The sequence below is a fragment of the Sporosarcina sp. P29 genome (assembly GCF_002743265.1).
Lineage (GTDB): Bacteria > Bacillota > Bacilli > Bacillales_A > Planococcaceae > Sporosarcina.
Genome location: NZ_PDYX01000009.1, coordinates 1 through 57671 on the forward strand (window position 1 = coordinate 1; position 57671 = coordinate 57671).

The following is a 57671-nucleotide window of genomic DNA, read 5'->3' on the forward strand; positions in this document are numbered from 1 at the left end:
AGATCCGATGTCATTGGAAAACAGATCACTAAAAACGTTGTATAGTGAAGGGCTTTATGATGACAATGAAAAAAAGTGGCAAGAAGCCTTTCCATTAAAAGAGCAGTTTGAAAAGAAGAAACAGGTAGTAGAACAACAATGAATATGAAGCATTACGAGGGATATACATCGTTTAGCTACCTCAAGGGAAACAAGGACTATAAACAGTATAATTTGGCAACGGAATTAGATCGTATTCCCGCTTATTCTCTTCATCTAACAGTAGAGGAAGAGAATAAGCTAAATGAAATCATGAATGAGAAGCCAATAGTTTCACTAAGAGATCATGGATTTATAGTTCCTGAAAAATATGAAGATATTTTACCTTACTGTGGGGAGTTGCATACATTTTTCCATTATGAGGGAATTGCGAAATCGGGAATTGATATCATTTTTGAAAATTTTATGGATGGTATTTCAACCATTACTTCGAAAAATGGTTTGAAGTGGGATGATGTCATTTATCTACTAGGTATGAGATATGCAGACATTCAACGCCAAAGTACAGTTTTCATTGCACGGACCTACAATGATTTAACGAAAGCGAAGCAATTGAAACAAACGGCACTCTTACCTTCTTTAGAGGCAGCAAGCATCTTAGAGAATGAGCTAGATCGTGTGGATATTCTCTATGGCTTTGGTATTCGATGTATGGGCATCACTTATAACGAGGCAAATACACTCGGTTCGGGACTTATTGAGCAACGTGATGGTGGATTAACTAACTTTGGACGTCGTGTTGTTGAGCGAATGAATACATTAGGTATGATAATCGATATATCACATTGCGGTGACCAAACAAGTCTTGATGTAATTGCAGAAAGTCGAGACCCTGTTTTTATGACTCATGCGGGGGCACGTGCATTATGGAATACGCCAAGGATGAAACCAGACAATGTGTTACAAGCGTGTGCTGAAAAAGGTGGCATCATCGGGGTCTGTGCTGCACCAAACACAACGTTAACAAGGCGTTCACCCAAACATTCCATACAATCAGTAATGGAACACTTTGAGTATCTTGTCGATTTAGTCGGGATAAATCATGTTGGTTTTGGCCCAGATACGTTCTTTGGAGATCATGTTGCCTTACAACATGCATTTGACGATATCTTGGGGATTTCAGCCTCGCATAGCGGAGAGGAATTTAAAGAATCACTTTATGTTGAAGGTCTTGAAAATCCGGTTGAAGCTGTAAGGAATATGATTAGTTGGATGATAAAACAGAATTATTCAATTGAAGATATCACCAAAGCTTCAGGTCAAAATGCTATGAAAGTCATGAAGAAAATACTAGTTTAAAGTAACGTAATAATACTTCAAATGTGATTAGCAATACGTAATTCTTTAATGATTAAATCAAGATAGGGGGTAAAGTTACTGTGCAAAAAAATGCGGTAAATCAAGTGGTCGTCGTAACGGGTGCTGCCCAAGGGTTAGGTCTTGCCATTGCCAAAAATTTCTTATCCGAAGGGAAGCGCGTTGTTTTTATTGATATAAATGCAAAATTATTAAATGAAGTGAAGAAAATGAATCTAGTAAAACAGTCTGGATCTTCTAAAATGATGTTTCTTACTGTTGATGTATCAAATGTTAGCGCAATAAAAGAAAGTGTACAAACGATAATGGAGCATTGGGGTAGAATTGATGTATTAATAAACAACGCAGGTGTTCGGAAAGAAACTTCTGTTGAAAAAATAACAGAGGATGAATGGAATTTAATATTGTCAGTGAATCTTGGGGGGACATTTTTCTACTCTCAAGCTGTACTAGACACAATGAAACAACAAAAGAGTGGTCGTATTATTAACATTTCATCTTTTGGGGGACAAGCAGGTCCGCTTTCATCGGGAGCACACTATTGCGCTTCAAAAGCAGGTCAAATTATGCTTACTAAATCATTTGCTAGATCATTGGCTGGTCAAGGTATCACAGTTAATGCAGTTGCACCGGCAGCTATTCAGACTCCTGAAATGGATAATATTGATCCATGTAAATTAGAGAAAATGAAAGAGAGTATACCAGTCCAAAGATTTGGTAAAGCAGAGGAAGTTGCCAACATGGTTTCATACCTTGCATCAGATGCTGCTGGTTATATTACGGGTTCTACGTTCGATATTAATGGCGGTTTATTAATGAGATAAGATAAGCATGTTTATACACTAAAAGGAGCTGGAGAGATTGAAAAAAATTGTACACGGAGCACCACAAATACCTAATCCACTACGAGTCTTCATTACGTTTGAATCAACTGGATGGTTCGATACAACACAGGAACAAAAGGAACAAGAACTTTTACCCATACTAAAATCTATTATAAAAGAATGGGAAAGTAATGGATCGGAATTGTTAGGGACATTTGATCGTGATATTTTAACGGCTGGACATGCTGGACCAAACCATTGGCATGCATGCTTCCTATATAATGTGCCTGATTTGCAAACGGTAACAAATATGACGCATTCATTTCGCAATGCAGGCATAGATCGATATTTCCGCCTTGAGGCATCTATTGGTCGACCATTTTTCTTAGTAGAAAATCAATAAGAATAAATAAAAAAAGTAGGTTTAATTTTTTTAGTACTACTTAAAAGGGGAGTGGAAGAATGAGAAGGTTACTTATTTCGATGTCTTTATTTCTGTCGATTATGACTTTGACTGCATGTGGTGGAAATGAAGGGAAAGCAGATACGAAAAATGATGAGGAGATCATTAAACTGAGTTATGCCTTTTTTGCACCACCTAACACATTTCCAGCTGTTCAAATGGAAGAGTGGAAAAAACGTCTCGAGGATAGAACAGATGGAAAAGTCCAAGTTGATCTATTTTCTGGTGGAACCCTATTGGAAGCCAATAACATGTATGACGGGGTAGAAAATGGTACAGCTGATATAGGGTTAACTTCAACATCGTATGAACCAGGCAGATTTCCACTTTTATCAATATCAGATATGCCATCTGGTTATAAAAATGCAACTGTTGCCAGTAAAGTCACTGCTGAACTGGTTAATAATTATCCGCCAGAGGCACTTGATAACTTTAAAATCATCACTACGTTTGCTACTGAACCAGCATATATACAAAGTAAAAAGCCTATAAAGTCTTTACATGACTTAAAAGGAAAACAGTTACGTATTGCTGGTGCTCTTGCACCAATTATGTCGGAACTTGGAGCTGCACCTGTAGGAATGTCCCAAGCGGAAGTACCAGAAGCATTGCAAACAGGAATTGTTGAAGGTTATGTGTCTTCCAGAGAGATACTTAAAGATTCTAAATTGGCGGAGATAGTTGAATATGTTACAGACTATCCATTAGCACTAAATACATTTATTGCTGTCATGAATAAAAATAAGTGGGATTCACTTCCGAAAGACATTCAAGCTGTAATTGAAGAACTGAATACTGAAATGACAGAATTTACTGGAGATTACTTAGATAATCATGTTCGTGAATCTTTGGAATGGAGTATAGATTCTGAGGGGTTGGAGGTTGTTGAATTAGCAGAAGAAGAAAAAAAGAATTGGGATAAAAAGCTTGGCGATATGCAAAAAGAAGTGGTTGAAGAAGTACAGAAAGAAGGTCTACCAGCAGAAAAGTACTTGGATGAGATGGAAGGGTTAATCGAGAAATACAATAACGCTGATTGAGTTATTCCTTAGATATGGAGGTTCAAGAATGAGAAACGAGCAAATAATAGAATTCGATATTGAAAGCGCTTCATTCCCAAGAGACATTCCTCAAGAAAAAGTAGTTAATACATCAAACTTGTTCATTAAGACTACTGATTATTTAAACCGATTTCTAGCTGTTGTTGCTGGGATCGCTTTAATATCGATGATGTTATTAATTGTATTTAATTCTATTAAGCGTATGTACTCGGATCCAATTGCAGGAACAGTCGAGATTGTCAGTTGGCTTGGAGCAATAACAGGTATTTTTGCTTTAGGTTATACGCAATTAAATAAAGGACATGTTTATATTGACATGCTGTTGGATAAGTTTCCATTTATTTTACAGAAGGTAATTCATACCTTTATGAATGTTATAAGTACTTCCTTCTTTCTAGTGGCGGCTTGGCAACTTTTACTTTTTGGTATCAACCTAAGAGGCAACGGTGTTGTATCCCAAACAATACAATTTTCATTTTATCCAATTGTAATCTTAAGTTCTATTGGATTCATAGGATTAGTCTTAGCAATTGTGAAGGAAACAATTTTGTTATGGAAGGAGGCATCCTGAAATGGATATGAATCTATTAGCGATACTGGGAATCCTGACATTGTTCATATTTATGTTTTTACGGATGCCAATAAGTTTTACAATGTTTATTGTTGGCTTTATAGGACTGATAGTAGCTGTCTCATCTAAGGCGGCATTTAATGTTTTAAGCGCTGATTTATGGAATCAGTTTTCTAGTTACTCACTAAGTGTTATTCCGCTTTATATTTTAATGGGAGAGATTGTATTTAGAACAGGGATTACAGAGAAAATGTTTGAGTCGGCATATAAATGGGTTGGACATTTTCGTGGTGGAATGGCGAGTACAACTATTTTAGCAAGTGCAGGGTTTGCGTCTATCTGTGGATCCAATTCAGCAACGGCTGCAACAATGGGAACGATGGCTCTCCCAGAACTTGAAAAATATAAGTATGATAAGGCACTTAGTACTGGGAGTGTTGCAACGGGGGGAACACTTGGTATTATTATCCCGCCAAGTACAGTACTAATCGTTCTTGCCTTACAAATGGAGGTATCGGTCAGGGAGCTATTTGTAGCGAGTATAATCCCTGGAATTTTCTTAACAACACTCTTGATTGCAACAGTCGTCTACCTTTGTGCAAAGTCACCAACACTTGGACCAGCTGGTGAAAAGTCTAGCATGAAGGAAAGGCTCCTATCTTTGGTAGGTGTTATTCCTGTTGCAGGACTGTTTATCTTTGTTATCGGTGGTTTATTTTTCGGGTTTTTCACACCGACTGAATCGGGGGCATTCGGTGCATTCGGTGCAATTGTTATCTCCTTATTAATGGGTAAGATGACAAGAGGGAATTTTCTTGAAGCGATGGCGGGTACTCTACGATCATCTGCCATGGTATTAATGCTCGTAGTAGGAGCTATGGTGTTCGGGAGGTTTTTAACAGTTACAAGACTTCCATATACGGTAGCTGAATGGGTGACAAATCTTCCGGTTGCACCATTATTTGTGCTAATTGCTATTTTGGTTGTTTATGTCATTGGTGGCTCAATCATGGATGCACTAGGATTTTTAATTATCTCCATTCCAATTTTTTACCCAACCGTATTAGCACTTGGTTATGATCCAATCTGGTTTGCGGTTCTACTCTGTGTAGTGACTAGTATGGGAGCTATTACTCCACCAGTAGGCGTGAATGTCTTCGTAGTACAAGGACTAACCAAGGAGACACCAATCACAACCGTATTTAAGGGTGTATCATACTTTTTAGTAGCATATGTCGCATTTATAGCGCTATTAATTACGTTTCCACAAATCATATTATTTTTATTATAGTAGGGTTACTTCATCAATCTAAATAATTTCAATATGCTGTGAGTTAAATTACGAATATATATGAAATCAAACCTATTCAAGTTAGCATGTCATAGAAATTGCTAACTTGATGAAAGGAGGATTTTTAAGTGAATTTAAATGATTACTTAATTAATATTATTGGAATAGACAAATCAGAACTTTTATCTAGTGAACCTGCTTTTACCTTTATGCTTGAAAATCTTAAGGAGGATAATGATGAGTGAACTTTTATTTGAAACTATTGAATCAGTAAGTTCGTTGATTCAAAAGAGAAGAGTCTCTCCAGTAGAATTAACAAAATTAACACTCGCTCGGATTAATGAGTATGATCCTGCACTAACAGCTTTTATCACAGTGATGGAAGAGGAAGCGCTTACTCAAGCAAAAGTACTTGAAAACGAGCTGCAAAACGGTGACATTCGTGGACCTTTACATGGTATTCCCATTGCAGTAAAAGATTTGTTGCAAACAGAAGGGGTTCGTACTACAGGGGGGTCAAAAATCTTTCAAAATTGGATACCAGATGAAGATGCCACTGCCGTTCATAGAATGAAGGAAGCAGGGGCTATTATTATAGGTAAGGCAAATCTTCATGAATTTGCTATGGGGGCGACAACCGAAAATCCTCACTATGGAAATGCAAAAAATCCCTGGGATATAACAAAAATCCCTGGCGGTTCGAGTGGGGGTTCTGCTGTTGCAACAGCTACAGGGATGGCTTTTGGTTCTATTGGAACAGATACAGCAGGGTCCGTCCGGCTACCTGCAGCCATGTGTGGAACAGTCGGATTTAAACCTACTTATGGATTAGTAAGTCGGCATGGGGGCTTTCCATTTAGTTGGTCACTTGACCATGTAGGACCTATGGCAAGAACGGTAAAGGATACTGCCATTATGCTTGAGGCCATGAAAGGCTATGACTCTAAGGATGATTCTTCAGTTAAGAAAAATCATGTAATTTATTTCAAAGACTCATTAAAGAATTTGAAAGGGATTACACTAGGTTTCTATGAGCCGTATATGTTTTCGGGTATTGATTCAGATGTAAGGCATTTAATTGAACAAGCATTTGATCAATTAAAGTTCCTTGGAGCTGAAATAGTACCAATTGATTTACCTGGAATTAATGATGCACTGAATGGTTTGAAAACGATTGCTCAATCTGAAGTACTATCTTTCCATGATCCGTTGTTAAAAAGACATGGTGACTTGTACGGAAATGATTTGAAATACCGGTTTCAATTTGGCCAAAATATCTCAGCAACAGATTATATAAATGCTCAGCGCACGCGAAAGAGATTCGTGCAAAATACAATGAGACAAATGAGTGGAATAGATGGGCTAATCGGACCAACAAACGTCCAATCACCGTTTGAGATAGGTACGATGGTTCCTGAACAGGCAATAAGCAATATGTTTACACTTGGCAAAACACCACTTGCAAACATACTAGGTTTTCCAGCACTTTCTGTTGCTTGTGGATTCACAAAATCGCAACTTCCGGTTGGTCTTCAAATTATCGGAAAGCCATTTTCAGATAAAAGAGTACTTGAAATTGGGGACTGCTATGAACAATCACAGCAATGGGTACAGGCATTGAAAATGAATAGGAACTATATTAAGTAAAATTAAAAGAATTGAGATGAATTATGCTTGTTAAAAAGATAAAAGTGAAATATTGAATATTAATTGACTGTGATTACAAGATTTATTGCTTTGTTTTAGCGTAGAGAATTCATTGATAAACCTTCTTAAAACAGTATATATTTAGGAGTTTTTTCAATCTTAGTGTAGTGATTAGTAGTATGAATATGTGAAAATATCTAGCTTAATTAAACGTATTCATAGCGAGGAAATTGATGTAAAAAGGGGAAGATAAATTTGCTATTGACAATAAACAAGCTTTTAGATTCTATCATGAGTTTTATGGCCGTATTGGGTAGAATTGTAATAATAATTATTAGTTTGTTAATAATCATAGATATTGTTTCATTCAAATTTTTCAGCTACCAGTTCCCTTGGATATTAGAAGTTTCTGAGTATCTTTTAGTTCTATTAACATTGCTTGGTGTGGCCTGGTTATTGAAAGAGGATGGCCATATCAAATTAGATTTACTAATAAATAGACTGAGTGAAAAGAATAGAACGCGGATGGAAATATTGAATTCTTGCATTGGGGCAGTCATTTCTTTGGTTATTACGGTATATGGATTATTGGCAACGTGGAACTTATATATGAGAGATATAAAGACAGAGACTATTTTGGAAATACCCCGCTCTTTGCTCATTGTAGTAGTACCAGTAGGTTTTCTATTTGTATTCATACAATTCATCAGAAATCTCTTATCTGCAATAAATAAACTTAAATTTTGAACTGAGAAAAGATAGGAGGTAATTAGATGGAATGGTGGGGTGTTTTGGCACTTGTTTTTAGCAGTATGTTTGTTTTATTTATAATAGGATTACCAATTGCATTCTCATTTCTAACAATCAATATAGTGAGTGTAATAATATTATGGAACGGGGAAGCGGGTCTCAACCAATTAATTTTAAATATGTTTTCTTCAGTTTCCAAGTTTTCTTTGCTGCCTATTCCTATGTTTATTTTAATGGGAGAGATCATGTTTCGAACTGGGTTAGGCTTTAAAGTTTTTGATGCAGTTGGAAAATGGTTTGGAAATTTACCAGGTAGATTAAGTATTGTTGCAGTTGGCAGCGGCACCTTATTTTCAGTGCTTAGTGGTTCAAGTGTTGCAAGCACAGCTTTACTAGGATCATTATTAGTTCCAGAAATGCAGAAAAAGGGTTATAATCCCGCAATGACTGTTGGTCCGATTTTAGGGAGTGCGGGTCTTGCAACTATGATTCCACCAACGGCATTAGGTATATTACTTGCTTCACTTGCATCAATACCTGTGGGACATTTTTTATTTGCAATTGTAATACCTGGCCTATTATTGGCGATTATATTTGTATTATATATAATAATTCGATGTTATTTACAACCAGAGTTAGCTCCAGCTTATGACGTAGAGAAAGTAACTTTGTCTGAGAAGTTAATAGGAACGGCTAAATATATTTTACCGCTCGGCGTTATCGTCTTCTTACTATTAGGAGTTATTATACTTGGATTTGCCACACCAACCCAAAGTGCAGTTTTAGGAGCGTTGGGGACAATTGTATTATCTTATTTCTACGGTGGGTTAACTTGGGGGAAGTTTTGGGATTCCCTGACTGGAACATTAAGATCTAGTGTAATGATCTTTATGATTATTATTGGTTCTACTACTTTTAGTCAAATTCTGAGTTATACAGGCGTAACACAAGGTTTGGTACAGCTTGTTGGGAATTTAGAGCTTCATCCAATTATGATTTTAATAATTATTCAAATAGTACTGCTTACACTTGGTTGTTTTATGGAACCTTTATCGATAATGATGATGACCATTCCAGTACTTATGCCAATTGCAAATTCAATGGGTTTTGATCCCTTGTGGTTTGGGGCGATTATGCTTCTAAATATGCAAGTGGCTACGATTACACCGCCATTCGGAATGGATCTTTTTGCAATGAAAGCGGTTATTCCAAAGGGCTCCATATCGATGAAAGAGATTTACATAGCGGTTATTCCGTTTATCTTATTGAACTTAGCGATAATGGCATTAATGATTATGTTTCCGTCACTGACATTATGGTTACCGAGCTTTGTGAAATGATTACTATTATATAGATGTAGAATTGGAGGATTAAAATTATGAAAAGATTAAAAACACTTCGTGTGATTGTACCTGTTCTAGTGCTTATTCTTTTATCGGCTTGCTCTGGCAGCGATGAAAAGGAGAAAGGAAAAGATGGTAATTCGAAAGGAATGACATTAAATGCTGTAAGTTTTTTACCAAAAGATCATCCGTTGACTGCTACGCTTCATAATTGGATTGATACGGTAGAAGACGTGACAGATGGTAGAGTACAGGTGAATTGGCGTGGTGGTGCTGATGTAATCCCTATTGGTGAGCAGTTTGAGGCAATGAATTCCGGAGTAATGGACATTAACTTTACGTATATTGGACAATATCAATCACTTGCACCTGAAACACTTAGCATTGCTTTATCGCAATTGACACCATGGGAAGAAAGAGAAAATGGATTTTATGATCTAATGGATGAACGACATGGAAAACTGAATGTCAAATATATAGGCCGATGGTTAACAGGTTCGCCGAGGTTATGGCTAAATGAGCCTATCGATAGCGTTAACGATTTGAAGAACCTACCAATACGATCAGCTCCAAACTATATTCGTTTTTTTGAAAAGCTTGGAATTAATTCTTCAATGATTGACCCTTCAGAAGTTTATACATCTTTACAAACTGGCGTTGTTGATGGTTTTGTGTATGGAGGATTTAATGGACCTAGAAAAGATGGCTGGACTGATTCATCTAAGTACGTTTTAGATCACCCATTTTGGACGCAAAACTGTACAATCTTAATGAACGATGATAAATGGAATGAGATTTCGTCGGAAGATCGCGATGCAATTATTGTGGCGACAGCAAATTATGAAAAAGAAATGGTTGATTACTATGAACAACTAGACAAAGAGGAAATTGCTGAATTAGAAAAAGCTGGAGTTGAACTATTCAAATTACCTAAAGCGGAAGAAGAAAAGTTTCTAAGTTTAGCTTATGATACTGAATGGGAGTATTTAGGCAAAGAAGTACCGGAATTAGAAGAAGAATTGAGAGCGTTAACGATTAAAGAATAATAAATTCATACATGGATAAGTACAAAAGCATGGTCCTTGGAAAGAATTATTTATGCAAAATAACAACATCTGCCTAATCAATTAGAAATTAATTAGGCAGATGTTGTTTGAAGTAAAAAGTTAGGCTTGCAATATATCACAATTATTTGTGAGGTGTGTTTTCAATGAGTACTGAAAAATTGTGGACTAGAAATTTTTTCCTTATATCTATATTGAACTTCTTTTTTATTGTAACGTACTTTGCTTTACTTGTCACATTACCGACAGTTGCAATCTCTCATTATGGCTCGACAGGCACTGTAGCTGGTCTATTTACCACAATTTATATTGGTGCTGCTATTATTATTAGACCTTTTATGGGACCGTGGATTGAGAGGTATGGCAAACGATTCATGTTGATTTTATCTTTGTTGCTTTTTACAATTGCTTCTTTTCTATATAGCTTTTTCGACTCCATTCCCCCGCTTCTATTTGTACGCTTCATTCATGGTTTAGGGTTTGGAATGGCAACAACCATTACTGTAGCCATTGTAGCTGATATGGTGCCGGAATCTCGAAAAGGAGAAGGCATGGGCTACTTTATCTTGTCGGCTAATTTAGGAATGGTCATTGGACCATTTCTTGGTCTAACTATTTTGTCTACGTTTAATTTATATGTATTATTTTGGGGGAGTGCTTTTTGTTCTTTAATTTCTTTAGTATTCGGTTTGATGGCTCGTCTGCCAAAAGAAAGTCTTGTAAGACATTCAGCTGGTGAAAAGAAGGCACCACTATTTGAAAAGTCTGCTCTTCGAATTTCTATTACCGGCGCATTTTTTGGTACTGCTTATGCGTCTGTTCTTTCCTTTATGGCAATTTATGCGGTTGAACAAGGATTAGGAACAGAGTCTGGTTATTTTTTTGTGGTTTACGTAGTTGTACTTTTACTGACACGACCACTAACTAGTCGGTGGTTTGATCAATATGGAGCCAATGCGATTATTTTTCCATCGATTCTTTCATTTGCAATCGGTATGTTAGTGCTCGGTTTGTCTACTAACGCAACATTGTTTTTTATGGCTGCTGCTTTTATTGGAGGTGGCTGGGGTACATTATTCCCAAGTTTTCAAACAGTCGTTTTGCAAAACTCTGAACCAAAGCGACGTCCTGTAGCAATGGCTACTTTTCTCTCGATTTTTGATATAGGGATTAGTGGAGGATCATTGTTAGCAGGTGTATTGGTGGGGGTTATTAGCTTTAGTTCATTGTACATATTCTATTCTATTTATATCTTGTTCGGCCTTGTAGTTTATTATTGGGCGCAAAATAAAAAACAGTTTATATTGGAAAAAAGAATAATTCATTGAGTAATAATATTGCTTCACAACCGGTCGGTGGAAAGTGCACAGACATACATTTTAATTTAATGGTTATAATTTAAATCCTATTTAATTTTTATATTATGCATGTAATCTACTGTGTTAGAAATATGAATTGAAAATGATTAGATAAATGTAGTTAGATATCCTGAAAAAATGCACTTCATAACAACTTAAGCAGACATAGATTAGGTTGGATCTTTAACCAGTTTTTTAAAGACAATAATTTTTGTTATTGAAAAACAAAATAACCCCCAATCAAACTCCATATACTGTACCGTTAAGACCTTGGTCTGATACAAACTTCAGTCATATGATGGACTCAACTTTATTGAGTTGCGCTTATACTAGAGTAAAGGGGGTGCCGATATGCGAAAAATACTGATAGTCATTGTGGGGGTGGTACTGTTAAGTGTAGTTACCTTTTGGGTATATGACTGGATGAAAACAGACCGGGTCTCTGGTGAATTTTCAATCGAAAAGGATCACGCGAAGTCGCTGGATGTGGCTATCCGTTTTGGTGCCGGTAATCTTCTAATTGAGGGCGGGGCAACACAGTGGGTTGATGGGGATATTGATACGAACGTGAAAAAATGGTATCCATCCGTAATGTATAAACATAAAAGAGATATCGGATATGTAGAGATTCAGCAGAAAATGAAAGGTTTTTCAGCTTTGCGGAAGCATCGAAACGATTGGAATCTTCAACTGACAAATGAAATACCTGTAAGCCTCGATGTGGAAATGGGTGTATCCGATTCAGAACTTAGATTGGCAGGAATCCGTCTCAATCATGTATCAATAGATGCTGGTGTGGGGGATACGGTGATCTATCTAGGCGGCGAGTGGAAGGATAGCTTTGACGTGGACATCAACCTGGGAGTGGGCGATGCGAAGATTCATTTACCTAAAGAGACTGGAGTTAAATTATCTGTTTCAAAGGGGTTAGGTAGTGTAGGGACGAAAGGTTTAATTGCTAAAGGTAAAGGCACCTATGTAAATGAAGCTTACGGGCACTCGGATACTACTATTCATTTGAAAGTTGATGTCGGTGTAGGTGGTGTAGATTTCATACTTGTTGAGTAGCGGAAAGTATATATCCCGCCACTTAAACGTTTTACAATTGATTTGGTAAGGTTTAAAAAGAAACCTGCACAGATATAACGCTTAATCTGATTAGAGTTAGTACTTAATATGACTAATGAAACATTCTTGCTTAATACTAAGTATTGTTCTATAAAGAAATCTAGTGTAGAAGAAATGCGTGAAAGTATTGTCGTAATTGAAGACAACGCTATCGCGCTTTTTTACGTCCAGAGAACAACATAAACTAATCTTCTAGATAGGCGTAGTAACTATTGAAATGGTTTCGTCTACAAGTATGCAGTATAATTCAGTACATCACTATATGTATTAGGATAGTCATCTGCACATGTATAGGAGCGGAGGGGACGAGGATGGAAACACAGCCGAGTGTGAAGACATATGTAATCACAATTGCAGGAGCGGTCTGCTGGGGATTGATCGGTTTATTCATAGCGCCACTGTATGCACGGGGATTCACGGCTTGGGATGTAGTAGCGATTCGAGGGATTTTCAGCTTTATGTTTTTGTTTGTCATCATGATGGTATTCTTTCGTGATCAGTTACGGACACGAATAAAGGATCACGTGTTTTTTGCGAGTGCAGGTATTTTTAGTCTAGCTCTATTTAACTACCTTTACTTCGAAGTATTTTCACGTTCCAGCTTGTCTCTTGCCGTGACGTTATTATATACGGGGCCGTTATTCGTAATGATTCTATCGAGAATTTTCTTTAAGGAATTACTAACTGCCCGTAAAGGTTTAGCATTAGTATTTGCTATTGTCGGTTGTGCTTTTGTGGTCGGGCTTTTGCCGCTAGGATCACAGACTATTCCTACTGGGACGCTATTAATGGGAATTCTTTCGGGATTTTGTTATGCGCTATACAGTGTTTTCACCAAGCCGATAACGAAACGATATTCGGCCCTGACGATTACTACGTACACATTCTTTTATATGGCTTTATTCATGTCACTGACAAGTAATGTATGGCGCAAGGTTGTCAAATTCCAGTATGTTGACGTTTGGATTGCTGCCCTACTACTAGCACTGATTTCTACAGTGGCGGCATATGTGTTATATACATCGGGTCTAAAGTATTTGGAAGCGGGGAAGGCATCCATTCTTGCAACCATTGAACCAATTGTTGCAGTTTTAGTTGGCGTATTGTTTCTTGGTGATCAACTGCTTCCGTTACAGATACTCGGGATCGCACTTGTGTTGTATTCAGCTGTACTCATAGTAGGAAAGCGAGTCAAAAGTAAGAACTTTGAGAAAAGAGCTCATACTTTTAAAAAATAGAATCCGCGTAAGAATTACTCGCGTTCGATAGCATAAACAAACGGGATAGTTCCTCCGCAGATACACATCAAGATGTGAATTTCTGTATTTCATCCGCGATAACAAATGCTAAATCATCATTACCAAACATTTGAAGTACATCCAACATAGTTTCATTATCTATATGAAGTTCCTCGAATCCATCATCGCTTTCCATGACTTCTTTTAGTGCGGGATTTGCCCGTTGTTCAGGGTATGCTTGCTGATAAAGAGCTTGTGGATTCAGTTTATGATTGGCGCACCACTGAACAAAGAGACGAATCATCAAGTTTTCGTCGTCTTTGTACTTTTGAATGATCTGTTCCTCAATACTTTTAAATTCCATTGTGCAAACCTCCTTGATTGATTGTTTCTATTAAGTATAAACGATAGGAAGGCTTTCTAGTAAGCAATGGGGCTTTGCTTATTAGAAGCAAGCATTTTAAACTAGCGGCTTAAGGTGAATAAGAAGAAGTGATTTTTACTTCTATACGGAAAATGAATGATAGCACTACACTTTATAACACTAATTTGGAAACCCAGTTAGCAAGTTATGCAACTTATATATTGAACAGCTCACCTATAGAATGATAAATAGACGAAAAATTTTGTTTTCTCATAAAGTTTGCTACAATAGTATATGACTACTAGTTAAGAACAGAAAAGAAAGTGTACGTACAATTTTGAAGAAATGGTGGGCACTATAACCAAGGAGGTTTTTGAAATGGCGGAAGATCGCTATCAACGTGGTTTGGAAAAGTTAATGGAACTTACGTTATCAGGTGAAGATAATCCAGCAGGTGAGATGGAAATTGGCGAGAGCTTCAAAGATGTAGCACCGGATTTGACTAAGTATGTTGTGGAATTTGCGTTTGGTGATATATATTCACGACCTGGATTGGATAATAAACAGAAGGTCCTTACGACAATTACGGCTCTTGTAGCACAAGGCAAACCGCAGATTCAGATGCACATCAAAACAGGCCTTGATGTCGGCTTGACGCCCGACGAGATTATCGGTTGCATCATGCACCTGATTCCGTACACTGGATTCCCTAGCGTGCTGAACGCTTTATCTGTTGCGCAAACAGTCTTTACGGAGCGCGGAGTTTCCATTACGAAAGCGGACGAGAAGTGACTATATTTAGTAGGAATGGTATTTGTAAAGTGGTTTCAACCGGTGATGTGTCAAACGGTTGAAACCACTTTTTTAATTCTTGGAAATGAATCAGTTGTTTTACTGATCCAATATATGTGAGCGGTAGTTTGACAAACCTGTCTTTCCTTATATAACTTCACTATAATAAGACCGGGATGCTCTATAACGAACAGCAAACTAAATGACGTACAAGTCTAGAGGAGAGATGTTACATGTTTTCTGAAGAAGAAAAAGATGCGGTCTATAAAGTGATTTACAATAGAAGAGATGTGCGAAGTTTTTTGCCGACTCCCATTCCTGAGGATCAGATACATAATATATTGAAAGCGGCTCATCACGCACCTTCAGTAGGCTTCATGCAACCATGGAATTTCATCATCGTTTCATCTGATGAAACGAAAGAAAAGTTGGCTTGGGCAGCCGATAAAGAAAGGCGTGCGCTAGCGATTCATTATGAAGATGAAGGAGAAAAAGAGACTAAGTTCCTTGGCTTGAAAATACAAGGACTAAAAGAAGCACCTATCACTATTTGCGTGACAAGTGATCCTACGCGTGGCGGCTCACATGTGTTAGGACGTAACTCCATTCCTGAAACCGACATGTTATCAACTGCTTGTGCCATCCAAAATATGTGGCTAGCAGCATGTGCGGAAGGTTTAGCAATGGGCTGGGTGAGTTTTTATAAAAAGAACGATGTACGTGATATCCTGAATATACCACCCCATGTTGAACCGATTGCACTTTTATCTATCGGCTACACGGATAATTATCCTACTGCACCGATATTGGAGACTGCCAATTGGGAGAAACGACGAAGTTTGGATGATTTGATTTTTACTGATCAGTGGAATAACAAATAACGATTTACAGATGCATTAAGATCATTACCTTTGAAAATCATCAGCCGTGAAGTAGCTGATGATTTTCAAAGATTTTAGATAGAATTACACAAGTAGTATTTTGACAAAATGACACTCATTATTTTCCGAAGAAAAGTACAGTTAAATCTACTTTTGACTAGGTAGAAGGTCATTATTAATTCATTCAGTGAAATTGATCTGGGATAAGTAATTTCATAAAACAACTCTTATTTGTTATATCCTGTCTATGTTTGTCATGCTTTATGAATAAATAAAGTAACTCATTTGATATTCCCCTCTATTTTTTACCTTTTGCCTTCTCCCGAAAGTATATGTATAGTATATAATCGTTCATTAGTTGAACAAGTAACCTTATTTTGAAAGGAGAAACATGAGAAAAATATCAAATGTCTTTTACATTACGATCGCATTGATCGTCGTTACGGTTGGGTACGGCGTATTTGCATCGGAAAGCTTCGAAACCATTACAATGAATGCAAAGAATTTTGTCGCATCCTCATTTGGATGGTACTACTTGCTGTTGCTTTCATTATTACTATTATTAAGCATTTTCCTCATTTTTAGTCCGTATGGTAAGATTCGACTCGGTAAAGATACCGACCGACCTGAATTTTCTACGGTTACGTGGATTGCTATGCTGTTTTCAGCAGGAATGGGTATCGGATTAGTGTTCTATGGAGCGGCTGAACCTTTATCACATTTCGTCAATCCAGCAACAGAAGATCCAAACACCGATGAAGCCTTTAAGGAAGGATTACGTGAATCATTCCATCACTGGGGACTTCATGTATGGGCGATGTATGGAATAGTTGCACTATCTCTCGCTTATTTTCAGTTCCGTAAAGATGCACCTGGTTTAATTTCAGCAACATTGAAACCGATTTTTGGCAAGAAGATGGATGGTCCTTGGGGAATATTCGTTGATGTTCTTGCAGTCTTTGCCACCGCATTTGGTGTTGCAACAACTCTCGGTTTCGGTGCTGTTCAAATTAATGCAGGGCTGAATTATTTGTTTGGGATTGAGATCGGAACATTCTCTCAGTTTATTATTATCGCTATAGTTACAGTACTGTTTATCATTTCCGCTTCGTCGGGACTAAGTAAAGGGATCAAGTATTTATCCAATACAAACTTGGTACTTGCTGTGTTACTTCTTGCATTCGTTGTTGTGTTGGGACCGACGTTGTTAATATTGAATATGTTTACTGAATCACTTGGTGGTTACGTAGGAAATCTAGTTCAAATGAGTCTACGTACAGCACCGCTTAATGCAGGTAATCAGCAATGGCTGTTTGACTGGACGATTTTCTACTGGGCTTGGTGGATTTCATGGGCACCGTTCGTCAGTATGTTTATCGCACGTGTCTCAAAGGGCCGTACGATCCGAGAATTCATGGTGGGTGTCCTTCTTGCACCTACATTGCTTTGTGCATTTTGGTTCTCTACGTTCGGTACGACAGCTGTCGACATACAGCGTCGCGGAATAGCCGATATCGCAAGTTCTTCGTCTGAGCTAGTGGTCTTTGAAATGTTTAACGAAATGCCGTGGTCGTTTATTATTTCGATTATCGCCATTCTATTAATTGCATCGTTCTTCGTGACTAGTGCTGACTCTGCGACGTTTGTGCTCGGTATGCAATCGACGTATGGGTCACTGACACCGCCTACTAGTGTAAAAATGATTTGGGGTATTATCCAATCGTCCATTGCATTAATTCTGTTATCAGTGGGTGGCTTGGCTGCCTTACAAAACACGATCATTATTGCCGCCTTACCATTCTCGTTCGTCATGTTATTGATGGTCATCTCTTTAATGAAAGAGTTGCGCAGAGAGAAACCAATGCGTAGGCAGTGGTGAAATAGTAGTTGAAGCCGTTGCTGTAAATAGCAACGGTTTTTAATTTCCCATACGGTATTAAGCGACTCTGTTTGATGAATAAACCAACATCAAATAGAGTCGCTTACTAATAAATTTTAGTGGTAGCTCAAAGAAGTGGAATTCATCTGTGCATTTTTTGTATAATAGTGAGACTGGCATCTGTAAGGGTTGAGTATATGTAATAAAACCATTTTTTGTACACACAGCTGCAGGTTTTGAAGAGAGGATTTGAACGTAACGATGAGTACTAATTTTTGGCGTGATCTACCACGGCCATTTTTCATACTAGCACCGATGGAGGATGTAACGGATGTTGTTTTTCGCCATGTAGTAAGCGAAGCTGCACGTCCGGATGTATTCTTTACGGAATTTACGAATACGGAAAGCTTTTGTCATCCAGAAGGAATCTTCAGCGTGCGCGGACGTTTGGCGTTTACAGAAGACGAACAGCCAATCGTCGCTCATATATGGGGAGACAAGCCTGAACATTTTCGCGAGATGAGTATTGGGATGGCGGAACTTGGTTTCAAAGGATTGGATATTAATATGGGATGCCCTGTGCCGAACGTTGCAACAAAAGGTAAGGGCAGTGGGCTGATTAACCATCCTGAAACTGCCGCGGCAATTATTCAAGCTGCAAAAGCTGGAGGATTACCTGTCAGTGTCAAGACGCGTCTTGGCTACACTGACATTGAAGAGTGGCGCACATGGCTCAGACATGTACTGGAGCAAGATATCGCGAACCTTTCGATCCATCTCCGTACTCGTAAGGAAATGAGTAACGGCAATGCACATTGGGAATTGATTCCTGAAATCAAAAAGCTTCGTGATGAAATAGCGCCCGACACATTGCTGACGATCAACGGGGATATTCTTGATCGTCAAATGGGTATGGAGCTTGTGGAGAAGTACGGTGTGGATGGGGTTATGATAGGACGTGGAATATTTCATAATCCGTTTGCATTTGAAAAAGAGAAGAAAGAGCATGATCATAAAGAGTTGCTGGATCTTTTGCGTCTACACTTGGACCTCTTTGATAAATACTCGACAGAACTTGAACCTCGACTATTTAAACCACTACGTCGTTTCTTCAAGATTTACATTAAAGGGTTCCGTGGAGCAGCCGAACTTCGAAATGAATTGATGAGCACGAATACGACAGATGAAGTGCGTGCACTACTGGACAACGCAGACCTCGATTAATATATTTCAGAAAAGCCTGTAACGAAAATGATTTTAGACATGTGAAAGCCTCCTTACCATTCCAGAAATACTGGGATGAGTAAGGAGGCTTTTTGAATAATGGATGTTAGGTGCAATTACATGTTCTTATTTAAATAAACCGAGCTTTTCAATACGACGAACCGCTTCTTGCAACCGTTCTTCACTTTCTAACAACCCAACACGAATATATCCTTCTCCATGAACACCAAATCCGTTCCCTGGTGATACTGCGACGTCTGCTTTATCCAGTAATAAATCGGCGAAAGTTTCGCTTGTAAAGCCTTCTGGGACAGGTAGCCAAGCGAAAAATGAGCCGGTTGGAGCTGTGACATCCCAACCGATGCGTTCGCACTCCGTTAGCAATACTGTCAGGCGACCTTGATAGAGAGCCACTAACTCTTCAACGCATTGTTGAGGTCCCGTCAATGCTTCAATTGCGGCACGTTGAACTGCTGGGAAGATACTAGTGAATAAATGGTCTTGCAATACATTTAAAGCTTCAATTATTTCAGAGTTACCAACGGCAAACCCAACACGCCAGCCTGCCATATTATACATTTTGGAGAGGGACAGCATTTCAATGCCGACTTCTTTTGCCCCTTCTGTTTGTAAGAAACTTATAGGTTTCTCACTCTCGAAACCAATGCCTCCATATGCAAAATCTTGTAAGACAGCAATCTGATTTTCTTTAGCAAATGCTACAGTTTTTTCATAAAACTCGGGAGTTGCTGTGACGCCTGTAGGATTACTAGGATAGTTTAAGTACATTAATTTAGCATCTTTTTTCTGATCATCGGTTAGTTCATCGTAATCAGGAAGAAATTCATTTTCCTTACGTAACGGCATCGTATCATATCGAATGCCGGCTAAACTTACACCTGACAAGTAATCGGGATAACCAGGGTCTGGCAGCAATAATAGGTCTCCTTCATTCATAATAGCTAAAGGTAGTTCTACAACACCAATTTTTGTGCCGCCTAGTACCGCAACTTCAGTTTCAGGGTCAATCGTGACATCGTATTCACGCTGATAATATTCAGCGACTGCTTGTTTTAAAGCAAGAGTCCCTCTGAATGGAGAGTAACCATGTGTCGCTGGATCTTCAACAGCTTCTTGCAACGCTTTAATAATATGAGGAGGTGTCGGCTGATCAGGATTTCCACGCCCTAGATTAATCACATCTCTGCCTTCATCCATAGCCTTTTCTACTTTATTTAATAATATCGTAAAGAAATGCGGAGGGAGATTCTGTAACCGGTTGGACAATGCCATAGTTTATTCCTTCTTTCTTTGATAGGGTATTTGCGTTAAGTATACATAGATCATACTAGACTTTTCAATAGAAGGTTTACTATTCGATTCCAGATGATTGCAAAAATTGAGTGCAATAAACAAAGTTGATAGAAAAAGTCGGATATTCTGTTGAATTGTCGTTATTCACCTTGACAGTTTTATTAATTCAGATTAGTATATGTTTTACGCATATAATTTAATATCAATCTCTTATCAAGAGTGACTGAGGGAAAAGGCCCGTTGAAGTCCAGCAACCCCTTGAATGAATCGAGGAAGGTGCCAAATCCTACAGCATGGTTTTCCATCTGAGAGATAAGCTGAGAATATTTCAGTAATTCTTTCATTTAGAAAATGAAAGAATTTTTTTAATTTAAAGAGAAGTGTTAATGCCATCAATTAATTATTATTATTTACTTGAATGTAGAAAGAAGTGAGAACATGATCCAAATTCAACATTTGTCTAAGGTATATCAGACAAAAGAAAGAGTGGTAAAAGGTGTAGATGATGTATCACTAGACATCGAGACTGGAGAAATATTTGGTATTGTCGGTTATTCAGGAGCGGGAAAAAGTTCTCTCATACGCTGTTTGAATTTGTTGGAAAAACCAACGAGCGGCACGATCTTAATTAATGATGTGAATTTAACAAAACTATCAGGAGTTCAACTTCGGCAGGCGCGCTTGAAGATTGGAATGATATTTCAGCACTTTTATTTAATAAGCCAAAAGACGATTTTCGAAAATGTCGCATTTGCTTTACAGGCAGCCAAAATGCCGTCAGATAAAATAGAAATTCGTGTAATGGAACTACTGGAAATGGTGGGACTGTCTGAAAAACGCAATGTATATCCCGCGCAGTTGAGCGGGGGGCAGAAGCAACGCGTTGGTATTGCGAGAGCCTTAGCCAATAATCCATCCGTTTTGCTTTGTGATGAAGCGACATCTGCACTGGACCCTAACACGACGATGTCTATATTACGATTGTTGAAAAAGATCAATAAAGAATTGAATATTACCATTGTGTTAATTACGCATGAGATGAATGTGGTAAAAGAGATTTGTGATCGCATGGCGATTATGCAGGATGGTAAAGTTATTGAAGAAGGACAGGTGTATGACATCTTTTCTAACCCGGTTCAACCTTTGACAAAGGAGTTTATTAGCAGTGTAGTATCTTATGACATCCCTGAAGCTGTCATATCTAATTTGGTCGGTACACTGATAAAAATCACATTTAAAGGTGAAGTAGCGATGGAGGGTGTGATTTCCGATACAATGCAGAAGTATAGAGTCAAAGGAAACTTCCTGCATGGATCGATTGAATATATTCAAGAACGAGCACTTGGGATTTTCTTAATGGAATTACAAGGTGAACATGAAGAAGTAGAGCAAGCGATTGCATACATACTTGAACAAAACGCACAAGTGGAGGTGATCCGACAACATGTTTGATCTAGCCCACATCATGGAACTTATGCCGGATATTATGAAAGCATTTGGTGAAACACTTTATATGATCGGCATCTCCCTTTCGATTGCGCTGATCATTGGGTTGCCGCTTGGTGTTCTATTATTTACAACAGATAAAGGACTATTTTTAGAGAACCGTGCAATTAATTCGGTTGTTGGATTTTTCGTCAACATTATTCGCTCGATTCCATTCATTATTCTACTTGTAGCCCTAATACCATTGACGAAACTAATCGTTGGAAATACGATTGGACCGGCAGCTGCAAGTGTATCGCTTTCTGTTGCAGCGATTCCTTTCTTTGCGAGGATTGTTGAGACGTCCATGCGTGAAATAGACAAAGGGGTTATAGAAGCAGCCATTTCAACGGGTGCTTCACCATGGATGATTATTTGGAATGTGCTACTACCTGAATCTAAGTCGAGTATTATCCAAGGACTTACACTGACGTTAATTAACTTAGTTGCCTATTCAGCAATGGCTGGATTTGTTGGTGGTGGAGGAATTGGAGACTTGGCCATTCGTTTCGGCTATTACCGATATGATGACAGTATTATGCTAGTTACCGTCGCCATTTTAATAGTGCTAGTGCAGTTGATTCAATTTGGTGGAGACCGTTTTTCAAAAATGATAGATAAAAGATAATAGGGGAGAGATGGATTTATGAAGAAACTAGTACTGGCATTCATTCTTACTGCGCTGGTTGCGGCATTGGCAGCTTGTGGAGGAGAAAAGTCTACCGAAAAATCGGATGACGATAAAAATATTCATTTTGGTGCAACAGCAGGCCCTTATAGTGACATGTTAAAAAAAGCCATTCAACCAGCACTTGAGGAAAAGGGATATACTGTTAAAATAACAGAATTCAGCGACTATATTCAGCCGAATATTTCGTTGGACAGTGGAGATATTGATGCGAACTTATTCCAAAACATTACGTACTTGGAAAACTTCGAGAAAGAAAACAATATGGAACTTTCTGAGTTAATTATAGTACCGACAGCGCCATTAGGTATCTATTCAAACAAATATAAGTCTCTTGAGGAAATTGAAGATGGGTCAACTATTACTATTCCAAATGATCCAGTGAACGCAGCGAGAACGTTATATGTATTGGAAGATGTAGGGTTAGTGAAAATGGATGAAGAAATTGACCAATTAACGGCATCTGAAAAAGATATCACAGAGAACCCGAAGAACTTAGTGATTCAGCCGGTTGAGGCAGGGCAATTACCACGTTCAGTTGAGGGATCTGATTTGGCAGCAGTACCTGGTAACTTTGCTATTGCAGCAAATATGGATTTATTAGACGCACTAGCTTTAGAAGATATGCCGGATAAGTTCCGTAATGTGGTAGCTGTGAAAACAGATAATGTAGATAAGCAATTTGCGAAAGATATTATTGAAGTAGTAGAATCTGAGCAATTTCTAGAAATAATCGAATCCGAATTTAAAGGTTTCGGCAAACCAGCTTGGATGGAAAAGTAATATACAACTAGATAGTAGCAATGCAAAAAATATACCAGGCGTGAAGACAATAGAAAGTGTCTTCACGTCTGGTATTTTACTGCAGAATTATTCTGTTTCTACCAATACAATATCATCAATAATAGGTACATCGCGTTTTAACTCTGCAAGCATTTCCTCGTCCACTGAGCCGTCGATTTCACAAATCGTAATAGCGGGGCCGTCAATTGCAAACCGTTCATTCGCCATACGGGCAATATTGATTCCTTTTCTCGAGAGAATACTTAAAAGGTCGGCGATGACTCCTTTTTGATCGGTATGGCGAATCAATAGTGCTGGACGTTCGCCTGAGAACTTTAATGGATAATCATCGAGTTCCTGTACTTCAATTTTACCTCCACCAAGTGAACTGGCGAGAACTTTTATTGTGTTGGTCAATCCTGTTAACTCCACAAGTACGGTGTTTGGATGATAGCTACCCAGCACGCGTTTCGTGAATTCATATTCCAAACCTGTTTCGTTCGCAAGTTCTTTAGCGTTCGGAATTCTTTCATCGGTTGTATTGTAACCCATGACACCAGCCAGAAGCGCTAAGTCGGTACCATGTCCTTGATAAGTAGTGGCGAAAGAACCCATTAATGAAAACTTCGCACGAATAGGTTGCTCATTCAAAAGCTGATGTGCAACATTCCCAATTCGAACAGCTCCAGCAGTGTGTGAGCTTGATGGACCAATCATGACAGGGCCGATGATTTCATAGGCGCTTTGATATTTAGCTGGTGCACCACTGCTTTTTGCTTTTTGCTCTTTGTCTTTACCAAATACTTGGGTTTTCAGTTTTTGACCCGTGGGCGTACCAGCAAGTCCACCGATTCCAGTTTCGCGCAGTGATTCTGGCATGTTCTGTCCTACTTCGTGCATAACGTGAATTACTTCGTCTGGAGGGATGATACTTACAACCCCTGCCATCGCCATATCTGCGGCAGCTTCAGCTGTGATAGCATGCAGTCCATTTCGAATGATACATGGAATTTCTACTAGACCTGCCACCGGATCACAAACTAGCCCCAATGAGTTTTTCAGTGCGATACCTATTGCGTGACCGACTTGGTCAGGTGTGCCGCCAGCTAGTTCTACCAATGTACCTGCCGCCATTGCGGTAGCAGAACCGACTTCCGCTTGGCATCCTCCCGCGGCTCCTGAAATAGAAGCGCGATTTGCGATGACCAACCCTAGCGCAGATGCTGTGAACATAGATAAAACAATTTGTTCGCGGGTGTACTTGCCCGTATCAAGCGCATGCACTAGAACAGCAGGTAAGATTCCTGCCGATCCCGCAGTAGGCGTTGCAACGATTCTTCCCATATTCGCATTTACTTCAGATACTGCCAGTGCGTTTGCTGCGGTATTAAGTGTAGAAGGATGAACAAATGAATTTCCCTTTTTCGCATAATCATATAAGCGCTGTCCATCGCCGCCCGTTAGTCCGGTGCGTGACATGACAGATGTAGTCGTTCCTTTGCGAACAGCTTCTTCCATTACCGTAAATTGTTCTGACATTTTCTTGATGATAGTGTCTCTCTGCATGCTTTTTTGCTTGATTTCAGATTGAATCATTAGCTCATAAATCGGCGTATGATCCTGTTCTGCATGCTCGATCAGTTGGTTTAAACTCGTGAATGCCATTTGTGATTGCTCCCTAAAGAAAACCGTTCCATATGAAAAAGTGGAACCGTTCTCGCTGTATTTGATATTCATTACTAATTTAATTGAAAGCGCTTTCTTACTATTATTTGTTATTTCATGTCAAATGTCAATCAATTGAAAAGATACTGAAGCTTCAAATGCCCAGTACCTTTAGTACATTTTTAATAGCGTTGAAGATCGGATAGTACATAATGATAGATCAATTGTAAAGTATTCTTTAAAGAATCCTCATGTGTACGTTCAAACGCATGGGAAGAGTCAATTCCCGGTCCAATCAAGCCATGGATGATGTCGTGTCCTGCCTTAATAGCGGCAGATGCATCAGATCCGTAATGTGGATACATATCGATTTTGTACCCGATGTTGTGTTGTTTTGCCAGCTCCACTAGGTGATTACGCAGTCCGTAATGGTACGGGCCACTAGAGTCTTTGGCGCAAATGGATACCGTGTATTCGTCTGTGGTCTGACCGTCACCCATGGCCCCCATATCGACTGCTACATACTCGACGGTTTCTTCAGTAATATTTGAGTTACCACCATAACCAATTTCTTCATTATTCGATATAAGGAAGTGTGTCGTGTAAGGCAATTCTATACTTTCGACTTGGATATGTTTAATGAGCTGCAACAGCATCGCGACACTTGCTTTGTCATCCAAGTGGCGGGACTTAATATAGCCGCTCTCAGTGACTTCCACGCGTGGCTCCAATGAGATGAAATCTCCTACCTCGATACCAAGTGCACGAATACCCTCTGCTGTATTCACTTTTGCATCGATACGAACTTCCATATTAACTTGATTGCGTTCTGCTGTACCAGCGTTTTTGTAAACGTGAACAGATGTCTGATGAAGCAAAATTGTTCCCGTAAAAGTCTCGCCCGAAGCTGTGTGGATCTTACAATATTCGCCTTCAATTGAATTGTAGTGGTAGCCACCGATTAAATCGAGCTTCAGACGACCGTTACTTTTCACTTCCTTGACCATCGCACCCAGTGTATCCACGTGAGCTGTCAACATTCGGTGCTCTTTGTCGTTTTTACCTGGTAGTGTAGCGATTAACCCACCTTTACGGTTGCGTTTTGTTTTTACATTATATTCTTGTAAGAAGGTTTCTACAAACGAAATCACTTGTTTCGTATATCCTGAAGGGCTTGGAATGGATACAAGTTGTTGAATAAGTTCTGCAGTCTCCTTTGTATCTGGTTGATAAGCCATATATTGAACCTCCTTTTATTGGACGTATATTAGTTTAGTCTATCGCGTTAGATGCATAGTTTCAACGATTTACAACGAACTGAATAAGTCCTATACGATCAACTTATGGTATAATTAATTAATGAAATTATATAAAAGCGAATATACAATATGACGAGCAAGGTAGGGGACTTCAATATGAATGAAGAAACAAATTCAGCACAAGAAATTTTAGAACTTAGAGAACAAATAATAAAGTATGAGAAGGTTATAGAGGATTTATCAGCGCCAATTATTCCTTCTATTGTACCGGAAACGATTTTAGTTCCGCTAACGGGCGCTCTTTCAGTAGGACGCTTTATACATATCCAAGAAAAAATAGTGCAAAGAATATCTGATAATAACATACTGACAGTAGTCTTTGATTTTACCGATATCAGTACGTTGGCAGTAGAAGAAAATATGGGATACGAACTATTGAGTGAAAAAATCAATGAATTAGTCAGTGTATTGCAATTGATGGGCACAGAAACAGTCTTCGTAGGATTTTCACCGGAGTTTGCTCAAAATTTAATTTTATCTAATGTATCGAACTTTAATCAAATTCGGGCATTTACGAATTTCCGTGAAGGTCTTCGCTATTTATTGGATCAAAAGGGAATGGAAATTGTATATAAAAAATAAAATAATGCCTGTGCAACAGCAGATTTTGTAGTCTACTGTTACACAGGCATTATTTTATTATCACATATTACGAACGACTAATACATCACATGAAGCAGTGAAAACAATTGCCTCAGAGACAGAACCTAGAAAATAATGTTCGGCATTTTTTAAACCCTGTGCGCCACAGACGATTAAGTCGGCTTCTAATTCATGGGAAAGTTCTTTGGAAATATTTACTTTCGGATCACCATGTTTGATATGTGTTTCCACATGGTCAATACCTTCTTCTTTGGCAATGGCTTTATAGCTATTGAGCAAATCCTCCATGAGCTGCTGTTGTCGTTCTAGATAGGATTCGTCATCTTCATCAATCGAAAAGATATCCATGATGTTGACAATATGCAAACGCGCATTTTCTTCTAGTTTTACCATCTCTATCGATTTATGCAAGGCAAGTTTTGCCTCACTTGAACCATCTACTGCGACTAGAATGTTCATGTATTCATTCATCTGTCAAATCCCCTCCCGAAAATCAGGATAGTTTCACCTAAATTCGATGTAACAACGATATCATAGTAATAATGTGCTTCTTAATCTACCTTAATTATACCATGTTTATACATATACTTTCCTAATTCACAGAAAAATCAAAAGGATATATGAAATTTTGTATTTACGTTGTATATTTACTTTACACCACATGCAGTATTACAATTTATTAAGTATGATAAGAAGAGAAAACGAGTCCTATCACTGGTATAAAATTTTATTGTGAACATACTAACATGTATTAACCAACGCGTAAGAATAAATTAGGAGGAATAAAACATGACAAATGTAAGTAAGAAGCTGTCAGCAGAGCAACAAGAAAAAATACTCGAAACACTCCAATCCCGTTTCGCTAGTCATATGGATCGCCACACAAATATGGACTGGTCTTCGTTACATGACAAGCTTATAGAGAACAAAGAAAAGCTATGGACCCTCAATGAAATGGAAGTTACGGGAGGTGAGCCTGACGTAGTAGATTATGACGAAACGACGGGTCAATACCTCTTTTTTGATTGTTCAGCAGAGAGTCCTGTGGGCCGTCGAAGTGTTTGCTATGATCAAGAAGCTTTGGAATCCAGAAAAAAGAACAAGCCGGAAAATAACGCCTTGGATATGGCCAATGAAATAGGTATTGAATTATTGACAGAAGAACAATACAGATGGCTTCAACAGTTTGGAGAGTTTGATAGAAAAACATCTAGCTGGGTGCAGACTCCGGAAGATATTAGGAAACGTGGCGGTGCTCTTTTTTGTGATCGTCGATACGATCAAGTATTTTTGTATCATAATGGAGCAGAGTCGTATTATGCTGCAAGGGGATTTCGAGGGTTACTCAGACTGTAAAATACTAGGGTAATATTATTTGTGTAATTTCAATTAACCATTTTCTTTTCTCGTCCATTTCATCTGTGATAAGATGGGAGAAAAGTGTAATTTGATATGGGGATATAGTATGGGGTATAGAGGCAGAGTAGTTGCTGTTTGTATTGTTATATTTTTCAATATCTTGCGTTATGGCTATTATCATATCTATTTAGGCTATCTGTTTGATAGGAGTTTCTTTGTTTTAACAGGGATATTCTTGCTTGTTGCCTGGATAGGTGGGAGGCAATACGACGTAGCCAAGTTTTACGCAGAGAAGGATCCGCTAACCAATGCGTATAACCGGCGTGCGATAGATAAAGTATTTAAGAAACGACTTTCCACATATAGAAGTCAAGTGAAGAAAATCGGCGTAGTATTGATAGATCTTGATGATTTCAAAGAAATAAATGATACATTCGGTCATCAAACAGGCGATGAATTATTACGATATGTTGCAGAGCTTATCACGAGCAGTGCGAAAAAAGAGGACTATGTCGTGCGATGGGGTGGCGATGAATTTGTGCATGTCATTCTCGATCTTAAAGAGGATACACTTTCAGACTATGTTCGAAATTTAAGAAGTAAATTATCTGATCTAGACATGGAATTAGTCGACACCGTCAGTGCTTCAATCGGAATGGCAGTTTATCCGGATGATGGTGAGACATTTGAGGCGCTTATTCAGAAGGCAGATGCATCCATGTATGAGATGAAAAAAGCATAAGAAGTTTCTAATCCTTGTTAATTCTGCCAAACAGACTTAGCGAGGATTTTTGAAACATATAAGTATCCCTATACACCAGACAAATCTAAACTTGATTGAGTGCCGGGCGTATATAGGATAAATAGTAACTACGCTTGAATTTTTTATGTTCTTTCAATGTTCGCTGTGATTTCCACACCCGTCAAAGCCTGCGTCGCTAGACGATCTGCTTCGCCGTTCATCTTGCGGGAAATTAGTTCATACTGCGGCTGGAATCCTAAAGACTCCATCTTTTCTTCCACTTTATTCGCCCAACTGTAAAGTTCTTCTTCAATAACTGGCCATTCTTCGCTTAAATGATTAATGACGACTCGTGAGTCACCCATAATCTCGATGGGTAAGTGATGCGCTCCTAGATTTTCCAGTTCTTGCAAGCACAGATGAAGTGCTGCATATTCCGCTTCGTTGTTAGAGGATAAGTGTGTAGCCATGGCATTTTTTCGGAGTCTATAGGATTTACCATTTTGATTATAATAGAGTACGCAACCGAGACCAGCCAACTTTGTGTCCCAGTCAAATCCTCCATCGAAATATACCGTGATATTATGTGGTTCTGTCTCGATTCCTTTTAGATAACTTTTTAATTCCTTAACAGTCCAGGAACTATCGAACTGATCTGTGAACAATATTTGCTTTGTACGACCTGTTTTTTCTAAGTCCTCAGCAATTTTTAGCGCTTGTTCTGCTGGTAATTCCTCAGACTTGAAAACGGTTTGTATTCCTTTTTTTGATTTATAGAGCCATTCAATTAAAACATTCAATGTCTTCCCTCCCATATATTCAGTTTATCCAATAAATATATATAAAAACCTATTTATAAGTAAATTATAACTGCATAAAGGAGATCACGAGTATGACACTATATAGCTGTTCGGAATGTAAGAATGTTTATCCTATTGAGGCAAGACGCTGGAAGTGTGAATGTGGCGGTCTGCTAGATTTAGTACAGCCGGAATCGGACACAACCTGTAGTAGTTGGACGAGTCAAAGATCTATTTGGAGATATGTTTCTTCAATGCTAGGTGGAGAATATCTAAGTGGTTGGCGTTCAATTACACTTGGGGAAGGTCAAACACCTTTACTACAATTAGATGAATTAGAGCCTAACACTTATATCAAGGTAGATTTTATGATGCCGACATTATCTTTTAAAGATCGAGGTGCAGCGGTACTTGTGACACTGGCAAAACGGTTGGGGGCCAAAAAAATGATTGCAGATAGCAGTGGTAACGCGGGAACAGCCATCGCTGCATACAGTGCCAGAGCAGGGATAGACTGTGATGTGTATGTGAGTGCGGATACATCGCCTAAAAAGATGGCGCAAATTGAAGCGCATGGCGCAAGTATTAAAACAGTGAGAGGAACTAGGGAAGATGTGGCGACCGCGGCTCAAACTGCAGTGGAAGAAGAGCAAGTGTATTATGCAAGCCATGTCTACAATCCATTTTTTTACGAAGGTACAAAGACGTATGCATTTGAAATCTATGAACAATTGGGAAAAGCACCTGACACCTTACTAATTCCAGTTGGAAATGGCACCTTATTATTAGGCGCCTACTATGGGTTTAGAGAGTTACTTGAAGCGAAGAAAATTGACCAAATGCCGAAGATCATCGCTATTCAAGCTGAGAATTGTGCACCACTTTCAAAAGCATTCGAAGGTCAAGATCTCAAAGGAAAGCGGATCGTGAATGAAGGAACTCTTGCGGAAGGTATTGCCATTGCTTCACCAGCCAGATCCAAACAAATACTTGAAGCCATCAAGGACACAAAAGGTTCGTTCATTACTGTTTCGGAAGATGAAATTATAGTAGCCCGTGCAATGCTTGCAGCAAAAGGGTTCTATGTAGAAATCACTTCAGCCGTTAATTATGCTGGATATATAAGGTATGCGAATTCTAAAAATGAAGTCATTGTCATTCCGCTGTGCGGAGCGGGAATCAAGTCTCCGACATGAAAAATCCTGCACGGAAAGCGGTCATGTTTAGTAAACACGATGGTTTTCCGTACAGGTATTATTGGGAATTATGCGATTTCCGTTTCTCCTTGAATTTCTTCAACATCTGGCTCGCCTAACACACCTTCTGATTTCGCAACGACAACGGCACATGCAGCGTCACCAGTAATGTTGACAGCTGTGCGCACCATATCAAGTAGGCGATCTACTCCGAGAACAAGTGCGATTCCTTCAACCGGCAGACCGACTGACGTTAGAACCATTGCTAGCATGATTAGGCCTGCGCCTGGTACAGCAGCTGTTCCAATACTAGCCAATACTGCAGTTAAAACAACAGTGAGTAACTGTGCCATAGTTAATTCGATACCATAAGCTTGTGCAATGAATATGACAGCTGCCCCTTGCATAATGGCTGTGCCGTCCATATTAATTGTAGCCCCAAGCGATTGAGTGAACGAACTGATAGATTCGGGTACTTTCAACTTCTCTTGAGCGGTTTTCATTGAAATCGGTAGTGTCGCGGCAGAACTTGCCGTACTGAATGCGACAACTTGGGCAGGAAAGAAGTTCTTAAAGAACCAAATGGGACTCCTCTTGCCAATGAATGCGACCGATCCACCATAGACAACAATCGTATGGATTAGAAGGGCTCCGAGAACGACTCCCATATACATTCCCATTACCTTCAGAGCATCCATACCTTGACTTCCTACAGCGGATGCGATTAAACCGAATGCCCCGTATGGTGCGAACTTCATCACAAATGTAATTAGATACATAATGAGTTCATTCGCTTGTTCAAAGAACTCTTTCACTCTTTCAACTTTACTACCCATCATTGCCATTCCAAATCCAATTAATGCTGCAAAGAAGATAATCTGAAGCATATTACCTTCTGCCATCGCACTAATCGGGTTTGTGGGAATAATGCCTAATAACGTGTCTGCTACAGGTGGTGCTTCTTGTGCTTCATATGTGGCATTAGCTGTTTCGAAATTGCCACCTTCACCAGGCTTTAATAATAGACCAAGAGATATTGCGATAACCAAAGCAATAGCAGTTGTAATTAAGAAAAACCCGATTGTTTTGCCACCGATTCTCCCTAATTTCTTTGGATCACCAATTCCAACCGTTCCGAGGACGATTGAAATGAATACCACGGGCACAACTAGCATCTTCATTAGATTCAAGAAGATGGTACCGAGTGGTTTAAATAGAAATGCGTCAGCTTGTGTGAAAATACCAGGCGTGAAAATATTTAATACTAAACCAACAACTACCCCAGCAATAAGTGCAATAATAATATTTCTGGCCAACTTCATACAGTTCCCTCCTTAACATAATATATTCAACTATACGCATAAATATGAAAGCGCTTACTTGATATTATTCGATATATTTCGAAGAAAGTCAACATAATTAGGTATATGCTTGACGGATTATAAAATAGGTAAAGAGAAATAGAGAATAGTAGAGTAGTCGTTGTCGTTATTCCTAATTAAATAATTCGTAGGAGAAACGATTTTTTATGAGTAATAATTATAGCTAGTAATATGTTATGAACGGAATGATAATAGTTAATACCTTAAACATTTCAAACTGCATAATTAGAGGCTGAGCAAATAGATTAATTGCTTTTAAAATTCAATGTATTGTTTGGTTTTTTGTGAATCTCACTGTACAATTAACGTATCTATTGATATTTTTTTATATTATGATTGGAAGTGTTTTAACTGAAGAAAAGAGGACGGCAAGTAGGAGCAGATGGCGAAAAAAGTCGTAAATTACTTTTAGAAATTTCGGCAATGCAATTTGCTCTACATGGTTTTCATAAAACCAAAATTAGTGAAATCGTGAAAGAGGCAAATGTTACACAGCCAACATTCTACTTATATTTTAAAAGCAAAGAAGCTGTATTCCAGGAATTAGTCGATGTATTTAAAGAAAAACTATATCATCATGTAGCACAAAGTAAACTTCCTGCAGATGTGGCAGAAGAAGGAGTATCCGAGCGAATCGCTTATGGATTACGGGCTGTTTTTGAACTCTTCCAGCAAAATGAAGAAGTTGCCCGGATTGGTTTCGTCGTTTCGGAAGAAGCAACTACTATTAAAGCGCAAATGACTGCACAAATAGAAAATAATCTTACGGAAGAAGCAAGACTTGGTTACTTTCATACTACTGTAAATTTCGGTGTGGTCGCTGCAGCCCTAGTTGGAGCGATTGAATACCTAGCGATTACTAAACTTTGGCCAGGCTCTCATACACCAGATGAACTGGCTGAAGAGATCACACACTTATTTTTACATGGGTTGAAAAAATAACTGGTGAATTGGAGGATAAGCTCTCTTGTAGAGTTAATGCATTTTGATCTTTCGAAGACCTTCAAAATATGTTGTAGCCTATACTGAATTAGGGTTTCTACGGATGTTGAAGTAAATTCACAAATATACTATACGATAGTAGACTTCTACCGGAGTAATAACTAAATAGCTACTGTATTTTTAATGTACTCTTTGAGTAAACAAACTATCACATAGGATTGACACAACTATTTATATACTATAAAATCAATGTCAACACTACTTGGATAATGGTTTACTCAAAGGGGATTAAAGAAATGATGGACTCGAGAAATAAATTAAAAATGATGATTGTAACCGCGTTATTCGCGGCCATTATCGGCATTATGGCACAGCTAACAATTCCACTTCCACTAGTTCCGATCACAGGACAAACACTTGCAGTCGGTTTAGCGGCAACTATTTTAGGTTCACGTTATGGAACGATCTCTGTATTAGTATATTTAGCGATGGGAGCGGTAGGAATGCCAGTATTCTCAGGTATGTCTTCGGGATTAGGTGTAATCTTTGGACCGACTGGCGGATTTTTGATTGGCTTTATTCCAACCGCATTTATTACGGGTTATTATATGGAGCGGACAAGTTTCAAACTACCCAATGCGATTATCGCCAATATACTTGGAATGTTCGTTGCGTTAGCGTTTGGTACAGTATGGCTAAAGTTTATCGCGGAACTTTCTTGGACAGCTGCTATCATGGCAGGCTTTGTTCCGTTCTTAATCGGGGGATTCATCAAAGCTTTTCTTGCAGCATGGGCTGGAATTATGGTTCGAGGCAGATTGCTCGCCAACCGCTTATTGCTCGCATAATTTAATTTTAAATCATGTAAAAACGTTAATTCATATACTATGAGTTAACGTTTTTTAGTAGATGGGTTAGTTCTTTGTGTTTTCATATTAGTCGGATAAGAAGAGCAGTTGGAACACTGAATACTCTAGCGTTCTGATATATACTACTAATAATAAGTATTTTAAATACTGGGAGGGGCTGTTAGTATGAAAATTGCTGTAGCTATAGATGGTTCAGAACATGCTTTTCGTGCAGCGAAATATGCGCTGACGCTTTTAGGGAATAGACAAGACGCAGAGCTTGAAGTGATTTCTGTAACCGACTATAACAAAGTGGAGGATGAACAACACCTGTTGCAAAACCTTAAAAGTTTATCGTTGTATCAAGATCGAATTGTAAGACCAGTAGTCGAGTTGGCGGGAAAAGCGGGAGTTAAAACCACTATCACGCTGTTGCGAGGGAATCCAGATCAAGAAATCATTAAGCATCTGCAAACGGACGATGTTGAACACTTGGTACTTGGTAGCCGTGGAATGAACATGATGCAAGAATTGGCGCTCGGTAGTGTAAGTCGCAGTGTTATGGAGCAAGCAAATTGTCCAGTAACCATCGTCAAATAAATGAAGTCGCCATATAGTCTGGTGTACTAGGCTTTTATGGCGATTTTAATTTAAATAGGATTTACTGTTTTATAAGAAGCAGATAGTTGGATTTTCGTTAAGTACTTGGTAGAATGGTTTTGGATTGTTAGAATAGCTACTTAGTATTGGACTACATGATCCGTGAAGAGGGTATAGAACTTGAGAATGGAATGTTATGTTGGTGACAGAAGCTGAAAGAAAATCTCAATTATAAAATTGAAGAAAGTAGTTTTAGGAGGTTTTATCATGAAGATTGCTGTGGCGGTAGATGGCTCAGATAATTCATTACGGGCAACAGATTATGCGATTATGTTAATGCAACAATTTTCTGGGGCGAAACTGGAATTGATCCATGTAATCGACTTCAATAAAGAAGATGAGCGATTATTAAAACAAAGTCCTAATAGTCTTGATAAGTATCAAAAGAAAAAGTTGCAATCTGCATTGAAGTTAGTAAAGGATAAAGGAATAGTAGCAGAAGTTACAGTTCTTCAAGGAAATCCGCATCAGCAAATCATTAAGCATGTAAACACTAATGAAATTGATCATCTCATTCTTAGTAGTCGTGGTTTAAGATTACTTAAAAATTTAGTCATGGGTAGCGTCAGTCAAAAAGTAATCAAACATGTGAACAGCTCTGTCACGATAATTAAATAAATACTATAAAACAAAACTGCCATAGCGTATCGTTAAGATAGCTATGGCAGTTTTTTGAGTCAGGTTAACATAGCAGGAAGGCTCCGTGACTCATATTGAAACGGTTGTCCTAATGAAAAGCAATTACGCACACATCTTGCACTAAATAAGATATAATACCCCTATCGGTATATAAGGGGTGACAAGAATGAAAGAACAATCGTATGAAAATCATACACGTGTAACGCCATTGCAACACTATATTTGGTTGCCTTTAAGCTTTGTATTGCTTTTGACAACAGCAATCTATGGAATTTATCAATTTGTAAAATACGGTTTCTCAATACAGATTCTGCTATTATTTGCTGTTACCGTTCTCGCTATTATTCCAGGAATGCTCGCACGTATTTATGCATTGTCTTTGCAAGATCGATTAATCGTCACAGAAGAACAGCTTCGTTACTTTATGCTGACAGGTAACCGTTTAGCTACAAAATTGACGAAGTCACAATTGATTGCATTGCGATTTGCTTCAGATGAAGAGCTCGTGGAGCTTGCGGATCGAGCAGTAGTTGAAGGGCTGTCACCTGATGAAATAAAGAAATCCGTGAAGTCATGGAGAGCAGATCATCAGCGGGTGTAATGAAAAAGAGAGCACAAGATCTGAACTAGATCTGTGCTCTCTCTTTATATGGTCACATACTTTATGTGTTGATTATCGGTAAACTGATAGTAAAAAAGCTGAACATAAACAACTTATCATGACAAGTAAAAACACCCTATCTATTGTATTATACCGTGTAGGATAATAATACGTCCTCGCAGCCCCCATCTGATATTGCTTCGCTTCCATCGCAACTGCAATGCGTTGTGCGCGACGTATACTTTGGGCAAATAGAGGAACGGTATAGGATTGCAAACGTTCATACAACCCTTTAACCCCTTTTGAAAACTGGATATTCCGTACTTTCAACGCGTTCCTGCGAATTTGTAGTTCCTCAGTTACAGCGGGAATTAAACGAAAAGCTGCAATGAAACTATACGCATATTTGGACGGCAGACGAAACTGCTGCATCATCGCATAAAAGAATAGTACGGGTTGGATTGTTAAGATAAACGTAAAGCCGACGAAGCCGAATGAAAGGGACTTACTTCCAAGCAAAAGCGCATGTTGAATGCTTTCTTCGGAAATCTTGAATAATCCCCATTGCCATAATACTGCTTCACCCTTACCGAACAACAACATTGTCAACCCAGTGGACAGGAAAGAAATGACTAACGGAATTGAGAGTAATGAAAGTTTCTTCAGTGAATAGCCGCTAAATACATAAAACAATATTCCGTATAAAACTGCTTGTGAGATAGCAAAAGGCAAACTTTGATTCACGAGCGTAATAATCAAGAACGCAAAAAACACAATGAATTTTAGCGCGGGATTGACCCGAAATAACCAGGTTTTGCGTTTAGGTGTGAACCAATTGAACATTCTTCGCACCTCCTGCCACATTAGCCGTATGTAGTACGCCGTCCACTACAGTCCAAATAGCTGTGGCAAAGTTCACTACAATTTCCGAATCATGCGTAACCATCAAAATGGTCATGCCTTCGGTGCGCAGTTGTTCTAACTTCTCGAGAATGGCGAAAGTGTTTCGTGCATCCTGTCCGAAAGTAGGCTCATCAAGTAACAAGATATCCGTATGAGGGGTAAGAGCAGTTGCTACACTCAAACGCCGCTTTTGACCCGTCGATAGCTGATAAGGGTGACGTGAAACAGAATATGGTAAGTTAAATGAGCGTATGAGTTCCTTCGCATAATGTTCGGCATCTGCTTTTGGCATACCGTGCAAAGATACGGTTAACTCTTCCGTAATAGAGTTCGTCACAAATTGCAGCTCGGGGTTTTGAAAGACGAGCGATAGACCTTTAGGAAGTTGTCGTTTCTTCTTTTTCCATATAATTGGCACGCCGTTTACTTCATAGACACCGTTAGTCCGAAGTAGTTGCATGAGAGATAGAAGCAATGTGCTTTTACCAGAACCATTTTCTCCAACAATCGTAATCCAGTCACCAGCCTGTACGGTCGCCTGTTTGACAGAAATCTTCTCCGCTTGACCACGATAGCCGTGAAAATCTTGAATCTGAATTTTCTCTTGAGATGCAACTGCTTGACGATTTTTCGTCATCGATTGAAATGCTTTGGACGTTTTATATTCTTCCCAAACACCCGGATACCAAATGCCATAGCGTTTCAGTTCTTGCTGGAAGTTTGCGAAGATCTCTGCAGGCGACCCATCTGCTATCATAACCCCATGATCATTAAACAGCACCACGCGATCAACCCAGTCAGCAATCAAATCAATTTTATGTTCTACAATAATCACGGTTTTATCAGCGGTCGCTTCTTTAATAGAAGTCCAAATCTGTTGCGTGCCTTCCGGATCTAGTAAGGCAGATGGTTCATCCAAAAATAGCACGTCAGGTTCCAGCAGTAAAACAGAAGCCAATGCTAAACGCTGCTTCATACCTTGAGACATTTCATTGATAGGCGTATGAGGGTCTTTTACATGTAAGTCTACACGTTTCAATACCTCTTCAATACGAAGAGTCATTTCTTCACGTGGGACTTGAAGATTCTCCAAAACGAATGCGAGTTCTTCATCGACATAGGTCATACAGAACTGTGTATCCGGGTCTTGGAAAACGAATCCCCACGAGTCAGGCAACTGAATGTCTTTTACTTTCATTGGCAGTTCGATAGAGTTTGGTATAATGCCGCTTAATACTTGGAGTAAAGTAGATTTCCCCGAACCACTAGGGCCGAGCATGAGAACTTTTTCACCAGGCCGAACAGAGAAGGAGAGGTCTTTAAAGAGCAAACCATCTTCTCCTGGAAACTTTAATCGTAAATCGGTAACGCTGATGTTATTCATAGTAGGATCATTCCTCCGCGTTTACTGATCAAGCAACGTATATTCTTTCTTATCAACAGGTCGAATTAACGATGTCACGCCTGTAGCTTCTAGCGCTCTTACAATATATACAGCGAAAATACCTGTGAAGATGAACGCGCTAATAGCACGTAGTCCGTATTTCACAATGAGTGCCCATGTTTCGAGTGCTGCATATCCATAAATTAAATCGAGTCCGAAACTTGCAAGACATGAAGCGATACCTGCTAACCCAGCGATCATAATGGAATAGCGTTTATAACGGAATGCAGCAAACAGTAATTCAGCAGCAAGTCCCTGTGCAAATCCATACATCAATACTTCAATACCATGACCAGCAAACGCAGACAATGAAGCTCCTGCTATACTTGCGATGAATGCAGTACCTGGCTTTCGCAATAATAAAAAGGCAAATGGCCCTACCATAAACCACATACCGTAAAGCAGTTGACGCGCAACAGGCATGATCGGTTTGACGACCGTATATAAATCATCCCAAAACTTCATTAACACTCCAAACACCACACCGATCATGATAGTGATCAATAAATCGGTAAACTTTAACTTCTTCATACTCTTCCACTCCCTCTTATTTTTTCATACAAAAAAGCCGTCTGAAGAGCAGACGGCCGAGGAAGGAAAGAGATTCCTGTATAATTCCATCGATCACGCTCTCTACGCTGGCATTACCCAGATCAGATTAACGGTCAGCAGTGGATTAACCTGCTATCTCAGCCTGATTCTCTCAAGCACCCGTACGGACAATTATGTAAGCAATCCTAGTATACAACACGTTGAATTGTGTGGCAACTTATGAAATTACTACACGTTTACTAAATTGGCAGCAGTTTAAATTGAACATATAGTATTGAAATCCTGATATACTAAAAGGATAGAGATGATTATAATTAAATTCAAAATACAATGTAAATAGAGTGTAAAAGGAGTTTGTACATGACAAAACTTATCGCGTTTATTGACGTGGAGACGACAGGTATGAGTGCCGAGGCGAGTGAAGTAATCGAGTTAGGCGTGATGCTTGGTGAGTACGATAATAATCGTATTGTTCGGGTGGCTGATGAGTATTGCGAGTTCCAAGAACCGTTCTATTCGATCTCTTCGACCATTACGAATCTCACGGGCATTACCGATCAAATGGTAAGAGGGAAGTCGCTGGATATGGATAGAATCCTGAAAATACTAGATCAAGCAGATGGTATAGTAGCACATAACGCATCATTTGATAGGGGATTCGTCAGTCGACTATTGCCTGAAACGCTCGACATGGATTGGTATTGCTCCGTCCGACAAATCAAATGGAAAAATTACGGCTTTGAGAATGGTAAACTGCAACAATTGCTGAGAGCGCACCGAATTCAAGTGCATAATGCTCACAGAGCGCTAGACGATGCAAAGAATCTTGCGGTATTGTTGAACTCGTCCAATCCTCATCTGGCGGATGATACATTCATCTCCTATTTGATCAATAAAGCGCCGATGAAGAAACCAGCTAAAACAAGATTTTAATAGTGGTGAAAGATGTCCGGGAAGTACTTCCTTGGCATCTTTTTTTATTGATGACTAGTTTTCACAATCACTTCAGTAGCCTTTAGGCATTTTTCTATAAAAAATGGCAGAAGCAAATCAATTATAATGCGTCACTCGTGCATAGTTTTTCCATATGTTATTGCTATACTAATCTTGAAATCAATAGACAAAGGGGATTTATAAATGAGTAAAAAAATTCAAACCGTTATGTTTATAATGAGCGCATTATTAATCAGTGGTTGTAGTGACGATGCGCAATCGAATGATCAGAACAATCGACACATGATGAATCAAAATAGTAACGAAGGAAATCATCACATGACGGATGACTCTACAATGGGAAACGGACATATGAGCCATGACAATGTAGTAAGTTTAAAAGACTCGACAGGTGAAAATGAATTAAATATCCCACCATTGCTAACTAGTGATGCGACAGATCGAACTGAATATACTATCAAAGCGCAAACAGGTAAGGTAGAAATATTTGATGGAGTTACTACAGAAACATTGGGTTATAATGGTGACCTATTAGGGCCAGTTCTTCAGTTTAAAAAAGGTGAAACGGTAAAAATCCACACAATAAATGAATTAGATGAAGAAACAACATTTCATTGGCATGGTTTAGAAGTTTCTGGTGAAGCAGATGGTGGACCGCATAAAACACTTAAACCAGGTGAAAAAGAACTAATAGAATTTGAAGTGACACAAGAGGCAGCTACGTTATGGTTTCATCCACACCCAGAGGGCAAGACATCCGAACAAGTATACAAAGGACTTGCAGGGTTGATATATATTGAGGATTCTAATTCAGCGAAATTAGAAATTCCTAAAGAATACGGAAAAAATGATATACCTTTAGTTTTCCAAGATCGAGTTTTCGATGAGCAAGGTCAATTAGATTATAAATCGGTCATGAACGAAGATGGGACGATAGGGGATACATTATTGGTCAATGGTACGGTAAATCCTGTATTAACAGTAGGTAAGGAACAAGTGCGTCTTCGATTACTAAATGGATCAAACGCGAGGAATTTCACTTTCAAATTGAATACAGGTGAATCATTTGTTCAAATCGCGACAGATGGCGGTTTCTTGAATAAACCCGTCAAATTGAATGAAGTAACTTTGACGCCATCCGAGCGGGCAGAGATAATTATTGATTTCTCACAACTTAAGTCTACAGATAGTCTGTCTTTAATGAATGAAGATGGCTCCATCCTTTTACCGTTTGATGTATTGGATCAAGAAGTAGAAGATACACAAACAACAGAGCGACTAAATGATTTTGCCGTAACGGACGAAGAAAAAAACATGCCGGTAACGAAGAATATAGAGCTTTTCGGGATGATGGAACATGTTGAAATAAACGGAAAGAAATTCGATCCAAACAGAATAGATTTTACTCAAAAGCAAGGCGTGACAGAAGTATGGGAGATCTATAATAAGAAAGATATGATGGGTGGTATGATTCACCCATTCCATATTCATGGCGCACAGTTTAAAATTCTTTCAAGAGATGGAGTAGAACCTCAAGAGAATGAACGAGGATGGAAGGATAGTATTGCTGTTCATCCTGGAGAAAAAGTGAAAATCGCCATCCAGTTTAAGCATAAAGGTGTGTATATGTTCCATTGTCATATTTTAGAGCATGAAGACAACGGAATGATGGGACAAATAGAAGTGAAATAAAATAATTGGGGAGATAGCCAGTGAAATGTTCATTTCACTGGCTATCTTAAGTTTTTTATGAAATAGCGCAAGTGCAAATTGAGTTCATCAGAAGGGAATTCTAATAAGGAAAACTATGGCAATGAATTGATTATACAAAACCATTTTAATGCTTGATACTACTGCTATCTGAGCAAATGATACTAAAACTATAGATAAAGAAAATTAACCAGATGGAAAACTACTGCTTATCATACGGAGCTGCTCTCTCATCCAAATAGCGATAGAGTGTGGATTTACTAATACCTGTTTCTTCTTTGATATCAAATAAAGTGAAATTTTTACTATCATACATTTCAAATGCGCGTTGTAAGTTATCATCAGACTTTCGTGGACGTCCAATTGCTTTACCTTGTTGTTTCGCAACTTGTAAGGAAAATGTAGAGGAATGACTGAGAAAAGTGGTTTGCAGTTTTGCGAAAAACTCTACGTTTTGAAGCAATGTGGTAGATTGCATAGTATGATTAGTTAGCCGTTCGTCCACAAAATAAATAATGAGTTGATCGCGTTCTGCTAAGCGTAAAATATCCCAGAGCTGTTGAAGCGAGTCAGCTAGCACTTCAATGTTTTGTACGTACAATGTGTCTCCTCTTTGGACATCCATTAGTAGACGTTCAAGCTCCACTCTTTTTTTAGCTAGTCCGTGAGACTCTATATAAACCATGTCTGTGGCAAGATCCGCTAACTGCTCAGTAGCTTGCTGATCACCTACAATTGGACGGATATATCCATATTTCATTTTTTACTCCTTACTTCCCAAAACTATTCACTTATGGGACTGAAAATGATATGCTGTTTACATTCTACCATGGATGAACTTTTTACATCACGAGAGGGGAACAATATGCAAACTTTACAACAGCAATGGTTTGGTAATGTGCGTGCTGATATATTGGCAGGTATAGTCGTCGGACTAGCGCTCATACCAGAAGCATTGGCTTTTGCGTTTATCGTTGGGGTCGATCCGCGTGTAGCGCTATATGCATCATTTACTATTGCCGTTATTACTGCATTCGTTGGAGGCCGTCCTGGATTGATATCGGCTGCTACAGGTGCAATGGCGCTAGTGCTTGTTAGTTTAATGGCGGATCATGGCCTAGAGTACGTACTGGCAGCGACTATCTTAACGGGTATTATTCAATTAATTTTAGGTTCACTAGGAGTAGCGAATTTAATGCGCTTCATACCGAATTCGGTCATGCTAGGATTCGTAAATGCATTAGGAATTATGATCTTTATTACACAGCTACCTTATCTAGTCGGTTCGGGTACGATGACGTATGTATTTGCGATCGCTACATTGATTTTGGTGTATGCGGTGCCGCGATTCTTTACAGCAATACCTGCTCCACTTATTGCTATTGTTGTCATGACGGCTATTGCGTTGTTTAGCGGGGTGAAACTGCAGTCAATCGGTGATTTAGGGACGATGCCGAGTTCATTGCCAACATTCTTTTTCCCTGATATCCCATTGAACTTTGAAACACTGAAAATTATTCTGCCGTATTCATTGGCGCTGTCGATTGTTGGGTTACTCGAGTCGTTGCTGACTTCGCAAGTGCTCGATGATATGACGGACACACCGAGTAATAAAAACCGTGAAGCACGCGGACAAGGTATTGCCAATTTCATCACTGGATTTTTCGGTGGAATGGCAGGTTGTGCGTTAATAGGACAATCCGTTATCAATGTTAAATCAGGTGGTAGAGGTCGTCTATCTACATTGACTGCTGGAGCATTTTTAATGTTTTTGATTATTGTATTAGGGGACTTGGTCGTTAAAATTCCGATGCCTGTTCTTGCGGGTGTTATGGTTATGGTGGCGGCAACGACTTTCAACTGGGGATCGTTTAAATTTCTTCGATCTGCACCACGTTCAGAATCGATTGTTATGCTGATTACTGTAGTGATTATTTTATACACGCATAACTTAGCGATAGGCGTAGTGATTGGAGTTATCCTTAGTGCATTATTCTTCGTTGCGAAGATATCACGTGTCTCGGTAACGAATGAAGAGGGTATATATAAAATACAAGGTCCTTTATTTTTTGCTTCTACGACGAAGTTTATTCAGGCATTTGATGATATAAATGACAAACAAATTATCATTGATTTTGAAAATAGTCAGCTGTGGGATGAATCAGCAGTAGGTGCGATTTTAAAAGTGATCACTAAGCTCGAAAGTAAGGGGATTGCGGTCACGATTCGTGGGTTAAATTCTTCAAGTGAACAATTATATGAAAAATTATTGTAAGGGAGTGAACGATATGAAAATTGCTGTAGCAATTGATGGGTCTGAAAATGCGATGCGCGCCGCAAAACACGCGATTATGCTAGCAGAATACTTGCCAAAAGTTACGTTAGAGATTATTTATGTACAGGATCTTAGCAAGGCGAAAGATGAAAGACTGTTATCACAAAGTCCTGAAAGCCTAGCATTGAAACGCGAACAAAAAATGCATCCGATTTTAGCTATGGCAAAGGAATCGGCTGTGGATGCGAAAGTGATCATACTTAAAGGAAATCCTAGCCAGGAGATAATTAACTACGTAAATCAAAAGAAAATCGACAAACTAGTTATCGGTAGCCGTGGTTTAAATTCATTTCAGGAAATGGTTTTAGGTAGTGTCAGTCATAAAGTGATGAAACATGTAGACTGTCCAGTAACGGTGGTAAAATAAAAAGAGATTGTTCACGTATTGAACTGAACCCCAAATGGAGTCGCTTTTTTAAAAGTGTCTACCATTTGGGGTTCAGTTCATAAAACCGTACTAGCGCTTTTTTATTTTTCATATTCATTCCATTTGATTATGTCATGGAATCTTGTTGGACGCTCTCGCTGGGTGATTGCGTATGAAAGTGGATCAAAAGTAACTTCAATATGCATATCAGGTTGAATGTCATCAAAGGATTCGCTGAAGTTGAACCAGGCCGATTCGTAAGCTAGATCTATTATTTCATCCGTAGATAGACCCTCATAATCTTTTGGTTCAAGCCCTAACACAAGCAATACTTGTCCCTGATCTGCAGATGCTACCACGCCATCTAACGTCTGGGTTCGAAACTTTCCCGTTAAATATGGAATAGATTTCTTTTCCGTGAACGCTGTGATGACTTGTTGATGCTCTTTTTGGAAAGCGTCTAGTATTTGTCGTTGGGTTGTTTCATCATTAGGTTTATTTCGTTGCAACCAGTTCATTACATTTGTATGACGCTGAGTGTATGTCAGAATCACTTTGAAATATTGATCATAAGAATAGCCGAAGTTGTCCATCTGTGCTTTTTTAACGCTTTTTAATTGCTCTTCGGTAAAATCATTAAAAAATGACTGCTGTTGCTCATTAATAATTGTATCAATTTCCTCTCTGTCTTCTTTGTAGCCCTGGGAAGCTGCATAGTCTATAACAGAATCAATCTCTAGAATACTTTGAAAGACTCTGTACCGTAATTCATCAGAGTCACCCTGATCAAGCCGTTCGCTTTGAAGCATGAGATCATATAATGTTTCGTCTATTTTATATGTACTACCATTAGTGCTAGTAGAACCGTTTTGTAAGACATTGAACGTGATCAATACTATAGCAGCTAAAACGATAGCAGAGGCAACAATAGGAAAAGGATTTCTTCGTTTTGGTTTACGTCCACCGTAAAGGACTCGTTGCTTTAATTCTTCCTTATCATTGAAAACGTCTCCCGCCGCAGCGTCTAAACTTTTTTTTACCTTATTCAATGGAAAGCACCTCCCAATAATCAGCTGACAGTTTATCTTTTAACAAAATACGTGCTTTGGTCATTCTCGTTTTTACGGTGTTTTCCGATAGATCAAGAAACGCAGCAACCTCTCGCATAGTTAGTTCTTCGTAATAATAAAACAGTATAATTTCTCGATACTTTATAGGTAATGCCAATATAGCAGAAGCAATCGTAGACTTTTCTTCCTGTAGAATCAATCGATCATGTTCAGTATGTATAGTTTCTGCCCATTCTTTATTAAATTTCAAATGTCGGAAAGACCAGCTTCGCAAATGATCTTTACAGCGGTTCACTGTTAATTTCGTTAAGTAAGCACGTAACTTTCCTTGTTCTTGATAATTCGTTTTCTCGTAAAATGAGATGAAGACCTCCTGGACGATATCCTTCGCCAGTTCACGGTCACGTAAATAGAAGTAGGCCATTTTCAATAAATGTTCCCCATACGTATCCATTACATGCTCCAGTTTCGCCGAATTCATATCCACCACCGCCTCTCTACTACTATAACGAAGCTCAAATAGAAAAAGTTTTAATCCGCTAAAGTTTTATGTGAAAAACGAAAAAACACGACGAGAAATTCTCGTCATGTTTTTATGAAAATTAGTTTACGACCTGATCTTCGAGATTTTTCCACAGATGATGGGCTTCTCTCGCAATATGTTCTAACAAATCGGGCGGAGCAGTCGTAACCGCGGCACAAGCTTTGATCAGTTCACTTAATTCCAACTTAAAAGCTTCCAGTGCTTTTGCTTCTTTTATCACCATTTGATTGAATGTATTCAACACAGGTGATACTTCATTCCGTGGTCTGCGAATGATGGTCTTCAAAGCTTGAGCTTGTAATAGAAGGTTTTCAAACTTCCTTGTCATTGCACGCACTTGATCATGCAATTCATAATTGGAAGCGTCCACGTAATGACTAATAAATATAAGGTGGTCAAGCATTTGACGAAGCCAGAAGTTGCTCTCATGCAGTGTCGCGTCAGCTGGCGTGATGTAAGAATTCGTTTCAATTAATTTGAACACACGCTCTGCTTCTTCAGCTTCTCGAATCATATGATCAAGAAGAGAAGTAGGAGTTGAAATGATGACGTCGCAATGCAATGCGCGATCCATCGTATGAATTAGTAGGTCAGCGAACTCTTTTGTAGAGCTCTTTGCCTCGTCGATAATCAACCCGATATCACCAGTTTTGGATTCAGTCTTTTTAAATATTTTCCCCATGCGGTCGACCATTTGCTGATTGGCACGAGCTAGTTCCAACTCATGGTGACTAATTTCTCGATCGAAAAACTCCCCATGCTCAAAGTTATTGCGCACCCAAAAATCGATAATACCGTACGTATCCCGTTCATAATTATCCGTATAACCAGCCATTTGTACATACCCCCTAATTTACCTATCTCATATCCATACCATCCTATTCCTTTCTTGTGTGGATTATGTATAGACAGGGTATTGTAGTAGAAAGCCATCTATTTCTTGGAAGAGTGTATATACTGAAGAAAGAGGTGTTGTCATATGAAAATAGGTATAATTGGAACTGGCAATATTGCGCAGTATCTATTAGAAAGTATTAATAAGAACGCCAAAGTGGAAGCTGAAATTGTCTCGATATTCGGACGTAACCAAGAGGTGGGGCCAAGGCTGGAATCACAGTACAGTGCAAAGTTCTATACAGACTTTCAGGAGTTCATTCATTCTCCTATGGATGTAGTCGTGGAAGCTGCAACGATTGGAGTTGCGATGGAGCATATGGAAGAAGTACTGGAGAATAAGAAAGACCTGATATTGAGCAGTATCGGGGCCTTTAAAGATGTGGAGTATTTGAATGAAATGAAAGAAGTGGCACGGAAGAATCAGCAACATATTTATTTGCCTTCAGGAGCGATTGGGGGACTGGATCTTCTACAATCAGCAAATTCTCTAGGCGGATTAAAGGAAGTACGCATTACGACTAGAAAGTCCTACCAATCACTAGGACTTGAAGTAAAGAATGTAGAAGAATGCATGTTTGATGGCGTAGCAATAGAAGCTATTGAAAAGTTTCCTAAAAACGTCAATGTCGCATTACTATTATCAATTGCAGGACTTGGTGCAGATAAAACAGCAGTACGCGTAATAGCAGATCCAAATGTTCAACGAAACACACATACTATTGAAGCAGAAGGTGATTTTGGCAAAATGAATTTATTAATTGAAAATGAGCCAATGCCAAACAACCCTAAAACAAGCTATCTTGCGGCATTGAGTATAGTTTCCACTTTACAGAATAGAGGAAACGCGATTACCGTAGGTAGCTGAATTAAGAATTGAGGTTTTTTTACAAACAAAAGGCTGCCCATCACAGGGTAGTCTTTTGTTATGACTATATTTTAACTAATCGAGATACCGGAATTATTTATACTTTTTCCGTCTCGCCACTCAATTTCCACTTCGAACTTATACTTATCGTTTTCTTTTTCCAATTTAATTTCGAGTTCTACTTCAGAAGCAGGTGTTACACCATGATTTTTCCCATCGTGTGTCAATGTAAAAGTACCATCCTCTTTCAACTTTTTTGCAAGTGTTTCAAGAAATTCAGCTGCCTGGATGAGTGACATTTTTTCTTCGTGATCTACTAAGACAACAGAAGTACTTTTATTTTCATTCCACATCTTACATCCACCTCCTCGATTAGTAGGTATTCAATTAACTATACCATAATGAACAATCGTCACGAAGTACGTTAACTAGTGTTTTAAGCCTTGCATAGTATTAGGAAAATATATTGGGAAAAGTAATAAAGTGGTGAGTTGATAAGGGTTAAAAGGGGTAAGAGAAGTAAATAGGTTACTGTAAATAATTACTAACACTAGATTTCTGACTGTAGGTGAAAAGTTAGACGGAAATAGAAGGTTCGTTATTACATGAACAATGAAAGAATTACGTCTAGGCGGTTAAAATCTTCATATTACAGTCACACTGTTATATAAAAAGAACAATGATTCGTTATTATTAATTGAGGGGATGTCTATATGGATACGAATATAAAAAAGTTGCATGATATAAAAAAAGCATTGAATGCCAAGTTCTTTGAACGTGAAAACGAAGTAGAAGGAATATTAGTAGCCCTCCTTTCTAAACAACATATGTTAATGATAGGGCCAGCTGGGACCGCCAAATCTGCTTTATCCGTAGAACTTGCGAAAATTGTTAATGGCACGTCGTATTTTCAATGGTTGCTGACAAGATTCAGTACCCCCGAAGAAGTATTCGGACCGCTGTCGCTAAAAGACTTAGAAGAAGGTGTATATAAGCGCAATACCGCTACTAAAATGCCAGAAGCACATTTGGTGTTTTTGGATGAAATTTTTAAAGCAAACTCTGCAATATTAAACAGTTTATTGACTTTAATTAACGAAAGACTATTTTATAATGATGGACAACCCATAAAAGCACCATTAATGTCGGTCATTGGTGCTTCAAATGAATATCCCGAAGAAGGAGAAGGGCTTGAAGCTTTATTTGACCGATTCTTATTACGATTCGAAATTAATTTCATCGCGGATGAATCAAACTTTGTATCGATGATGAAGGATGAAGGCGAACATGTTGAAATTCCAACGATGCATTTGGACGACTTAGTGCAACTTCAAATTATGACTAATAAGGTGCATATTCCGGATGAGGTATATGAGACATTGTCTACCATTCGAAGAGAACTTCAAGACGAAGGAATTCAACCTTCTGATCGTCGATTCAAGCAATCTTTGGGCATCTTGCAGGCGAGAGCTTTACTCTATCAAAGAGAATCGGTTCAGACAGATGATATGGTGATTCTTGAAAATGCACTGTGGGAGACGTTGGATCAAAAAGAAACTGTGTGCACGATTGTCCGTAGACATTCACAAGATGGTGTAGCACAAAGGCTTTCTACAATTGAAAATGAAGCGAATGAAATCTATGATTCGGCAGTACGTGATCAGTCAACAGAAGCAGGCATGGAAGCGGTCCAGAAAATCACTGTATTATCGAAGGAATTAAATGATTTAAAAGAGCAAAATAGTAGTCGATCTGCTGAAGTGGATCATGTCCAAAAAGTAATTATGACCTTAAAGAATGAAGTGGAAAGTAGTCGAATGGATACTGCTTACTATAGTGATACGAATGAAAAGAAAGATGAAAATGGCGAGCAACATGGAGTCTTTTTTAGAATGTAAAAGGAGTGATATTCGATGAAAAGAAGTAAGATAATTAGAGATCATCGCTCCGTACTGAATACAGATGCATTTGATAAAAGACGTTTTAAAGAACTGTTCGAGATGTCAGATGGTTTACAAAAGGTTAGGGAAGAAGGGCAATTGCCAACTATAGAAGCGTTGCTTGGCGATGTTTGGGCATCACTATATAAAATGAAACCAAGAATTATAGTAGAGCGAATAGATCCAGCCTTAAAACCGAACAAGACCATTGTAGAAAAGCTAATGAAAGATGAAAACTTTGAAGAATATAGAAACTTTACTCGTTTGGACGATCTGGCCGCGACTGTGTGTACCGTGAAAATGGTTGAGAAGATCAATCTATGGTTAGCTGAAGCAAAAGCTTTAGATGAAGAGTTGCTGAAGTGTATGGAAGCGGTAGAAGCGCTACAAGAAGACGTGCCGATTGAGCGGTTGGATGAACAACAAGAGGAACTAGAAGAAGGACCTGTCCAGCAACTAGCCGAGGCTACGGACAAGTTAAACGATCAGCTAGAATTCACACTTGAAACGAATGGCGAACGATTTTTGCAAGCGATCGATGAAGCGGTGGAAGAGTCGATCAAAGTAAAAGACAGCCTGATTTCTCTGATGGGTGGGAGCAGTGCAGGTAAAGGAGACGCAGAGTTGAAGAAAGTTCCATTGCGTGAACAACTTGCAGTGGCGGATCAAGTAGCGATGGATCCTAAAATGCAAGAAATTGCAGAGTGGGCTGGTCGTTTTCAAGAAGTAGCACGTGAAAAACAGAAGACGAGCTATGTGGAAGCGATCGAGAGGCGTGGCGTAACAATTGGAAACGAAATGGAACGCCTCTTGCCGATAGAATTAGGACTCTATTCAAATGACTCGACGAAAAAGGATTTTTTGCGCCGCTTTGCGGAAGGAAACACGATGCAGTTTGAACAGAAGAAGCGAGAAAATCTTGGCAAAGGTCCGATTGTTTTTTGCCTTGACCAATCTGGAAGTATGAAGCTGCTTGATACCCAGTCAAAAGGGTTCATCTTGGCACTTCTATCAATCGCAAAAAAACAACGCCGAGATCTATGCGTTCTATTATTTTCTACGACCATTCAAAAAGAAGTATTTCGTAAAGGCAAAATCACTTCAAATGAACTTGCGCGACTAGCTAGAACGTATTTGGGTGGGGGAACAGACTTTACACTGTCACTGCAAGGAGCCCTCGAAGTAATAGAAGACAGTACTTTCAAACATGCAGATGTCATTTTCGTTAGTGATGGAGAAGATGAAATTAGCGAGAGTTTCCTAACCGAATTCAACGATAAGAAAAAACAAAGGGAATTCAATGTACTGACCTTAGCAATAGGGAAAGATACGGCCGTCGCTGAATCATTCTCAGACCGTGTAATTCATGTAACTGATTTTGATGACGAAGGAAGCTTTATCGCTTTTGAAACCTACTAAATGCAATACCTAAACCCTTCAATTGCGAAGGGTCTTTTTTGTTTATCATAATATGATCTTTTTTGGGTATTCTAATCAAAACATACAAGCTAGTTGAGGTGATTGGAATGCTAATTGAAAGATCGTCTTCTTGGAAGGAAGGGTTTATTCAACGACTTGAAAACCATGAACCATGGAATAATTCCGTGCTGTATAGCATGAGCTATGACATCACGAAAAATAACTTAATTACTGATTTTACTGGATTGCAGTCACTTGCTTACTTACCGAACGTTAAACCGTTACCCCATCAAATAAAAGCAGCTGAACGAGTAATTGAACAGATGAACGGTAAAGCGATTTTAGCGGATGAGGTAGGGCTTGGGAAAACCATTGAAGCAGGTCTAATCATTAAAGAATACTTGCTCAGAGGACTTGTGAAAAAAGTACTGATACTAGTACCCGCCTCTCTCGTCAATCAATGGGTGGAAGAATTGTACACGAAATTCCACATCCCTGCGCTGTTGTACAAAAAGAATTATGCGCTCGATTATGTGGATGTAGTAGTAATGAGTATGGATACTGCCAAACGCAGTCCACATAAGGAAAAAATCTTTGCACAAGATTATGATTTAATTATTGTAGATGAAGCGCATAAATTAAAAAATCATCAGACGATTAGTTATGAGTTCGTACAAAGTTTGAAGAAGAAATTTTGTTTATTGCTTACAGCCACACCGATTCAAAATGATACGTTTGAATTGTTTTATTTAGTGACGCTACTTAAACAAGGTCATTTAGGAAACTATGAAGAGTTTTCTTCCGTGTTCTCTGCAAAAAACCGTGATGAAGAACGAGATAGTTATTTGAAGGAACTAGTCAGCCAAGTTATGGTACGTAACAGACGACAGGACACGGGTGTGGAATGGTCCACACGGAAAGTTCATACGGTTCCTATCACATTCACGGACTATGAAAGACAAGCCTACACTGCTGTATCCAATCTGAAAGAAATATCCCCGGTATTTTCAGATGCTTTTTCCACGATGACATTACAAAGAGAAATGTGCAGCAGCCCCGAGGCGACAATCGGTACATTGATGAAGTTATTGCCAGAATGTAAGCAAGTAGAAGAAATCACACATGTGGAAAAGGTCATTGAACAACTAGAGAAATTATCGATTCATTCAAAAGCTAAAAAGGCAACAGAACTGATTTTACAAGCGAATGACAAGGTAATTATTTTTACTGAGTATCGGATGACACAGCTGTATTTAAGTGATTATCTGTATGCGAATGGTATATCAAATGTCATTTTTAACGGAAAGTTAAGCAAAAGTAGCCGGGAATGGATTAAGCATTTATTCAAGCAACAAGCGCAAGTACTAATTGCGACAGAGTCCGGAGCAGAGGGAATCAACCTTCAATTCTGCCATCACGTCATCAATTACGATCTTCCGTGGAATCCGATGAAGTTGGAACAGCGGATTGGTCGTGTGCATCGATTAGGGCAGGAGCACGATGTACAGATTTATAATTTAGCTGTGAAAGAGACGATTGATGACCATGTGATGAAAGTGTTGCAAGGAAAGATTGAGACATTTGAACAAGTAGTAGGGGAACTAGATGATATTTTGGAAATGAAAGAACGGTCTGTGTGAAGGAGGAGAATTTATGCATTCGACTGAGATCCATACGTACCTTCACAGATTCTTTACGGAGAATGACTGTGAAATACTTCATGGAAATGAACATTATCTAACCGTGCAACTAACAATTGATATGGATAAAAGAATCATGAACCGACCTTTTTATTGGAGGTATATAGAAAGTGTTAATGAGATACCGAATCCCGCGCAGCTTACGTTAATTACAGATATGAAGCAACTGCAAAATGGGATGAAGGGGGAAGTAATCCATCTTGGGTCCCCGCGATTGCATCAATTATTTCAAGTAACGAAAGAAATGGGACAGTTTGTAAAACTGTATGAGCGTGTAGGGGCTAACAACGAGCAGCAGATTCTGACACCATGGGTTGGTGTCAATTATAAAGTGTCATTCACCAGTCATCAAACGAAGGAGATCTTATATTCAATAGGTATCAATTTGATGACAGGGGCAGTCGTAAAAGAGTTCCAGGAAACTATTGGCATGCGAGATTTATCCGACCAATCGTCTGAACAAGTATTTCATTTACCTTTTATCATTACACCTGTCCGCGCGCTTGATCGATTGGATGCTGTGATCACAAAAGTGATTGAAGGTGAAGATCTAACATGGGTGGAGGAAGCAGAAAAGAGATGGAGGAAAGACCAGGCGGTATTAGATTATTTCTATGAAGGGCAGGAACCGAAACCTGAGTGTTATGAGATGGAAAAGCGGGCAATGGAAGAACGTTTTAAGCCACGGATTACGGTGGATGTTGTGAATGGTGGGTTATTTTATTTAAAATAGAAATCAAAACAGCGCGCAAGTGAATCTACTTTCACTTACGCGCTGTTTTGAATCTGACTGTTTATAGGATAAACTAATAGCAATCAAGAAAAGTGTGGTGAGTTCATTGTTTACAATTATGCTAATCGAAGATGATCAAACATTATTTGAGGAAATAAAAGAACGTTTAACGCAATGGTCTTACTCAGTGGCCGGAATTGAGGATTTTGCAAATGTAGTGCAAGAATTTACGGAAATCAAGCCAGATCTTGTAATCATCGATATCCAATTGCCGAAATTCGATGGATTTCATTGGTGTCGGATGATTCGAACGCATTCGAATGTCCCGATTATCTTTCTATCTTCACGGGATCACCCGACTGATATGGTGATGTCGATGCAACTCGGAGCTGATGATTTCGTTCAAAAGCCATTTCATTTCGATGTACTGATCGCAAAGGTCCAAGCTATCTTACGGCGTGTCTATAATTACAATACCGATCAAGTGTTAGAAATAAAAACTTGGTGTGATACAACTGTCGATTTTGTGAAAGGTACGCTTACCAATGAGAACGGAACTATTGAGTTGACGAAGAATGAGATATATATTTTAAAAATATTAATAGAAAGAAAGAATGAAATTGTATCAAGGGAAGAAATCATTACAAGTCTTTGGGATGATGAACGTTTTGTCAGCGATAATACGCTGACAGTCAATGTCAATCGTTTACGTAAACGGATCGCAGAGATCGGCTTGGTAGATGTCATTGAAACAAAAGTAGGGCAAGGGTATATGGCGAAGGAAAAGCAATTATGATCCGGAAATTTATAAGAGAACGTGTTAGTTGGATCGTGTTCTTCATCTTCTTGCAATTGCTCGTGCTAGCAATGGGTTACTTAGACACAAGTGTTCCATTTTTGTCTACGGTCTATATAGTATTCATTTCCTGTTTATCTTTCATTATATTTATAGTCATGCGTTATGGAAAAGAAACGAGGTATTATAAACACTTAGAATCGTTAGAACCATCATTCGATCTAACTGCAATACCTGAAGCTAACAGTCCTTTCGAAGCTATTACTTCCGAAAGAGTTTCCAATCAAATTCAAGTGTTTAAAAATCAATTGGATGAATTACAAATTAGTTTAGAGCAAGAGAAAGATGACATGTTAAATTGGATACATGAAGTGAAAACACCACTGACGACGCTACAATTAATGATCGAACGCACCGAAGATCCTGCGCTACGCTCACAGTTGATGTATGAGTGGCTTCGCATCCATTTGTTACTCGACCAGCAACTACATCAAAAGCGTATCCCGTTCATCCAGAATGATTTATATATCGAAAAGACAGATGTGCAGAAGTTGCTATTTCAGGAGATAAAATCATTAAAGCAATGGTGTATGCAAAAGCGAATCGGTTTTGATGTATCATTGGAAACAGTAGACGTGCTGTCCGATGCAAAGTGGCTCGGCTTCATTCTAAGGCAATTGCTGACGAATGCAGTGAAATATAGTGAGGATTCGGACATACGTATCGGGAGTGCTAGCAAGGATGGTATCACCACGTTAACGATCGAAGATTTTGGGCAGGGCATCGCTTTAAGGGACTTATCACGTGTTTTCGATAAAGGCTTTACTGGAACAACAAACCATCAAAATCATTCTGCCACAGGAATGGGACTGTACTTAGCAAAACAAGTTGCGGAATCTCTCTTGATTACGATTAAAGTAGAGTCAACAGTAGGAGAAACTACGCGGTTCTCTTTGATCTTTGCAAAAGAAAACGAAATGATTCGTATAGCGCGTTTGTAAAAGCATGTGACAGTATCGTCACATGCTTTTTCTACTTGTCATATTAAAGGCAGGAGAAAAATCCGTACATTGATTAAAATAGAATAAACAAGGAGTGATAAATATGGTTATTTTACAAGCAACGAAAATCTATAAAACATACGGCAATAAATTCAATAAACAGGAAGTATTACGTGCGTTAGATCTTGAAGTAGAAAAAGGTGAATTCGTTAGTATCATGGGAGCATCGGGTTCGGGGAAAACGACTCTGCTGAACGTTCTTTCATCCATTGATCGCGTTAGCCAGGGAACAATCAGTATAGAAGGGCAGAACCTCAACGACATGAAAGAAAAGCAAATGGCCGAATTTCGAAAACGGCATCTAGGCTTTATCTTTCAGGACTATAACCTACTCGATACGTTAACAGTAAAAGAAAACATACTGCTTCCCTTATCGGTGCAGAAAGTTTCTAGAAAACTAGCCAATGAAAAGTTTCTTGCTGTGGCAGAAGAATTAGGGATTTCAGAAATTGCTACGAAATATCCGAACGAAATATCAGGTGGACAAAAGCAAAGGACATCTGCTGCCCGAGCATTTATTCATGATCCAAGCATCATTTTTGCGGATGAACCAACAGGCGCTCTTGATTCAAAGGCGGCATCTGATTTGTTAAACAAACTAAGTGATCTCAACACGAAGCGAAATGCCTCTATTGTGATGGTCACTCATGACCCACTTGCCGCAAGCTTTAGTGAGCGTGTCGTGTTTATCAAAGACGGACAAATTTATACGCAACTGAATAAAGGAGCCCAAACACGAAACGAATTTTTCAATGATATTATCAAAACACAAGGTGTTCTGGGTGGTGTGCAATATGACGCTTAACCAGTTAATCTTCCGCAATATCAAGAAAAATCTAAAGCATTATTATGTGTATATCTTTGCTCTGGTTTTTAGCGTAGGCTTGTACTTTTCATTCGTAACTTTGCAGTTTGATCCAGCATTGGACGAAGCAACTGGAGGAGTGAAAGGTGCTGCAGCAATTAAATCAGGTTCAGTTTTTTTGATTGTTATCGTATCTGTATTTTTGCTATATGCTAACAATCTATTCATTAAACGCCGCAGTAAGGAAATTGGATTATTCCAATTGATCGGGATGACGAAAGGAACTGTTTTTCGTATTTTAAGTGTCGAGAATTTTGTGTTATACATCGGTTCTCTCGTTGTAGGGATATTTTTAGGGTTTTCAATGTCCCGATTACTCATGCTGATTCTATTTAAGGTCACTGGTGTAATGGATGTTGCGACTTTGCGTTTCTCTTCAGAGGCATTATTTCAGACATTGGTCGTATTTGCGGCAATCTTTGTATTGATTTTGATTATGAATGCGATATTTATTAAACGACAAAGTATATTGTCTTTGTTCCGTGTGACTACTGTGACGCAGCAACGAGTGAAAAAGATGACAGTATTTCAAGCGGTCATCGGTGTGTTCGGTATTCTCCTCATAATAGTTGGTTATTATTTATCAGCCCGATTATTTAGTAGTGTGTTCCTCGTGAATCAGCTATTTCTAGTGATGATTGTCATACTCGCTTCCGTGATTGTAGGAACGTATTTATTTTATAAAGGATCGGTCAGCTTTATCTTTAACCTGATTCGTAATCGTAAAGGAGGATATTTGAACGTTAACGACGTACTATCGCTCTCTTCGATTATGTTTCGAATGAAATCGAATTCTTTTCTATTAATGATTATTACATCTTTATCTGCGCTATCTATAGCATTACTTTCGTTAAGTTATATCTCGTATTATTCAGTAGAGAAATCAGTAGAGCGAACTATTCCTGCTGACTTTACCATTCCTGATAAAACACGTGCAATGGAGTTTACACAGGCACTTGAAAGTAAAGGCATCGCCTTTACAGAGACAGCTATTGATCTATTGACTACACCTGTTGATTTATCGAGAGTTCTATCTATTCCGGTTGGGGATAGTCCAGATGTGAGTTATACCGATACAGAAATGATCGTCATTAGTGATGAAGGATTGTCGGAGATAGACGTAGCAGAAAAGGAAGTGCTCTTCGTCAACTCCGATAGTTTGACGGAAAACTTCATGAAATTCCAAGAGAATCAGCAAGTCGAATTTCAAGGTAAAGAGCATTTGTATGATCTGACACTAAAAGGGACGGAAAGGG

57 protein-coding genes and 2 riboswitches (1 of these 59 running past the window's edge) are annotated in these 57671 nt (G+C 38.8%); of the genes, 42 read left to right on the forward strand and 15 right to left on the reverse strand.

The genetic code is table 11. From position 1 onward, the window contains the following. The first annotated feature begins 138 nt into the window (after nucleotides 1–138). The 13 genes from CSV68_RS09410 (at nucleotide 139) to CSV68_RS09470 (ending at nucleotide 14094) form a co-directional block, all read left to right on the forward strand. On the forward strand, nucleotides 139–1338 hold the full coding sequence (locus CSV68_RS09410; protein WP_099661989.1) for a dipeptidase: 1200 nt from the start codon (nucleotides 139–141) through the stop codon (nucleotides 1336–1338). An 80-nt stretch (nucleotides 1339–1418) separates the two neighbouring features. After that, nucleotides 1419–2180 (forward strand): SDR family NAD(P)-dependent oxidoreductase, encoded by a 762-nt coding sequence (locus tag CSV68_RS09415; protein WP_099661990.1) that lies wholly within the window; start codon nucleotides 1419–1421, stop codon nucleotides 2178–2180. Between the two features lie 37 nt (nucleotides 2181–2217). Then, nucleotides 2218–2583 carry a hypothetical protein gene (locus tag CSV68_RS09420; protein WP_083034090.1) on the forward strand — a complete coding sequence of 122 codons (366 nt, stop codon included), beginning with the start codon at nucleotides 2218–2220 and terminating at the stop codon, nucleotides 2581–2583. Between the two features lie 59 nt (nucleotides 2584–2642). Further along, on the forward strand, nucleotides 2643–3683 hold the full coding sequence (locus CSV68_RS09425) for a TRAP transporter substrate-binding protein (protein WP_099661991.1): 1041 nt from the start codon (nucleotides 2643–2645) through the stop codon (nucleotides 3681–3683). Between the two features lie 28 nt (nucleotides 3684–3711). Continuing rightward, the gene (locus CSV68_RS09430; RefSeq protein WP_099661992.1) at nucleotides 3712–4275 is read left to right on the forward strand and encodes a TRAP transporter small permease; all 564 of its coding nucleotides are present in this window, start codon (nucleotides 3712–3714) and stop codon (nucleotides 4273–4275) included. 1 nt (nucleotide 4276) lies between these two features. After that, nucleotides 4277–5566 (forward strand): TRAP transporter large permease, encoded by a 1290-nt coding sequence (locus tag CSV68_RS09435; protein ID WP_099661993.1) that lies wholly within the window; start codon nucleotides 4277–4279, stop codon nucleotides 5564–5566. Between the two features lie 237 nt (nucleotides 5567–5803). Beyond that, nucleotides 5804–7213, forward strand: a complete 1410-nt coding sequence (locus CSV68_RS09440) for an amidase (RefSeq protein WP_099661994.1) — start codon at nucleotides 5804–5806, stop codon at nucleotides 7211–7213. A gap of 300 nt (nucleotides 7214–7513) precedes the next feature. After that, on the forward strand, nucleotides 7514–7960 hold the full coding sequence (locus CSV68_RS17630; protein ID WP_368665180.1) for a TRAP transporter small permease: 447 nt from the start codon (nucleotides 7514–7516) through the stop codon (nucleotides 7958–7960). Nucleotides 7961–7986: 26 nt separating this feature from the next. Further along, on the forward strand, nucleotides 7987–9303 hold the full coding sequence (locus CSV68_RS09450; protein ID WP_099661996.1) for a TRAP transporter large permease: 1317 nt from the start codon (nucleotides 7987–7989) through the stop codon (nucleotides 9301–9303). 38 nt (nucleotides 9304–9341) lie between these two features. Then, nucleotides 9342–10352, forward strand: a complete 1011-nt coding sequence (gene dctP, locus CSV68_RS09455; RefSeq protein WP_099661997.1) for a TRAP transporter substrate-binding protein DctP — start codon at nucleotides 9342–9344, stop codon at nucleotides 10350–10352. A gap of 164 nt (nucleotides 10353–10516) precedes the next feature. Next, entirely contained in the window at nucleotides 10517–11698 is a 1182-nt protein-coding gene (locus tag CSV68_RS09460) for an MFS transporter (RefSeq protein ID WP_099661998.1), read from the forward strand. Nucleotides 11699–12079: 381 nt separating this feature from the next. Further along, complete coding sequence (locus CSV68_RS09465) at nucleotides 12080–12796, forward strand: toast rack family protein (RefSeq protein WP_099661999.1); 717 nt, start codon at nucleotides 12080–12082, stop codon at nucleotides 12794–12796. Nucleotides 12797–13167: 371 nt separating this feature from the next. Continuing rightward, nucleotides 13168–14094: a DMT family transporter gene (locus CSV68_RS09470; protein WP_099662000.1), complete on the forward strand. Its 927-nt coding sequence runs from the start codon at nucleotides 13168–13170 to the stop codon at nucleotides 14092–14094. Between the two features lie 67 nt (nucleotides 14095–14161). On the opposite strand, the gene CSV68_RS09475 is transcribed toward CSV68_RS09470, so the two are convergent. Beyond that, nucleotides 14162–14458, reverse strand: coding sequence for a hypothetical protein (locus tag CSV68_RS09475; protein ID WP_099635260.1), 297 nt, complete (start codon nucleotides 14456–14458; stop codon nucleotides 14162–14164). Between the two features lie 378 nt (nucleotides 14459–14836). Between CSV68_RS09475 and CSV68_RS09480 the strand changes: the two genes are divergently transcribed. From CSV68_RS09480 to CSV68_RS09495, 4 genes are all read left to right on the forward strand, one after another. Then, a complete protein-coding gene (locus CSV68_RS09480) occupies nucleotides 14837–15250 on the forward strand; it encodes a carboxymuconolactone decarboxylase family protein (protein ID WP_099635261.1) in 414 nt (137 codons plus the stop codon). A gap of 233 nt (nucleotides 15251–15483) precedes the next feature. Further along, nucleotides 15484–16131, forward strand: a complete 648-nt coding sequence (gene bluB / locus CSV68_RS09485) for a 5,6-dimethylbenzimidazole synthase (protein WP_099635262.1) — start codon at nucleotides 15484–15486, stop codon at nucleotides 16129–16131. Between the two features lie 391 nt (nucleotides 16132–16522). Next, nucleotides 16523–18010, forward strand: a complete 1488-nt coding sequence (locus CSV68_RS09490; RefSeq protein ID WP_099662001.1) for a glycine betaine uptake BCCT transporter — start codon at nucleotides 16523–16525, stop codon at nucleotides 18008–18010. 261 nt (nucleotides 18011–18271) lie between these two features. Beyond that, a complete protein-coding gene (locus CSV68_RS09495; RefSeq protein WP_099662002.1) occupies nucleotides 18272–19234 on the forward strand; it encodes a tRNA dihydrouridine synthase in 963 nt (320 codons plus the stop codon). Between the two features lie 126 nt (nucleotides 19235–19360). Here CSV68_RS09495 and CSV68_RS09500 read toward each other — a convergent pair whose 3' ends face one another. Beyond that, nucleotides 19361–20527: a pyridoxal phosphate-dependent aminotransferase gene (locus CSV68_RS09500; RefSeq protein ID WP_099635265.1), complete on the reverse strand. Its 1167-nt coding sequence runs from the start codon at nucleotides 20525–20527 to the stop codon at nucleotides 19361–19363. Nucleotides 20528–20755: 228 nt separating this feature from the next. Further along, nucleotides 20756–20867: riboswitch (SAM riboswitch) on the forward strand. A gap of 119 nt (nucleotides 20868–20986) precedes the next feature. Between CSV68_RS09500 and CSV68_RS09505 the strand changes: the two genes are divergently transcribed. Genes CSV68_RS09505 through CSV68_RS09515 form a run of 3 tightly spaced genes read left to right on the forward strand, consistent with a single transcriptional unit; the run spans nucleotide 20987 to nucleotide 23504 of the window. Next, nucleotides 20987–22000: a methionine ABC transporter ATP-binding protein gene (locus CSV68_RS09505; protein ID WP_099635266.1), complete on the forward strand. Its 1014-nt coding sequence runs from the start codon at nucleotides 20987–20989 to the stop codon at nucleotides 21998–22000. Next, nucleotides 21993–22661 carry a methionine ABC transporter permease gene (locus CSV68_RS09510; RefSeq protein WP_099635267.1) on the forward strand — a complete coding sequence of 223 codons (669 nt, stop codon included), beginning with the start codon at nucleotides 21993–21995 and terminating at the stop codon, nucleotides 22659–22661. Before CSV68_RS09505 ends, CSV68_RS09510 begins: the two co-directional genes overlap by 8 nt. 18 nt (nucleotides 22662–22679) lie before the next feature. Continuing rightward, nucleotides 22680–23504: a MetQ/NlpA family ABC transporter substrate-binding protein gene (locus CSV68_RS09515; RefSeq protein WP_099635268.1), complete on the forward strand. Its 825-nt coding sequence runs from the start codon at nucleotides 22680–22682 to the stop codon at nucleotides 23502–23504. Nucleotides 23505–23591: 87 nt separating this feature from the next. Here CSV68_RS09515 and sdaAA read toward each other — a convergent pair whose 3' ends face one another. Both sdaAA and CSV68_RS09525 read right to left on the reverse strand, forming a co-directional pair. Continuing rightward, a complete protein-coding gene (gene sdaAA, locus CSV68_RS17525) occupies nucleotides 23592–25169 on the reverse strand; it encodes an L-serine ammonia-lyase, iron-sulfur-dependent, subunit alpha (protein WP_099635269.1) in 1578 nt (525 codons plus the stop codon). Between the two features lie 182 nt (nucleotides 25170–25351). Next, nucleotides 25352–26407, reverse strand: coding sequence for a M42 family metallopeptidase (locus CSV68_RS09525; protein ID WP_099635270.1), 1056 nt, complete (start codon nucleotides 26405–26407; stop codon nucleotides 25352–25354). 177 nt (nucleotides 26408–26584) lie between these two features. Between CSV68_RS09525 and CSV68_RS09530 the strand changes: the two genes are divergently transcribed. After that, on the forward strand, nucleotides 26585–27070 hold the full coding sequence (locus tag CSV68_RS09530; RefSeq protein WP_099635271.1) for an STAS domain-containing protein: 486 nt from the start codon (nucleotides 26585–26587) through the stop codon (nucleotides 27068–27070). 60 nt (nucleotides 27071–27130) lie between these two features. Here CSV68_RS09530 and CSV68_RS09535 read toward each other — a convergent pair whose 3' ends face one another. Next, the gene (locus tag CSV68_RS09535) at nucleotides 27131–27562 is read right to left on the reverse strand and encodes a universal stress protein (protein WP_099635272.1); all 432 of its coding nucleotides are present in this window, start codon (nucleotides 27560–27562) and stop codon (nucleotides 27131–27133) included. A gap of 318 nt (nucleotides 27563–27880) precedes the next feature. On the opposite strand from CSV68_RS09535, the gene CSV68_RS09540 reads away from it, so the two are divergent. Both CSV68_RS09540 and CSV68_RS09545 read left to right on the forward strand, forming a co-directional pair. Continuing rightward, entirely contained in the window at nucleotides 27881–28447 is a 567-nt protein-coding gene (locus CSV68_RS09540) for a DUF4256 domain-containing protein (protein ID WP_099635273.1), read from the forward strand. A 109-nt stretch (nucleotides 28448–28556) separates the two neighbouring features. Beyond that, on the forward strand, nucleotides 28557–29192 hold the full coding sequence (locus CSV68_RS09545; RefSeq protein ID WP_158233051.1) for a GGDEF domain-containing protein: 636 nt from the start codon (nucleotides 28557–28559) through the stop codon (nucleotides 29190–29192). 143 nt (nucleotides 29193–29335) lie between these two features. Here the strand turns inward: CSV68_RS09545 and CSV68_RS09550 are convergent, their stop codons facing one another. Continuing rightward, nucleotides 29336–29992, reverse strand: coding sequence for a reverse transcriptase-like protein (locus tag CSV68_RS09550; RefSeq protein ID WP_099635275.1), 657 nt, complete (start codon nucleotides 29990–29992; stop codon nucleotides 29336–29338). A 92-nt stretch (nucleotides 29993–30084) separates the two neighbouring features. Here CSV68_RS09550 and CSV68_RS09555 point away from each other — a divergent pair, with 92 nt between their 5' ends. After that, complete coding sequence (locus tag CSV68_RS09555; RefSeq protein WP_099634313.1) at nucleotides 30085–31188, forward strand: threonine synthase; 1104 nt, start codon at nucleotides 30085–30087, stop codon at nucleotides 31186–31188. A gap of 68 nt (nucleotides 31189–31256) precedes the next feature. Here the strand turns inward: CSV68_RS09555 and CSV68_RS09560 are convergent, their stop codons facing one another. Next, complete coding sequence (locus CSV68_RS09560) at nucleotides 31257–32510, reverse strand: dicarboxylate/amino acid:cation symporter (protein WP_099634314.1); 1254 nt, start codon at nucleotides 32508–32510, stop codon at nucleotides 31257–31259. A gap of 474 nt (nucleotides 32511–32984) precedes the next feature. Here CSV68_RS09560 and CSV68_RS09565 point away from each other — a divergent pair, with 474 nt between their 5' ends. The 5 genes from CSV68_RS09565 to CSV68_RS09585 all read left to right on the forward strand — a co-directional run bounded on the left by CSV68_RS09565 (nucleotide 32985) and on the right by CSV68_RS09585 (nucleotide 36260). Beyond that, nucleotides 32985–33512, forward strand: a complete 528-nt coding sequence (locus CSV68_RS09565) for a TetR/AcrR family transcriptional regulator (protein ID WP_255407201.1) — start codon at nucleotides 32985–32987, stop codon at nucleotides 33510–33512. 296 nt (nucleotides 33513–33808) lie between these two features. Next, nucleotides 33809–34360 (forward strand): biotin transporter BioY, encoded by a 552-nt coding sequence (locus CSV68_RS09570; RefSeq protein WP_099634316.1) that lies wholly within the window; start codon nucleotides 33809–33811, stop codon nucleotides 34358–34360. 186 nt (nucleotides 34361–34546) lie between these two features. Continuing rightward, nucleotides 34547–34960 (forward strand): universal stress protein, encoded by a 414-nt coding sequence (locus CSV68_RS09575; protein WP_099662004.1) that lies wholly within the window; start codon nucleotides 34547–34549, stop codon nucleotides 34958–34960. Between the two features lie 267 nt (nucleotides 34961–35227). Beyond that, entirely contained in the window at nucleotides 35228–35638 is a 411-nt protein-coding gene (locus CSV68_RS09580; RefSeq protein WP_099634318.1) for a universal stress protein, read from the forward strand. A gap of 187 nt (nucleotides 35639–35825) precedes the next feature. Beyond that, complete coding sequence (locus CSV68_RS09585; RefSeq protein ID WP_099662005.1) at nucleotides 35826–36260, forward strand: DUF6526 family protein; 435 nt, start codon at nucleotides 35826–35828, stop codon at nucleotides 36258–36260. Between the two features lie 72 nt (nucleotides 36261–36332). Here CSV68_RS09585 and CSV68_RS09590 read toward each other — a convergent pair whose 3' ends face one another. Genes CSV68_RS09590 through CSV68_RS09600 form a run of 3 tightly spaced genes read right to left on the reverse strand, consistent with a single transcriptional unit; the run spans nucleotide 36333 to nucleotide 39138 of the window. Continuing rightward, the gene (locus CSV68_RS09590; RefSeq protein WP_099662006.1) at nucleotides 36333–37103 is read right to left on the reverse strand and encodes an energy-coupling factor transporter transmembrane component T family protein; all 771 of its coding nucleotides are present in this window, start codon (nucleotides 37101–37103) and stop codon (nucleotides 36333–36335) included. Next, nucleotides 37081–38547 carry an ABC transporter ATP-binding protein gene (locus CSV68_RS09595; RefSeq protein ID WP_099662007.1) on the reverse strand — a complete coding sequence of 489 codons (1467 nt, stop codon included), beginning with the start codon at nucleotides 38545–38547 and terminating at the stop codon, nucleotides 37081–37083. The genes CSV68_RS09590 and CSV68_RS09595 overlap by 23 nt, the downstream gene beginning before the upstream one ends. A 21-nt stretch (nucleotides 38548–38568) precedes the next feature. Beyond that, a complete protein-coding gene (locus CSV68_RS09600) occupies nucleotides 38569–39138 on the reverse strand; it encodes an ECF transporter S component (RefSeq protein ID WP_099662008.1) in 570 nt (189 codons plus the stop codon). A gap of 82 nt (nucleotides 39139–39220) precedes the next feature. Continuing rightward, nucleotides 39221–39332: riboswitch (TPP riboswitch) on the reverse strand. A 187-nt stretch (nucleotides 39333–39519) separates the two neighbouring features. Here CSV68_RS09600 and CSV68_RS09605 point away from each other — a divergent pair. Both CSV68_RS09605 and CSV68_RS09610 read left to right on the forward strand, forming a co-directional pair. Then, nucleotides 39520–40092: an exonuclease domain-containing protein gene (locus CSV68_RS09605; RefSeq protein ID WP_099634323.1), complete on the forward strand. Its 573-nt coding sequence runs from the start codon at nucleotides 39520–39522 to the stop codon at nucleotides 40090–40092. Nucleotides 40093–40296: 204 nt separating this feature from the next. Further along, complete coding sequence (locus CSV68_RS09610; protein WP_099662009.1) at nucleotides 40297–41805, forward strand: multicopper oxidase family protein; 1509 nt, start codon at nucleotides 40297–40299, stop codon at nucleotides 41803–41805. Nucleotides 41806–42025: 220 nt separating this feature from the next. On the opposite strand, the gene CSV68_RS09615 is transcribed toward CSV68_RS09610, so the two are convergent. Beyond that, nucleotides 42026–42583, reverse strand: a complete 558-nt coding sequence (locus tag CSV68_RS09615) for a recombinase family protein (protein ID WP_099662010.1) — start codon at nucleotides 42581–42583, stop codon at nucleotides 42026–42028. A 105-nt stretch (nucleotides 42584–42688) separates the two neighbouring features. Between CSV68_RS09615 and CSV68_RS09620 the strand changes: the two genes are divergently transcribed. Together CSV68_RS09620 and CSV68_RS09625 are read left to right on the forward strand one after the other, a co-directional pair. Next, nucleotides 42689–44098 carry a SulP family inorganic anion transporter gene (locus CSV68_RS09620; protein ID WP_099662011.1) on the forward strand — a complete coding sequence of 470 codons (1410 nt, stop codon included), beginning with the start codon at nucleotides 42689–42691 and terminating at the stop codon, nucleotides 44096–44098. Between the two features lie 13 nt (nucleotides 44099–44111). Further along, complete coding sequence (locus tag CSV68_RS09625; protein ID WP_099662012.1) at nucleotides 44112–44525, forward strand: universal stress protein; 414 nt, start codon at nucleotides 44112–44114, stop codon at nucleotides 44523–44525. Nucleotides 44526–44626: 101 nt separating this feature from the next. Here the strand turns inward: CSV68_RS09625 and CSV68_RS09630 are convergent, their stop codons facing one another. The 3 genes from CSV68_RS09630 to CSV68_RS09640 all read right to left on the reverse strand — a co-directional run bounded on the left by CSV68_RS09630 (nucleotide 44627) and on the right by CSV68_RS09640 (nucleotide 46974). Then, entirely contained in the window at nucleotides 44627–45574 is a 948-nt protein-coding gene (locus tag CSV68_RS09630) for a hypothetical protein (RefSeq protein WP_099662013.1), read from the reverse strand. Next, nucleotides 45567–46076 (reverse strand): sigma-70 family RNA polymerase sigma factor, encoded by a 510-nt coding sequence (locus CSV68_RS09635; RefSeq protein WP_099662014.1) that lies wholly within the window; start codon nucleotides 46074–46076, stop codon nucleotides 45567–45569. Before CSV68_RS09635 ends, CSV68_RS09630 begins: the two co-directional genes overlap by 8 nt. Nucleotides 46077–46197: 121 nt before the next feature. Then, complete coding sequence (locus CSV68_RS09640; protein WP_099634330.1) at nucleotides 46198–46974, reverse strand: DUF2935 domain-containing protein; 777 nt, start codon at nucleotides 46972–46974, stop codon at nucleotides 46198–46200. A gap of 144 nt (nucleotides 46975–47118) precedes the next feature. Here CSV68_RS09640 and nadX point away from each other — a divergent pair, with 144 nt between their 5' ends. Then, complete coding sequence (gene nadX, locus CSV68_RS09645; protein ID WP_099662015.1) at nucleotides 47119–47901, forward strand: aspartate dehydrogenase; 783 nt, start codon at nucleotides 47119–47121, stop codon at nucleotides 47899–47901. A 71-nt stretch (nucleotides 47902–47972) separates the two neighbouring features. Here nadX and CSV68_RS09650 read toward each other — a convergent pair whose 3' ends face one another. Beyond that, nucleotides 47973–48254, reverse strand: a complete 282-nt coding sequence (locus CSV68_RS09650; RefSeq protein ID WP_099634332.1) for an amphi-Trp domain-containing protein — start codon at nucleotides 48252–48254, stop codon at nucleotides 47973–47975. Nucleotides 48255–48614: 360 nt separating this feature from the next. On the opposite strand from CSV68_RS09650, the gene CSV68_RS09655 reads away from it, so the two are divergent. The 8 genes from CSV68_RS09655 to CSV68_RS09690 all read left to right on the forward strand — a co-directional run. Continuing rightward, nucleotides 48615–49799, forward strand: coding sequence for an AAA family ATPase (locus CSV68_RS09655; RefSeq protein ID WP_099634333.1), 1185 nt, complete (start codon nucleotides 48615–48617; stop codon nucleotides 49797–49799). A gap of 15 nt (nucleotides 49800–49814) precedes the next feature. Further along, nucleotides 49815–51260 carry a vWA domain-containing protein gene (locus CSV68_RS09660; protein ID WP_099662016.1) on the forward strand — a complete coding sequence of 482 codons (1446 nt, stop codon included), beginning with the start codon at nucleotides 49815–49817 and terminating at the stop codon, nucleotides 51258–51260. 107 nt (nucleotides 51261–51367) lie between these two features. Then, a complete protein-coding gene (locus CSV68_RS09665) occupies nucleotides 51368–52900 on the forward strand; it encodes a DEAD/DEAH box helicase (RefSeq protein WP_099634335.1) in 1533 nt (510 codons plus the stop codon). A gap of 13 nt (nucleotides 52901–52913) precedes the next feature. Continuing rightward, nucleotides 52914–53693, forward strand: a complete 780-nt coding sequence (locus CSV68_RS09670) for a YqhG family protein (RefSeq protein ID WP_099634336.1) — start codon at nucleotides 52914–52916, stop codon at nucleotides 53691–53693. Nucleotides 53694–53799: 106 nt separating this feature from the next. Next, nucleotides 53800–54489 (forward strand): response regulator transcription factor, encoded by a 690-nt coding sequence (locus CSV68_RS09675; RefSeq protein WP_099662045.1) that lies wholly within the window; start codon nucleotides 53800–53802, stop codon nucleotides 54487–54489. Beyond that, nucleotides 54486–55490: a sensor histidine kinase gene (locus tag CSV68_RS09680; RefSeq protein ID WP_099662017.1), complete on the forward strand. Its 1005-nt coding sequence runs from the start codon at nucleotides 54486–54488 to the stop codon at nucleotides 55488–55490. The genes CSV68_RS09675 and CSV68_RS09680 overlap by 4 nt, the downstream gene beginning before the upstream one ends. Nucleotides 55491–55593: 103 nt before the next feature. Next, the gene (locus CSV68_RS09685; RefSeq protein ID WP_099662018.1) at nucleotides 55594–56355 is read left to right on the forward strand and encodes an ABC transporter ATP-binding protein; all 762 of its coding nucleotides are present in this window, start codon (nucleotides 55594–55596) and stop codon (nucleotides 56353–56355) included. Further along, a protein-coding gene (locus tag CSV68_RS09690) for an ABC transporter permease (RefSeq protein ID WP_099662019.1) crosses the window boundary here: on the forward strand, nucleotides 56345–57671 show its 5' portion. 617 nt of this gene lie beyond the right edge of the window; 1327 of the gene's 1944 nt are visible here — the first part of the coding sequence; it begins with the start codon at nucleotides 56345–56347; its stop codon lies off the right edge, out of view. Before CSV68_RS09685 ends, CSV68_RS09690 begins: the two co-directional genes overlap by 11 nt.

Coding starts and splice junctions, on each gene's coding strand:
- CSV68_RS09505 (WP_099635266.1), top strand. CDS start 20,987: ATGATCCAAATTCAACATTTGTCTAAGGTATATCAGACAAAAGAAAGA.
- CSV68_RS09570 (WP_099634316.1), top strand. CDS start 33,809: ATGATGGACTCGAGAAATAAATTAAAAATGATGATTGTAACCGCGTTA.
- CSV68_RS09525 (WP_099635270.1), bottom strand. CDS start 26,407: ATGGCTTATCAACCAGATACAAAGGAGACTGCAGAACTTATTCAACAA.
- CSV68_RS09635 (WP_099662014.1), bottom strand. CDS start 46,076: ATGAATTCGGCGAAACTGGAGCATGTAATGGATACGTATGGGGAACAT.
- CSV68_RS09680 (WP_099662017.1), top strand. CDS start 54,486: ATGATCCGGAAATTTATAAGAGAACGTGTTAGTTGGATCGTGTTCTTC.
- CSV68_RS09600 (WP_099662008.1), bottom strand. CDS start 39,138: ATGAAGAAGTTAAAGTTTACCGATTTATTGATCACTATCATGATCGGT.
- CSV68_RS09515 (WP_099635268.1), top strand. CDS start 22,680: ATGAAGAAACTAGTACTGGCATTCATTCTTACTGCGCTGGTTGCGGCA.
- sdaAA (WP_099635269.1), bottom strand. CDS start 25,169: ATGGCATTCACGAGTTTAAACCAACTGATCGAGCATGCAGAACAGGAT.
- CSV68_RS09475 (WP_099635260.1), bottom strand. CDS start 14,458: ATGGAATTTAAAAGTATTGAGGAACAGATCATTCAAAAGTACAAAGAC.
- CSV68_RS09480 (WP_099635261.1), top strand. CDS start 14,837: ATGGCGGAAGATCGCTATCAACGTGGTTTGGAAAAGTTAATGGAACTT.
- CSV68_RS09540 (WP_099635273.1), top strand. CDS start 27,881: ATGACAAATGTAAGTAAGAAGCTGTCAGCAGAGCAACAAGAAAAAATA.
- bluB (WP_099635262.1), top strand. CDS start 15,484: ATGTTTTCTGAAGAAGAAAAAGATGCGGTCTATAAAGTGATTTACAAT.
- CSV68_RS09440 (WP_099661994.1), top strand. CDS start 5,804: ATGAGTGAACTTTTATTTGAAACTATTGAATCAGTAAGTTCGTTGATT.
- CSV68_RS09650 (WP_099634332.1), bottom strand. CDS start 48,254: ATGTGGAATGAAAATAAAAGTACTTCTGTTGTCTTAGTAGATCACGAA.
- CSV68_RS09530 (WP_099635271.1), top strand. CDS start 26,585: ATGAATGAAGAAACAAATTCAGCACAAGAAATTTTAGAACTTAGAGAA.
- dctP (WP_099661997.1), top strand. CDS start 9,342: ATGAAAAGATTAAAAACACTTCGTGTGATTGTACCTGTTCTAGTGCTT.
- CSV68_RS09585 (WP_099662005.1), top strand. CDS start 35,826: ATGAAAGAACAATCGTATGAAAATCATACACGTGTAACGCCATTGCAA.
- CSV68_RS09430 (WP_099661992.1), top strand. CDS start 3,712: ATGAGAAACGAGCAAATAATAGAATTCGATATTGAAAGCGCTTCATTC.
- CSV68_RS09685 (WP_099662018.1), top strand. CDS start 55,594: ATGGTTATTTTACAAGCAACGAAAATCTATAAAACATACGGCAATAAA.
- CSV68_RS09460 (WP_099661998.1), top strand. CDS start 10,517: ATGAGTACTGAAAAATTGTGGACTAGAAATTTTTTCCTTATATCTATA.
- CSV68_RS09620 (WP_099662011.1), top strand. CDS start 42,689: ATGCAAACTTTACAACAGCAATGGTTTGGTAATGTGCGTGCTGATATA.
- nadX (WP_099662015.1), top strand. CDS start 47,119: ATGAAAATAGGTATAATTGGAACTGGCAATATTGCGCAGTATCTATTA.
- CSV68_RS09435 (WP_099661993.1), top strand. CDS start 4,277: ATGGATATGAATCTATTAGCGATACTGGGAATCCTGACATTGTTCATA.
- CSV68_RS09605 (WP_099634323.1), top strand. CDS start 39,520: ATGACAAAACTTATCGCGTTTATTGACGTGGAGACGACAGGTATGAGT.
- CSV68_RS09470 (WP_099662000.1), top strand. CDS start 13,168: ATGGAAACACAGCCGAGTGTGAAGACATATGTAATCACAATTGCAGGA.
- CSV68_RS09575 (WP_099662004.1), top strand. CDS start 34,547: ATGAAAATTGCTGTAGCTATAGATGGTTCAGAACATGCTTTTCGTGCA.
- CSV68_RS09410 (WP_099661989.1), top strand. CDS start 139: ATGAATATGAAGCATTACGAGGGATATACATCGTTTAGCTACCTCAAG.
- CSV68_RS09495 (WP_099662002.1), top strand. CDS start 18,272: ATGAGTACTAATTTTTGGCGTGATCTACCACGGCCATTTTTCATACTA.
- CSV68_RS09555 (WP_099634313.1), top strand. CDS start 30,085: ATGACACTATATAGCTGTTCGGAATGTAAGAATGTTTATCCTATTGAG.
- CSV68_RS09545 (WP_158233051.1), top strand. CDS start 28,557: ATGGGGTATAGAGGCAGAGTAGTTGCTGTTTGTATTGTTATATTTTTC.
- CSV68_RS09450 (WP_099661996.1), top strand. CDS start 7,987: ATGGAATGGTGGGGTGTTTTGGCACTTGTTTTTAGCAGTATGTTTGTT.
- CSV68_RS09425 (WP_099661991.1), top strand. CDS start 2,643: ATGAGAAGGTTACTTATTTCGATGTCTTTATTTCTGTCGATTATGACT.
- CSV68_RS09640 (WP_099634330.1), bottom strand. CDS start 46,974: ATGGCTGGTTATACGGATAATTATGAACGGGATACGTACGGTATTATC.
- CSV68_RS09510 (WP_099635267.1), top strand. CDS start 21,993: ATGTTTGATCTAGCCCACATCATGGAACTTATGCCGGATATTATGAAA.
- CSV68_RS09560 (WP_099634314.1), bottom strand. CDS start 32,510: ATGAAGTTGGCCAGAAATATTATTATTGCACTTATTGCTGGGGTAGTT.
- CSV68_RS09490 (WP_099662001.1), top strand. CDS start 16,523: ATGAGAAAAATATCAAATGTCTTTTACATTACGATCGCATTGATCGTC.
- CSV68_RS09595 (WP_099662007.1), bottom strand. CDS start 38,547: ATGAATAACATCAGCGTTACCGATTTACGATTAAAGTTTCCAGGAGAA.
- CSV68_RS09660 (WP_099662016.1), top strand. CDS start 49,815: ATGAAAAGAAGTAAGATAATTAGAGATCATCGCTCCGTACTGAATACA.
- CSV68_RS09610 (WP_099662009.1), top strand. CDS start 40,297: ATGAGTAAAAAAATTCAAACCGTTATGTTTATAATGAGCGCATTATTA.
- CSV68_RS09500 (WP_099635265.1), bottom strand. CDS start 20,527: ATGGCATTGTCCAACCGGTTACAGAATCTCCCTCCGCATTTCTTTACG.
- CSV68_RS09615 (WP_099662010.1), bottom strand. CDS start 42,583: ATGAAATATGGATATATCCGTCCAATTGTAGGTGATCAGCAAGCTACT.
- CSV68_RS09665 (WP_099634335.1), top strand. CDS start 51,368: ATGCTAATTGAAAGATCGTCTTCTTGGAAGGAAGGGTTTATTCAACGA.
- CSV68_RS09670 (WP_099634336.1), top strand. CDS start 52,914: ATGCATTCGACTGAGATCCATACGTACCTTCACAGATTCTTTACGGAG.
- CSV68_RS09590 (WP_099662006.1), bottom strand. CDS start 37,103: ATGTTCAATTGGTTCACACCTAAACGCAAAACCTGGTTATTTCGGGTC.
- CSV68_RS09535 (WP_099635272.1), bottom strand. CDS start 27,562: ATGAATGAATACATGAACATTCTAGTCGCAGTAGATGGTTCAAGTGAG.
- CSV68_RS09625 (WP_099662012.1), top strand. CDS start 44,112: ATGAAAATTGCTGTAGCAATTGATGGGTCTGAAAATGCGATGCGCGCC.
- CSV68_RS17630 (WP_368665180.1), top strand. CDS start 7,514: ATGGCCGTATTGGGTAGAATTGTAATAATAATTATTAGTTTGTTAATA.
- CSV68_RS09465 (WP_099661999.1), top strand. CDS start 12,080: ATGCGAAAAATACTGATAGTCATTGTGGGGGTGGTACTGTTAAGTGTA.
- CSV68_RS09580 (WP_099634318.1), top strand. CDS start 35,228: ATGAAGATTGCTGTGGCGGTAGATGGCTCAGATAATTCATTACGGGCA.
- CSV68_RS09655 (WP_099634333.1), top strand. CDS start 48,615: ATGGATACGAATATAAAAAAGTTGCATGATATAAAAAAAGCATTGAAT.